This is a genomic window from Photobacterium kagoshimensis (genome assembly GCF_050337045.1).
Lineage (GTDB): Bacteria > Pseudomonadota > Gammaproteobacteria > Enterobacterales > Vibrionaceae > Photobacterium > Photobacterium kagoshimensis.
In genome coordinates this window covers 115,344-173,014 of sequence record NZ_JAKJSO010000009.1, presented here as the reverse complement: position 1 = coordinate 173,014, position 57,671 = coordinate 115,344, and the positions used below count along the sequence as shown (strand labels likewise).

At 45.8% G+C, this 57,671-nt stretch carries 57 protein-coding genes (2 of these 57 cut by a window edge); 12 read left to right on the top strand and 45 right to left on the bottom strand.

The genetic code is table 11. The features are described from left to right. Window positions 1–628: the 3' portion of an acyl-CoA thioesterase II gene (gene tesB, locus L4C35_RS04145; RefSeq protein WP_428461686.1), read on the top strand. 233 nt of this gene lie to the left of the window's left edge; the window shows 628 of its 861 coding nt (coding positions 234–861); the start codon falls outside the window, past its left edge; its stop codon occupies window positions 626–628. A 219-nt stretch (window positions 629–847) separates the two neighbouring features. Here the strand turns inward: tesB and L4C35_RS04140 are convergent, their stop codons facing one another. From L4C35_RS04140 to L4C35_RS04130, 3 genes are all read right to left on the bottom strand, one after another. Next, the gene (locus tag L4C35_RS04140) at window positions 848–2,629 is read right to left on the bottom strand and encodes a SmdB family multidrug efflux ABC transporter permease/ATP-binding protein (RefSeq protein WP_428461685.1); all 1,782 of its coding nucleotides are present in this window, start codon (window positions 2,627–2,629) and stop codon (window positions 848–850) included. Continuing rightward, window positions 2,629–4,371, bottom strand: coding sequence for an ABC transporter transmembrane domain-containing protein (locus L4C35_RS04135; RefSeq protein ID WP_428461951.1), 1,743 nt, complete (start codon window positions 4,369–4,371; stop codon window positions 2,629–2,631). Before L4C35_RS04135 ends, L4C35_RS04140 begins: the two co-directional genes overlap by 1 nt. 427 nt (window positions 4,372–4,798) lie before the next feature. After that, complete coding sequence (locus L4C35_RS04130; protein ID WP_428461684.1) at window positions 4,799–5,263, bottom strand: Lrp/AsnC family transcriptional regulator; 465 nt, start codon at window positions 5,261–5,263, stop codon at window positions 4,799–4,801. Between the two features lie 136 nt (window positions 5,264–5,399). On the opposite strand from L4C35_RS04130, the gene L4C35_RS04125 reads away from it, so the two are divergent. Beyond that, window positions 5,400–6,476, top strand: a complete 1,077-nt coding sequence (locus tag L4C35_RS04125) for a PLP-dependent cysteine synthase family protein (protein WP_428461683.1) — start codon at window positions 5,400–5,402, stop codon at window positions 6,474–6,476. Here the strand turns inward: L4C35_RS04125 and L4C35_RS04120 are convergent. After that, window positions 6,468–6,617 (bottom strand): hypothetical protein, encoded by a 150-nt coding sequence (locus L4C35_RS04120; RefSeq protein WP_428461682.1) that lies wholly within the window; start codon window positions 6,615–6,617, stop codon window positions 6,468–6,470. The genes L4C35_RS04125 and L4C35_RS04120 overlap by 9 nt on opposite strands. Window positions 6,618–6,761: 144 nt before the next feature. Between L4C35_RS04120 and queC the strand changes: the two genes are divergently transcribed. Then, window positions 6,762–7,454, top strand: a complete 693-nt coding sequence (queC, locus tag L4C35_RS04115; RefSeq protein ID WP_428461681.1) for a 7-cyano-7-deazaguanine synthase QueC — start codon at window positions 6,762–6,764, stop codon at window positions 7,452–7,454. A 110-nt stretch (window positions 7,455–7,564) separates the two neighbouring features. Here the strand turns inward: queC and prmB are convergent, their stop codons facing one another. Then, window positions 7,565–8,497 (bottom strand): 50S ribosomal protein L3 N(5)-glutamine methyltransferase, encoded by a 933-nt coding sequence (prmB, locus tag L4C35_RS04110; RefSeq protein WP_428461680.1) that lies wholly within the window; start codon window positions 8,495–8,497, stop codon window positions 7,565–7,567. Between the two features lie 53 nt (window positions 8,498–8,550). Here prmB and smrB point away from each other — a divergent pair, with 53 nt between their 5' ends. After that, entirely contained in the window at window positions 8,551–9,081 is a 531-nt protein-coding gene (gene smrB / locus L4C35_RS04105; RefSeq protein ID WP_428461679.1) for an endonuclease SmrB, read from the top strand. A gap of 128 nt (window positions 9,082–9,209) precedes the next feature. Here smrB and L4C35_RS04100 read toward each other — a convergent pair whose 3' ends face one another. Then, a complete protein-coding gene (locus tag L4C35_RS04100) occupies window positions 9,210–9,572 on the bottom strand; it encodes a hypothetical protein (RefSeq protein WP_428461678.1) in 363 nt (120 codons plus the stop codon). A gap of 150 nt (window positions 9,573–9,722) precedes the next feature. Beyond that, entirely contained in the window at window positions 9,723–10,196 is a 474-nt protein-coding gene (sixA, locus tag L4C35_RS04095) for a phosphohistidine phosphatase SixA (RefSeq protein WP_428461677.1), read from the bottom strand. Between the two features lie 310 nt (window positions 10,197–10,506). Between sixA and L4C35_RS04090 the strand changes: the two genes are divergently transcribed. Together L4C35_RS04090 and L4C35_RS04085 are read left to right on the top strand one after the other, a co-directional pair. Continuing rightward, complete coding sequence (locus L4C35_RS04090; RefSeq protein WP_428461676.1) at window positions 10,507–13,272, top strand: insulinase family protein; 2,766 nt, start codon at window positions 10,507–10,509, stop codon at window positions 13,270–13,272. Between the two features lie 251 nt (window positions 13,273–13,523). After that, on the top strand, window positions 13,524–13,826 hold the full coding sequence (locus L4C35_RS04085) for a hypothetical protein (RefSeq protein WP_428461675.1): 303 nt from the start codon (window positions 13,524–13,526) through the stop codon (window positions 13,824–13,826). Window positions 13,827–13,987: 161 nt separating this feature from the next. On the opposite strand, the gene fadJ is transcribed toward L4C35_RS04085, so the two are convergent. Together fadJ and fadI are read right to left on the bottom strand one after the other, a co-directional pair. Then, window positions 13,988–16,093, bottom strand: a complete 2,106-nt coding sequence (fadJ, locus tag L4C35_RS04080; RefSeq protein WP_428461674.1) for a fatty acid oxidation complex subunit alpha FadJ — start codon at window positions 16,091–16,093, stop codon at window positions 13,988–13,990. Continuing rightward, window positions 16,093–17,403 carry an acetyl-CoA C-acyltransferase FadI gene (gene fadI, locus L4C35_RS04075; protein WP_428461673.1) on the bottom strand — a complete coding sequence of 437 codons (1,311 nt, stop codon included), beginning with the start codon at window positions 17,401–17,403 and terminating at the stop codon, window positions 16,093–16,095. Before fadI ends, fadJ begins: the two co-directional genes overlap by 1 nt. A 698-nt stretch (window positions 17,404–18,101) precedes the next feature. Here fadI and L4C35_RS04070 point away from each other — a divergent pair. The 4 genes from L4C35_RS04070 to L4C35_RS04055 all read left to right on the top strand — a co-directional run bounded on the left by L4C35_RS04070 (window position 18,102) and on the right by L4C35_RS04055 (window position 22,569). Beyond that, window positions 18,102–18,674, top strand: coding sequence for a sigma-70 family RNA polymerase sigma factor (locus tag L4C35_RS04070; RefSeq protein ID WP_048898637.1), 573 nt, complete (start codon window positions 18,102–18,104; stop codon window positions 18,672–18,674). Then, window positions 18,661–19,389, top strand: a complete 729-nt coding sequence (locus L4C35_RS04065) for a DUF3379 family protein (RefSeq protein WP_428461672.1) — start codon at window positions 18,661–18,663, stop codon at window positions 19,387–19,389. The genes L4C35_RS04070 and L4C35_RS04065 overlap by 14 nt, the downstream gene beginning before the upstream one ends. Before the next feature lie 329 nt (window positions 19,390–19,718). Continuing rightward, a complete protein-coding gene (locus L4C35_RS04060) occupies window positions 19,719–20,933 on the top strand; it encodes an outer membrane protein transport protein (RefSeq protein WP_428461671.1) in 1,215 nt (404 codons plus the stop codon). 364 nt (window positions 20,934–21,297) lie between these two features. Continuing rightward, complete coding sequence (locus L4C35_RS04055; RefSeq protein WP_428461670.1) at window positions 21,298–22,569, top strand: outer membrane protein transport protein; 1,272 nt, start codon at window positions 21,298–21,300, stop codon at window positions 22,567–22,569. Window positions 22,570–22,643: 74 nt separating this feature from the next. Here L4C35_RS04055 and L4C35_RS04050 read toward each other — a convergent pair whose 3' ends face one another. From L4C35_RS04050 to ccmA, 10 genes are all read right to left on the bottom strand, one after another. Further along, window positions 22,644–23,480: an MlaA family lipoprotein gene (locus tag L4C35_RS04050; protein WP_428461669.1), complete on the bottom strand. Its 837-nt coding sequence runs from the start codon at window positions 23,478–23,480 to the stop codon at window positions 22,644–22,646. A gap of 71 nt (window positions 23,481–23,551) precedes the next feature. Further along, the gene (gene ccmI / locus L4C35_RS04045) at window positions 23,552–24,769 is read right to left on the bottom strand and encodes a c-type cytochrome biogenesis protein CcmI (protein ID WP_428461668.1); all 1,218 of its coding nucleotides are present in this window, start codon (window positions 24,767–24,769) and stop codon (window positions 23,552–23,554) included. Beyond that, complete coding sequence (locus L4C35_RS04040) at window positions 24,769–25,284, bottom strand: cytochrome c-type biogenesis protein (protein WP_428461667.1); 516 nt, start codon at window positions 25,282–25,284, stop codon at window positions 24,769–24,771. The genes ccmI and L4C35_RS04040 overlap by 1 nt, the downstream gene beginning before the upstream one ends. Beyond that, window positions 25,281–25,835: a DsbE family thiol:disulfide interchange protein gene (locus L4C35_RS04035; protein WP_428461666.1), complete on the bottom strand. Its 555-nt coding sequence runs from the start codon at window positions 25,833–25,835 to the stop codon at window positions 25,281–25,283. Before L4C35_RS04035 ends, L4C35_RS04040 begins: the two co-directional genes overlap by 4 nt. Then, window positions 25,835–27,820: a heme lyase CcmF/NrfE family subunit gene (locus L4C35_RS04030; RefSeq protein WP_428461665.1), complete on the bottom strand. Its 1,986-nt coding sequence runs from the start codon at window positions 27,818–27,820 to the stop codon at window positions 25,835–25,837. Before L4C35_RS04030 ends, L4C35_RS04035 begins: the two co-directional genes overlap by 1 nt. After that, window positions 27,817–28,302: a cytochrome c maturation protein CcmE gene (ccmE, locus tag L4C35_RS04025; RefSeq protein WP_428461664.1), complete on the bottom strand. Its 486-nt coding sequence runs from the start codon at window positions 28,300–28,302 to the stop codon at window positions 27,817–27,819. The genes L4C35_RS04030 and ccmE overlap by 4 nt, the downstream gene beginning before the upstream one ends. Further along, window positions 28,299–28,505: a heme exporter protein CcmD gene (gene ccmD / locus L4C35_RS04020; RefSeq protein WP_062689761.1), complete on the bottom strand. Its 207-nt coding sequence runs from the start codon at window positions 28,503–28,505 to the stop codon at window positions 28,299–28,301. The genes ccmE and ccmD overlap by 4 nt, the downstream gene beginning before the upstream one ends. 7 nt (window positions 28,506–28,512) lie before the next feature. After that, window positions 28,513–29,244: a heme ABC transporter permease gene (locus L4C35_RS04015; protein WP_048898629.1), complete on the bottom strand. Its 732-nt coding sequence runs from the start codon at window positions 29,242–29,244 to the stop codon at window positions 28,513–28,515. 76 nt (window positions 29,245–29,320) lie between these two features. Then, entirely contained in the window at window positions 29,321–29,989 is a 669-nt protein-coding gene (gene ccmB, locus L4C35_RS04010) for a heme exporter protein CcmB (protein WP_094955879.1), read from the bottom strand. Between the two features lie 5 nt (window positions 29,990–29,994). After that, window positions 29,995–30,645 carry a cytochrome c biogenesis heme-transporting ATPase CcmA gene (gene ccmA, locus L4C35_RS04005; protein WP_428461663.1) on the bottom strand — a complete coding sequence of 217 codons (651 nt, stop codon included), beginning with the start codon at window positions 30,643–30,645 and terminating at the stop codon, window positions 29,995–29,997. Between the two features lie 108 nt (window positions 30,646–30,753). Between ccmA and L4C35_RS04000 the strand changes: the two genes are divergently transcribed. Together L4C35_RS04000 and L4C35_RS03995 are read left to right on the top strand one after the other, a co-directional pair. Further along, window positions 30,754–31,611 carry a hypothetical protein gene (locus L4C35_RS04000; protein WP_428461662.1) on the top strand — a complete coding sequence of 286 codons (858 nt, stop codon included), beginning with the start codon at window positions 30,754–30,756 and terminating at the stop codon, window positions 31,609–31,611. Further along, a complete protein-coding gene (locus L4C35_RS03995; RefSeq protein WP_428461661.1) occupies window positions 31,608–31,904 on the top strand; it encodes an EscU/YscU/HrcU family type III secretion system export apparatus switch protein in 297 nt (98 codons plus the stop codon). Before L4C35_RS04000 ends, L4C35_RS03995 begins: the two co-directional genes overlap by 4 nt. A gap of 13 nt (window positions 31,905–31,917) precedes the next feature. Here L4C35_RS03995 and L4C35_RS03990 read toward each other — a convergent pair whose 3' ends face one another. The 26 genes from L4C35_RS03990 to fliF form a co-directional block, all read right to left on the bottom strand. Then, on the bottom strand, window positions 31,918–32,349 hold the full coding sequence (locus L4C35_RS03990) for a DUF2802 domain-containing protein (protein WP_428461660.1): 432 nt from the start codon (window positions 32,347–32,349) through the stop codon (window positions 31,918–31,920). Continuing rightward, window positions 32,349–32,840: a chemotaxis protein CheW gene (locus L4C35_RS03985; RefSeq protein WP_062689751.1), complete on the bottom strand. Its 492-nt coding sequence runs from the start codon at window positions 32,838–32,840 to the stop codon at window positions 32,349–32,351. The genes L4C35_RS03990 and L4C35_RS03985 overlap by 1 nt, the downstream gene beginning before the upstream one ends. Window positions 32,841–32,862: 22 nt before the next feature. Further along, window positions 32,863–34,323, bottom strand: a complete 1,461-nt coding sequence (locus tag L4C35_RS03980) for a chemotaxis protein CheW (protein WP_428461659.1) — start codon at window positions 34,321–34,323, stop codon at window positions 32,863–32,865. Next, window positions 34,313–35,092 carry a ParA family protein gene (locus L4C35_RS03975; protein ID WP_428461658.1) on the bottom strand — a complete coding sequence of 260 codons (780 nt, stop codon included), beginning with the start codon at window positions 35,090–35,092 and terminating at the stop codon, window positions 34,313–34,315. Before L4C35_RS03975 ends, L4C35_RS03980 begins: the two co-directional genes overlap by 11 nt. Window positions 35,093–35,102: 10 nt before the next feature. Further along, window positions 35,103–36,266, bottom strand: a complete 1,164-nt coding sequence (locus L4C35_RS03970; protein WP_428461657.1) for a protein-glutamate methylesterase/protein-glutamine glutaminase — start codon at window positions 36,264–36,266, stop codon at window positions 35,103–35,105. 87 nt (window positions 36,267–36,353) lie between these two features. Then, window positions 36,354–38,624: a chemotaxis protein CheA gene (locus tag L4C35_RS03965; protein ID WP_428461656.1), complete on the bottom strand. Its 2,271-nt coding sequence runs from the start codon at window positions 38,622–38,624 to the stop codon at window positions 36,354–36,356. A gap of 9 nt (window positions 38,625–38,633) precedes the next feature. Further along, window positions 38,634–39,353: a protein phosphatase CheZ gene (locus tag L4C35_RS03960; protein WP_428461655.1), complete on the bottom strand. Its 720-nt coding sequence runs from the start codon at window positions 39,351–39,353 to the stop codon at window positions 38,634–38,636. Between the two features lie 35 nt (window positions 39,354–39,388). Beyond that, the gene (gene cheY / locus L4C35_RS03955) at window positions 39,389–39,760 is read right to left on the bottom strand and encodes a chemotaxis response regulator CheY (RefSeq protein WP_428461654.1); all 372 of its coding nucleotides are present in this window, start codon (window positions 39,758–39,760) and stop codon (window positions 39,389–39,391) included. Window positions 39,761–39,817: 57 nt separating this feature from the next. Next, window positions 39,818–40,540 carry an RNA polymerase sigma factor FliA gene (locus L4C35_RS03950; protein ID WP_428461653.1) on the bottom strand — a complete coding sequence of 241 codons (723 nt, stop codon included), beginning with the start codon at window positions 40,538–40,540 and terminating at the stop codon, window positions 39,818–39,820. Beyond that, window positions 40,533–41,420 (bottom strand): MinD/ParA family protein, encoded by an 888-nt coding sequence (locus L4C35_RS03945; protein WP_428461652.1) that lies wholly within the window; start codon window positions 41,418–41,420, stop codon window positions 40,533–40,535. The genes L4C35_RS03950 and L4C35_RS03945 overlap by 8 nt, the downstream gene beginning before the upstream one ends. Continuing rightward, a complete protein-coding gene (gene flhF, locus L4C35_RS03940) occupies window positions 41,413–43,113 on the bottom strand; it encodes a flagellar biosynthesis GTPase FlhF (protein ID WP_428461651.1) in 1,701 nt (566 codons plus the stop codon). The genes L4C35_RS03945 and flhF overlap by 8 nt, the downstream gene beginning before the upstream one ends. A gap of 127 nt (window positions 43,114–43,240) precedes the next feature. Beyond that, window positions 43,241–45,337 (bottom strand): flagellar biosynthesis protein FlhA, encoded by a 2,097-nt coding sequence (gene flhA / locus L4C35_RS03935; RefSeq protein ID WP_428461650.1) that lies wholly within the window; start codon window positions 45,335–45,337, stop codon window positions 43,241–43,243. A gap of 226 nt (window positions 45,338–45,563) precedes the next feature. Next, window positions 45,564–46,694: a flagellar biosynthesis protein FlhB gene (gene flhB / locus L4C35_RS03930; protein WP_428461649.1), complete on the bottom strand. Its 1,131-nt coding sequence runs from the start codon at window positions 46,692–46,694 to the stop codon at window positions 45,564–45,566. A 22-nt stretch (window positions 46,695–46,716) separates the two neighbouring features. Beyond that, entirely contained in the window at window positions 46,717–47,499 is a 783-nt protein-coding gene (fliR, locus tag L4C35_RS03925; RefSeq protein ID WP_428461648.1) for a flagellar biosynthetic protein FliR, read from the bottom strand. Between the two features lie 34 nt (window positions 47,500–47,533). Continuing rightward, window positions 47,534–47,803, bottom strand: coding sequence for a flagellar biosynthesis protein FliQ (gene fliQ / locus L4C35_RS03920; RefSeq protein WP_048899775.1), 270 nt, complete (start codon window positions 47,801–47,803; stop codon window positions 47,534–47,536). A gap of 17 nt (window positions 47,804–47,820) precedes the next feature. After that, window positions 47,821–48,654 (bottom strand): flagellar type III secretion system pore protein FliP, encoded by an 834-nt coding sequence (gene fliP, locus L4C35_RS03915; RefSeq protein WP_428461647.1) that lies wholly within the window; start codon window positions 48,652–48,654, stop codon window positions 47,821–47,823. Further along, on the bottom strand, window positions 48,651–49,055 hold the full coding sequence (fliO, locus tag L4C35_RS03910; RefSeq protein WP_428461646.1) for a flagellar biosynthetic protein FliO: 405 nt from the start codon (window positions 49,053–49,055) through the stop codon (window positions 48,651–48,653). Before fliO ends, fliP begins: the two co-directional genes overlap by 4 nt. Before the next feature lie 21 nt (window positions 49,056–49,076). Beyond that, window positions 49,077–49,466, bottom strand: a complete 390-nt coding sequence (fliN, locus tag L4C35_RS03905) for a flagellar motor switch protein FliN (protein WP_048899774.1) — start codon at window positions 49,464–49,466, stop codon at window positions 49,077–49,079. Between the two features lie 14 nt (window positions 49,467–49,480). Continuing rightward, window positions 49,481–50,527: a flagellar motor switch protein FliM gene (fliM, locus tag L4C35_RS03900; RefSeq protein WP_428461645.1), complete on the bottom strand. Its 1,047-nt coding sequence runs from the start codon at window positions 50,525–50,527 to the stop codon at window positions 49,481–49,483. Between the two features lie 7 nt (window positions 50,528–50,534). Then, complete coding sequence (gene fliL, locus L4C35_RS03895; protein WP_428461644.1) at window positions 50,535–51,023, bottom strand: flagellar basal body-associated protein FliL; 489 nt, start codon at window positions 51,021–51,023, stop codon at window positions 50,535–50,537. 66 nt (window positions 51,024–51,089) lie between these two features. After that, window positions 51,090–53,057, bottom strand: a complete 1,968-nt coding sequence (locus L4C35_RS03890; protein WP_428461643.1) for a flagellar hook-length control protein FliK — start codon at window positions 53,055–53,057, stop codon at window positions 51,090–51,092. 110 nt (window positions 53,058–53,167) lie between these two features. Beyond that, window positions 53,168–53,611, bottom strand: a complete 444-nt coding sequence (gene fliJ / locus L4C35_RS03885) for a flagellar export protein FliJ (RefSeq protein ID WP_428461642.1) — start codon at window positions 53,609–53,611, stop codon at window positions 53,168–53,170. Window positions 53,612–53,629: 18 nt separating this feature from the next. After that, window positions 53,630–54,985: a flagellar protein export ATPase FliI gene (gene fliI, locus L4C35_RS03880; RefSeq protein ID WP_428461950.1), complete on the bottom strand. Its 1,356-nt coding sequence runs from the start codon at window positions 54,983–54,985 to the stop codon at window positions 53,630–53,632. A 164-nt stretch (window positions 54,986–55,149) separates the two neighbouring features. Further along, window positions 55,150–55,947 carry a flagellar assembly protein FliH gene (gene fliH / locus L4C35_RS03875; RefSeq protein ID WP_428461641.1) on the bottom strand — a complete coding sequence of 266 codons (798 nt, stop codon included), beginning with the start codon at window positions 55,945–55,947 and terminating at the stop codon, window positions 55,150–55,152. An 86-nt stretch (window positions 55,948–56,033) separates the two neighbouring features. Next, window positions 56,034–57,074 (bottom strand): flagellar motor switch protein FliG, encoded by a 1,041-nt coding sequence (gene fliG / locus L4C35_RS03870; RefSeq protein WP_107302326.1) that lies wholly within the window; start codon window positions 57,072–57,074, stop codon window positions 56,034–56,036. Further along, on the bottom strand, window positions 57,067–57,671 hold the end of the coding sequence (fliF, locus tag L4C35_RS03865) for a flagellar basal-body MS-ring/collar protein FliF (RefSeq protein WP_428461640.1). It continues 1,147 nt past the right edge of the window; the window shows 605 of its 1,752 coding nt (coding positions 1,148–1,752); its start codon lies off the right edge, out of view; it ends in the stop codon at window positions 57,067–57,069. Before fliF ends, fliG begins: the two co-directional genes overlap by 8 nt.

The following is a 57,671-nucleotide window of genomic DNA, read 5'->3' as shown; positions in this document are numbered from 1 at the left end:
TGAAAATTTACGCGACGGCAAAAGCTTTAGTACCCGCCGTGTAAAAGCTATTCAAAATGGCCGCCCTATTTTCTATTTAACGGCCTCTTATCAGGCTGAAGAAGAAGGCTACAGCCACCAATCTACTATGCCTGATGTGCCAGCACCTGAAACACTCAAGTCTGAAACAGAATTAGTAAAATCACTTGCTGATTATTTGCCAAAGCAAGCTGTTGAAACATTTAGTCGCGATCGTCCCATTGAAGTTCGCCCAGTCAATATTATCAACCCACTCAAACCGACTAAAACGGAGCCTAAGCAGTACTTATGGATCAAAGCCAATGGTGACATGCCTGATGATTTACGCATTCATCAGTATGTACTGGCTTATGCGTCAGATTGGGGCTTCTTAGTGACCGCCTTACAACCGCATGGCGTCACCTTGCTGACTCCTAAAATGCAAGTCGCAACCATAGATCACTCCATGTGGTTCCACCGCCCATTCCGTCTTGATGAGTGGTTACTGTACGTTATCGACAGCCCCTCCGCGAGTGGGTCACGTGGCCTGGTACGCGGTGAGATTTACAACCAACAAGGTGAACTCGTTGCTTCTGCGGTTCAAGAAGGCTTAATGCGTCACCACAAATAACCCATTGCCGCGATAATTGCAGCTCAATACTGAAACGCCACAGAAACGACGCCTGTTTCTGTGGCGTTTGACTATCTGCCGTTCACAAAGCATTGAGCCCATCAGTAAGGATACTCTGGCTTGAGGGTGTTTTGTCAGCGTTAGGTTAAATCATATTGACTAATCAAATGGTTAAGCTTTATTTTGCTTAGTAATGTATCCAACATATACCAAGCACCTTTATACTGACGCTGCTTCCACCCCATCAGTTTCAAGTTGCTGAAGGTGATCACTGGCTTGCTGCAACTGATACATCTGCAAGTAGTGCCCTTGCGCTTTCAATAAGTGCTGATGGGTACCGCGCTCAATAATTTCACCGCGGCTTAATACCACAATTTCATCTGCATCCATGATGGTTGATAAGCGGTGAGCGATCACCACAATACTCATATCTCGCCGCAATAGCGTCAAACTACGCTGGATATTTTGCTCGGTACCTGAATCAATATTGGCAGTCGCTTCATCCAGAATCAGTACTTTAGGCTTGGCGACAAGCACACGCGCAAGGGCTAATAATTGCTTTTGTCCTGCAGATAAATTCACGTCGCCACCACCTAAACGCGTCTCTAGCAAATCGCGGTATTGTCTAATTTGGCTCGCTAAGCCGACATCTTCCAGCGCCTGCCAAATTGCTTCATCGCTTACCGCTCGTCCCAGGCAAATATTTTCACGCACAGTGTCACTGAGTACATGGGGATCTTGCTGCACCATAGCCACATCTTGGCGCAAGACCGACTGTTCAAGGCTCGCCAGTGGCCGCCCATCTAACCGTACTTCCCCCTCTTTTACTGGGTAAAATCCCATTAAGAGTGAAGCTAATGTACTCTTGCCACTGCCCGTATGCCCGACTAAAGCGAGAAATCCGCGGTGAGGTAAATCAATCGAGATATCCTTCAAAATGGTTTGCTCACCATCATAGCTAAAAGTAACGTTGTCGCACTGTATTGCGCCAGTTTCGAGTAGGCGTTTATCGTCGCCATACACTTGTTGCTTAGCATCAATAAAGCCAAAAATACGTTCACTCGCTACCAGCGCTTGCTGCAACAAAGAAAGCTGCTGCGTCAATTCGATCAAAGGTTCTGTCACACGGCCTAAGTAACTAATAAAGGCATACAAGACCCCAACACCCACCAGCTCAACACCGCTAACACCAAACACGGCAACCAAAGAGATCAATGCTATCCCTGACAGTAAGTCGATCAAGGGACGTAGCAATAAGCCATTAAGCTTGGTCACACTGACTTGCGCGGCTAAGTGATCTTTATTGATTTCTGCAAACTGCTGGCTGAACTCACGCTCTTGACGCATCAACTGGATCAGACTCATCCCTTGAATCGACTCGCTCATCGACGCATTGATGTCCGACAGTAAATCTCGCATGCGGCGATACGCATTGGCACTTTTACGCTGGTAGATCACCATAACACCAGCGACAATGGGTAACAGCACCAGCACCACCAAGGTTAACCGCCAGCTCAGCATACTCATGACCACCAGCATGACACTGATTAAGGCGATGTTTTTCACCACGGTCGAAATGACGAAAATGTAAAAGTCTTTGATTGATTCGGTATCGTTGGTGATCCGCGAAATTAATCGCCCTGTCGGCATATAATCAAATGCCGATAGGGGCTGATTCAAAATCTTGCCAAACAACTGTTTACGTACCGTTTGCACTACACCGATTGCAATATCATTAAAACGGATCGCCTGCCAATATTGGAACAAGGCTGCAATAATCATCAAACCAACATAGCTCGCGCCAAGCGTGATCATCACTTCTAACGGGTAATCATTTTTGGCGATATGGTTATCAATAAAATGCTGCATCAGCCATGGACCAGCCACATCCGCCATCGAGGCGATAAACAAGAATACAATGGCAATGGTTAACTTTCGCTTATCCGTAAAACCATAACTTAGTAGGCGTTTGAGTATTTTTGGATTAACAGCACCTTTCATTACGCCCCCTCGATAGCTTGTTCTAGTTTCTGATAGCGGTACATCTCGGCATACCAATTTTCAGCCTTGATTAAGGCTTGATGTGTACCGCGCTCAGCAATACCGCCATGCTGAAACACTAAAATTTCCTCTGCCTGCTCTAACGCCGTCAGGCGGTGCGCAATGACGATCACTGTTTGGCGTGTTTGTTGACGGCGGAGGTTACTCAATATTTGATGCTCGGTTTTGCCATCAACCGCAGACAGTGCATCGTCTAGCACCAAAATCTCAGCCTGAAGTAACAGAGCGCGTGCAATCGCGATCCGCTGCTTTTGTCCACCTGACAAGGTAATACCTTTTTCACCCACGAGTGTGCCGTAGCCTTCGGGGAACTGCATAATGTCGTCGTCAATACATGCCATTCTTGCGGCTTCTCGAATCGCTTCATGGCTCGCCTCTGGTTGCCCTAAGGCAATGTTGTCGGCAATCGAACGCGAGAATAGAAAAGGCGTTTGGCTTACCACGGCAAATCGGCTACGCCAATGATCCAAATTTGCCGACTCGATGCTGATATCGCCATATTTGATGACTCCATCTATCAAGGTTTGTTGGCGCAATAATAGGCCCAATAAGGTTGATTTACCGCTGCCAACAGGCCCTGCAATGCCCAACATCTGCCCTGCTGGTAGCTCAAAATTCACCGCATTGAGTACACTGAACTGCTGACTTTGCCAGGTAAATTGATCAATATTGACCGCCAGTGTTTGTTGGCGTTGTTCTAATGCAGTGTCACCACTAACAATCTCTGGCGCTTGGTCAAAAATATGCTGCAAACGCTTCCATGCCGCCGACCCCCGTTCCAAAATATTAAACAACCATGCCATGGCCAACATCGGCCAAATCATCAAACCTTGGTACAAAGTAAATGCAGTAAGATCCCCCAAGGATAAACGTCCAGTTGAAACAAAATACGCCCCACCCGCCACACTTAAAAAGAAAGACATACCTATGGTAATTTGGATCACAGGGTTAAACAGCGCATCGACTTTTTCTACCGCCAGATTCTTGCGACCCGTATCGTCCACCACATCATCAAATTCTTGCTGCTGACGCCGCTCTAAACCAAAGGCACGGATCATCCGCACACCGTTAAGCGTTTCTTGGGTTTTGTCCGTTAGGTTGGAAAAAGCCGCCTGAGAGACACCAAAGCGGGTATGCAATTGACGGCCAAGGAAAAAGACGACGATGGCCATTATCGGCATTGGTAGCAGAGCCAGCACAGTCAACTCCCAGCTGTATTGCGTTGTCATCACCAGCAGTACAACGATGCCCGTTAGCAAGGAATCTGCCGCCGTTAATACGCCCTCACCAGCAGTCAATACCACAGAATTAACATCGTTAGTTGAACGAGCCATCAAATCGCCCGTTTTAAAACGCTCAAAAAAAACGGGAGGGTGAGAGGAAAAATGGCGATACAAGCGATTACGCAGCACGGTTCCCAACTTTGCAGCCGCACTGAATAACCAAACCCGCCAAATAATACGCAGCACGTACACCACGCCCCATAAAGCAATCAGCGCGGCTAAACTCAGCAATAATGTTGATGTCGACATGTCGCCAGCCACTACACTGTCGACCACCCAACCAATGGCTTTCGGCGGTACTAGCTCAAATAACGCTACAACGCCCAAAATCATGATTGCACCGCCGTATCGGCGCCACTCTTGTAAAAAGAACCAACGAAGTTGCCAGAAAATCTGCATCATCCCTCCACAGATACTGGTTCAAAGATAGAAGACTCAATTCGGCAAATTGTCGAAAAGGTAGAATGCTGAATATAAGAAGCATTGAGGCCAGGACCGATACATCTTATTAACAAATGATTATCTCGCGACAATATAATTATTCAACCTATAATTTCAGCCAATTAGAAAAACAGTATTTTGCGCGGGAAATCAGCATAATAACCACGACGTTTGTGCCAGTTATGCTACATACGACTTTTTACTTATACCGTGCTGGGGAAGTCCGTGTTCAGGTGATTTTCACCAGCAAGAACAATCAGTGACTGAGTTGGAGGATATTACATAAGATATAAAAGCGTACTAATAACTAAGTACGCCTTACAGAAAGAATAAAGGAGAGAAAGCCCTTCTCACAACAAGATGTCGCGATACGGTGTCGATAGCGCTACAAAGGTAGCGCTGTGGTGTATTTCAATGGCTCCATGGCAAAAGTCGATGTGACATTAGTGAGCCCTTCAATGCTGTTAACCATTTTTTTGTAAAACTGGTCAAACGCTGCCATGTCCGCAACTTGCACTTTCATCATGTAGTCGTACTCACCCGCCATACGATAGAACTCCATCACCTCAGGAAAATCAGCCACAGCTGCCACTAACGTCTTATACCACTCCTTAGAGTGATCACTGGTTTTGATTTGCACAAAAGCGGTAAAGGATAAACCCAATTGAATCGGATCAAGCAAGGCAACACGCTGGCGTAAAATACCGCTCTCTTCCAAGCGCTTTAACCGCTTCCAGCAAGGGGTCGTTGTTAAATTCACCTGATCTGCGAGCTCTGCAAGTGATAGCGTGCCATCTTGTTGTAATAACCTAAGTAATGTTCTATCAATTTGATCAATTGGAGCCTTCATCAACCACCAGCCTCATATAAAGAGAATTATTTTCTACATTTAGCGTTATTAAAGAAAATATAGCAAAGTTTTTATCCTAATGAATAATTAAGATAATCAATATCAAGTGAAGAGATAGACTGTTGAGGAATAAATAATGCAAAATAACTCACAATGGATTAACACCGCCATTCGTAAGATTGAAGCCGATTACCAACGCTCCGCTGATACGCATCTTATCAAATTGGATATCCCCATCCTCGACGGCATTGATATTTATTTAAAAGATGAGAGCACGCACCCAACAGGCAGTTTAAAACACCGCTTAGCCCGCTCACTGTTCCTCTATGCGCTGTGTAATGGCTGGATCAATGAAGGAACCCCTATCATTGAGTCATCATCTGGTAGTACTGCGGTATCAGAAGCCTATTTTGCACGTTTACTTGGTTTACCTTTTATCGCCGTCGTACCACGAAAAACAGCTTGTAAAAAAATAGAGCAAATTGAGTTTTATGGCGGTAAGGCACATTTTGTTGATAGTCCTAGCGAGATTTACGACGAATCACGACGTTTAGCCAAGGAAATGAATGGCCACTACATGGATCAGTTTACCTTTGCTGAACGTGCGACTGACTGGCGCGGCAATAACAATATTGCCAACAGTATTTTTAGCCAAATGGAATTAGAAGAGCATCCTATCCCACGTTGGATTGTAATGAGCCCAGGCACTGGTGGGACATCTGCCACTATAGGCCGTTATATTCGCTATCAAATGCACAGTACGCAGCTGTGTGTGGTTGACCCTGAAAATTCCGTTTTCCACGAGTTCTATAAAACACGTAATGCTGCGTTAACTGGCGAAAAAGGCAGCCGTATTGAAGGTATTGGTCGTCCTCGCGTCGAGCCAAGCTTTATTCCTGATGTCGTGAACGAGATGCGGACGATCCCAGATGCAGCCAGCGTGGCAACGGTACATTGGTTAGAGAAGTTATTAGGCCGAAAAGCGGGCGCTTCAACTGGTACTAACCTTTATGGCGTACTGCAACTGGCGATTGAGATGAAACAGCGCGGTGAAATCGGTTCTATCGTCACTTTGTTATGTGACAGTGGGGAACGTTACTTAGACACTTACTTTAATCATGATTGGGTAAAAGCCAATATTGGTGATATTTCTGGCTACCTCGCTCAACTTGAGCAGTTTGAACAAACAGGTCAGCTCGATGCCTTAGCCTAATACGGCAAAGGTAATACTGTACTCTAAGCCGCAATAGCCTTGATTGCGGCTTTTTTGATCTGAATGACTCGCTTCATTTACTTTCTCTTTTTCAATGCTTTTTTCTGCGTACTTTCTTCTACACTCAGGGTGCGGTAGCATGACCCCGCCAATAGAGAACCTGCTGTTGGCCTATCTTTTTAATACCAAGCTTTTTTAATACCAAGCTAAGTATTTAGCCACAATCGCTAAGATAGATCCCTACCGACTGTTTTTCGGTACGAACACTTTGAAGGACAAAGATTCATGCGCAAAGCCGTAGTTGTTTTTAGTGGTGGTCAAGACTCCACAACCTGCCTTATTCAGGCTATCGCTCAATACGATGAAGTTCACTGTATTACATTCGATTATGGCCAACGCCATAAGCTTGAAATTGAAGTGGCTGAAGCCATTTGTAAAGAGCTAAACGTCACCGCACATAAAGTGATGGATGTAGGCCTATTAAATGAACTCGCGATCAGTTCATTAACCCGCGATAGCATTGAAGTTTCACATGAATTACAAGCCAATGGTCTACCTAACTCCTTTGTACCAGGACGTAATATTCTATTCCTGACGCTTGCGGGGATTTACGCTTACCAAATTGGTGCCGAGTCAGTGATCACTGGGGTATGTGAAACTGACTTTTCAGGGTATCCAGATTGCCGTGACGAATTTGTAAAATCTTTAAACCAATCACTCGTGCTGGGAATGGATAGAAACTTCACTATCGAAACCCCTTTAATGTGGCTCAATAAAGCTGAAACTTGGGCATTGGCAGATCAGAGTGAACAACTCACATTTGTGCGCGAAAAAACCTTAACCTGTTATAACGGCATCATAGGTGATGGTTGTGGTGATTGCCCTTCTTGTGATCTTCGCCGTGCAGGTTTAAAAGATTATTTAGATAATCGCGCTGAAGTTATGGCATCGCTTGTTAGTAAGCAACAACGCGACTAAATATCAGCAAAACAGCACAAGCTGAAATTGAATAAATACCAGATACAAAAAACGGAGCGCGATGCTCCGTTTTTTATTCTGCTAACACTTCGTGCTTTAACCTTTACGGATTAATCACGGTAAAGTGAGAACTCATCTTGGCACTCGATCAATTGTTCACGCGTCATCATGAATACACCATGACCACCGTTTTCAAATTCGATCCAAGTAAATGGAATGTTCGGGTACTGTTCTTCCATGTGGATCATAGAGTTACCCACTTCACAGATCAGCACGCCGTCTTCTTTCAAGTAATCTGGTGCATTCGCCAAAATACGACGAACCAGTTTAAGACCATCGCTACCTGCTGCTAGACCAAGTTCTGGTTCATGACGGAACTCATCTGGCAGACTGTCCATATCTTCTTGATCCACGTACGGTGGATTTGTCACGATAAGGTCGTACAGATCTTTAGGTACATCACGCAGTAGATCAGAACGCAGTGGGATCACTTGCTGCTCTAAACCATGATCCATAATGTTCTGCTCTGCAACAGCCAGTGCATCAGTTGAAATATCAACAATGTCCACTTCCGCTTCAGGGAACATATGCGCTGTAGCAATACCAATACAACCGCTACCCGTACAAAGATCCATGATGCGCGTAGGACGTTCTTTTAAGAATGGTTCAAAGCTATTTTCAATTAGCTCACCAATTGGTGAACGCGGTACAAGTACACGCTCATCAACAAAGAACTCCATACCACAGAAGTATGCTTTGTTCGTTAGGTACGATACGGGTGTACGTTCGTTAATACGACGAATCACACGTTCAACAATGCGTAAACGCTCACTGCTGGTTAAACGTGACTCACGCACATCAGATGGAATATCTAATGGTAAGTACAATGTAGGAAGGACAAGCTGAACAGCTTCATCCCACGCATTATCAGTACCATGACCATAAAAAAGACCCGCAGCATTGAAACGGCTCACCGTCCAACGTAGCATGTCTTGCAATGTATGAAGTTCGTTGACGGCTTCGTCGACAAAAATCTTATCCAAAATAGCCTCCGAATGACGCTACAATACCGCTATCGAGTTGTTGGAAATTCATTATGACTAAAAAAGATCCTGCGTTGGAAGATGACTTCTCTCTCTTCCAAGATGCGGTAAAGGGCGTAAAAAAGTTGACGCATGATACCATAATCACATCACGCCGACAGAGCACAAACGTCGATAAGCCCAAAGTCTCGACAAAAGAAACTCAAAACCACGAGTTTTATTTCTCTGACGAGTTTGAACCGCATTTAAATGAGAACGGGCCAATGCAATATGCCCGCACGGGCGTGTCTAAATACGAAGTAAAGAAACTTCGCCGTGGGGTGTATGTACCTGACATGTATCTGGATATGCATGGTATGACACAGCAAGAAGCGAAGCGAGAGCTTGCTGCAATGATTGCCGCCTGCATCAAAGAAAAAGTGGCTTGTGCCTGTGTGATGCATGGAATTGGCAAACATATTCTTAAAGCCAAAGCGCCATTGTGGTTAGCCCAGCATCCCGATGTAATGGCTTTCCACCAAGCGCCGCTGGAGTTCGGTGGTAACGGTGCTTTGTTAGTGTTATTGGATATACCAGAGCGTTAATCCATATCAAGCACTATGAACAAAAAAGCGAGTTGACTACATCAGTCAACTCGCTTTTTTTATGTCTTCAAAAGTGCTAATACCGATTTCTTTCATAGGTTAAGAAATTAGTTAAACCGCGACAGTCATTAGTATACGTATTTTGCTAATGCGCCAACGTTGATCACTTTACCTTCTTTGATTAGCGTCACTTCACCACTTTTACAAATTTGCATCCGTGTTTTTAATGCGCCTTCGCTATAGTAATGCTCACAGTCACCATTACGTGCACTGTCGATACGTGAAAAAATTGCGATACCACCACCGCTGCGACCGAAAGAGTCTGGAGCAGCAAAGGTTAAGGTGCTGCCAGATGCTGAAATATGCATTTCTTCACTGAAACCATTGGCCCATTTAATTGCACCATTTGCATTGATGCTTGGCCCTTGAGGCGGCTGAACGCAACCAAAAAGAAACAAAGTACAGATTACCGCAAGAAGTTTTGTTTTCATTACCGCTATTCTTTTATTAAAGGTGCTAACGACGATTTTGGTCTGTGCCAAACCATCCCTCATGGTTACCTTATCGGCAATCCTTTTCGTTTCTTAAGCAAAAAATACACCAGTAACGAAAAGACAAATAAATTCAGCTAAATCGCAGAATTAGCCTTGAGGTATCGCTTGTTCAATAAAAGTCGCAAGCTCAGTGTCAGGGTTATACTCCACAACAGCAATAGCAGATGTTTGGAACATCGGCGGTTGTATACCTGCTACTAACTCTGCGGTTAAATAACCTACCAGTGGCAAATGCGATACGATCAGTAAGGTCTCAGGACGTTCAATACCGATAACGGCTTTAACGTATGCTGCAACCTGCTCAGCTTCACCATAGGGCGTTATGTCTTCTATTGTCATAACTTTTGCCGCTACAGGTAAGCAATCAACCATGGTTTGCCACGTTTGCTGTGCACGTAGGTACGGGCTAACCCATACCATATCGAGTTGGCCATCCAGCTGTTTAGCTAAATGCTCTGCCATTTGGCGTGACTGCGACTCACCTCTAGATGTGAGGGGGCGCTCGGCATCACTGGGGGCAAAGTTCTGGGCTTCGCCGTGACGCATGATAAAAATTCGCATGATCTAATCCGATACTCTATTTCGTCACAATGCTAACAAGCCTTGCCGATGCTGGATAGCCATTGCGGCAATTCTATTCCGATTCCGTGACTTCAGAAACGCTATTATCGACTCGAGTTTCTTCAAATGTCCGTCAATAGACTCGCAATAATCCTCTGATCACCATTTATACGTAATAACCTATGTTAATTGTTCAATTAAAAAGTGATAAAAATGATAATAAAGTCAACATAGTTAGCGCGTTAAGTTTGCCAGCATGGGGGTTGAGCGTCATAATTAGCCTAATTATCATAATAATATAGGCTCCCCTGTGCACATTAGTCCTAATGATCCCAAACAGTATCGTTGTCTGACCTTGCCTAATGCGCTCAAGGTCTTATTAGTACATGATGAAGATGCTCCTCGCTCGGCTGCAGCATTAACGGTGAATGTCGGTCACTTTGATGACCCCATCGACCGCCAAGGGATGGCACACTTTCTTGAACACATGCTATTCCTTGGCACCGAAAAATACCCTGTCATTGGCGATTTTCAAACCTTCATCAATCGCAGCGGTGGCAGTAATAACGCGTGGACAGGCACCGAAAACACGACCTTCTTCTTTGAGGTCAGCCCGCACGCCTTTGAAGAAGGGTTAGATCGCTTCGGCCAATTTTTTACTGCGCCATTATTTAATGAAGATGCCGTCGATAAAGAAAGGCAAGCCGTTGACTCTGAGTACAAATTAAAAATCAAAGACGACGTGCGTCGACTCTACCAAGTACATAAAGAGACCATCAACCCAGCTCACCCCTTCGCCAAATTTTCTGTTGGTGATCTCACAACACTCAATGATCGCGACCACGCTTCGGTACGCGATGAACTTATCGATTTTTATCAAACCCATTATTCAGCCAGTGTGATGGGCCTAGTGCTACTGGGGCCGCAATCATTAGACGAATTAGAAGCGTTCACCACAGAGTTCTTTAGCCATATTCCGTCTAACGGCCAATCTCGCCCCAAAATAGACACACCGATAGTCACAGAAAACGAGACGGCACGCTTTATCCAGATCGATCCCATTAAAGAAGTGCGTAAACTGACACTCTCTTTTACCATGCCATCGGTCGATGCTTTTTATCGCAAGAAACCACTGTCTTACATTGCCCACCTACTGGGCAATGAAGGACAAGGTAGCTTGATGTCGTATTTAAAAAAACAAGGCTTAATCAACACCCTTGCAGCAGGTGGTGGTGTCAGCGGTGATAACTTCCGCGAATTCACGGTAAGTCTGAACTTAACCCCAAAGGGGCTTGAGCATATCGATGATGTGGTAGAAGCCGTTTTTCAATACATTGAGCTGATTAAAACCCAAGGCTTAAACGAGTGGCGTTACAAAGAAAAACGCTCAGTATTAGAGTTTGCTTTCCGTTACCAGGAAAAAAGCCGTCCACTGGATACCGTCAGCTATTTAGTGATGAACCTGCTGCACTATACGCCAGAAGATCTGCTATACGGCGATTACATGATGGCAGAGTACGATGAAGCACTGATCCAAGATTTACTGAGTTACCTAAAACCAGGCAACATGCGCTTAGTGCTTGTCGCACAAGGTCAGCACTATGATCAAATTGCCCAGTGGTATCACACCCCTTACTCAGTGACCCCTTTTAGTGACGCTCAATTAACGCGCTGGCACAATATTACAGTACCATCGGAACTCACCCTGCCCGAGCCTAACCCTTTTATCTGTGAAAGCTTGGATCCACACCCTCTGGCAGCCAATGCCGAGCAGCCACCCACCCTGATTCAGGACTTACCCGGCTTTCGTTTATGGCATAAACAAGAGCATGAATTCCGCGTGCCCAAAGGGGTAGTCTATGTCGCGATTGATAGCCCGCACGCTGTAAGCTCACCACGTAATATTGTTAAAACACGTTTGTGTGTCGAGATGTTATTAGAGGCCATTAATGAGAGTGCCTACCCTGCTGAAATCGCGGGAATGTCTTACAACTTATATGCACATCAAGGTGGCGTCACACTACAGCTATCGGGCTTTAGTGAAAAACAAACCTTATTGATGAAACTGATCCTGGATAAGTTCGAGAACCGTAACTTTGACCCTGAGCGTTTTCGCAATATCAAAGCCCAAATGCTGCGTAACTGGCGTAATGCGGCAGAAGATAAGCCAATTTCCCAGCTTTTTAACGAGCTAACGGGGTTATTACAACCCAATAATCCACCTTATCCAGCATTAATTGAAGCCTTAGAATCAATAGAGCTCGATGAGCTGCCCGAGTTTGTTGAAGCCATGTTTGCTGAGTTACATATCGATACCTTCGTCTATGGGAACTGGCTGAAAGACGATGCACTCGCACTCGCAGAAATACTCAAAGATGCTTTCCGCGTCACAGACCAGCTATATGGTGAGGCACAGCGACCATTAGTACGCTTAGGTGAAGGGGGGACGCAAACCCATGAGATCAGCTGTAACCATGCTGACTCCGCCATTTTGATGTATTACCAATCGCGTGAAACCACACCACGTAAAATCGCCATTTACACGCTCGCGAATCACCTCATGTCGACCACTTTCTTCCATGAGCTACGTACCAAGCAACAATTAGGCTATATGGTCGGCACAGCCAATTTACCGCTTAACCGCCACCCTGGGCTGATCTTGTATATTCAATCTCCTGTTGCTGGGCCAAGTTACTTATCTGAAGCGATTGATGATTTCACCAATGAATTTGCCCTAGTGTTACTCGAATTAAACGAAGCGCAGTGGCAAGCCAGTAAGCAAGGCTTAATTGCCCAGATATCAGATCCTGACACCAACCTTCGCACCCGCGCCCAACGGTTCTGGGTGAGTATTGGCAACAAAGATGAAAGCTTTAACCAGCGCCAAAAAGTGATTAAAGCACTTCAATCATTAAGCCGTGCCGATATGGTGCGTTTCATTGTCGATATTGTAAAACCTCGCACCGCTAACCGTATTGTTATGCACTGCCAAGGAGAAGCTCACGTGAACCTTGAACCGTTAGATATTGGTCAGCCGATCGAATCTATCGATGAGTTCAAAAAACAAGCGCGTTAACCCCATTTCGACGACATTCATCTAACGGCCAGTTTTTCACTGGTCGTTTTTTTACTCTATATTTACAACACAGACCTTCAGCACCTTCGCTATAATTCTTTTTTAGAACAATAAACAAGCTAAAAAAGCCCCGCCACCACAAATATTACTTGTCGACACGATAAACACAGTGAATTGCCAGCTTGTGTTGAATTCCTACAATCACAGCTCTTTGTTACTGATAAGGACGTCATTCATCTAATAAAAGGTTAATGATGAAACATATCTGCCCTCACTGTCAGCGTAATATCCATGCGCCACTCTTAAGCCAATACGAAGAGTCGTTTCGCTGCCCACATTGCCAACAAGACCTGATGCACGATGAGCTCGATATTCTTATCTATGCTTTTGTGGCGATCGTTTTGCTCTCGACTATTGCCGTTGTCGTTCTACACCTACACGTTTTTATTGCACTCAGCCTAGCTCTGCTCCTTTATCACTTTATCCGTCCTCGCTTTGTCGAAAGCCATTTTCGTTTGCGCATTTACCCAAAACCACCGACAAACTGGCATTAAGCTCATCATCACAATGAAACAGCGAAGCAATAAAGATCGAAATAAAAGGACAAGTAATAGAAAGGTAGACAACAAAAAGAGAGGCAATAAAAAGGTCTGCACAAGGCAGACCTTCTATAAAGCATGTTACTGATAACTATGTTTACTGACGACGGATCTCGCTACGAATAAAAGGTTTGACCTTCATTCGCCATCGCAACCAACTTGTCACACGGCTGGAAGCGTTCACCATATTTATCGGTACACTCAGTTAGCATTTCAACAATACGCTCGATACCGACTTGATCCATGTAACGGAATGGGCCACCCAAGAATGGCGGGAAACCAATACCGAAAATAGCGCCAATATCACCATCTCGTGGCGACTTGATCACCCCTTCATCTAAACAGCGTACCGCTTCATTAAGCATCATCAAACTACAACGCTGCGCGATATCGATAGCAGCCGCATGCTGTTGCGGTTCTAGGTTAAGCAGCTTATACACGGTTTTATCGACTTCTTTTTTCTTACTGTCGTACTTATAAAAACCTTTGCCCGTCTTTCTCCCCTTACGATTATCCGCAAGCAGAACATCAAAGACATCAGGCCCTTTAAAGCGCTCACCCAACTCCGCGACTAGGATAGGCATGATTTTCGCACCAATATCCACACCGACTTCATCCAGCAGTGTGATAGGTCCAACCGGGAAACCAAAATCAAGCAATGCACTATCAATATGCTCAATCGGCTCGCCTGCCATTAATACCGCCGCCGCTTCATTCATGTATGGCGCTAAAATACGGTTAACGTAAAAGCCCGCTTTATCCCCCACCACAATCGGGGTTTTACCTTGTTTCTTGGCTAACGCCACCACAGTCGCGATGGTTTGCTCAGAGGTCCCTTCATGCGGGATCACTTCCACCAAAGGCATTTTTTCGACTGGGCTAAAGTAATGCAAACCCACCACATTTTCAGGGCGAGTGGCCGCTTGAGCTATCTGATGAATCGGTAGCGACGAAGTATTGGTGGCAAAGATAGTCTCTGCATTGCCGTGTTCTTCGATCTCTTTCACCATTTGATGCTTCAGGTTCAAGTCTTCAAATACGGCCTCAATAACCACATCGGCATGATTAAAGCCAGTGTAGTCTGTACCACCTGAGATTGAGAGCATCTTCGCTTGCTGTTGCGCTTTACTAATAATACGACGCTTACGCTGTTTCTCTAACAGTTTAAAGTTATAGCTCATGGCATTTTGAATGCCATCGTTAGCAATATCTTTAATCCGTGTTGGCAATTTGGCTTTGACCGCTGAGACATGGCTGATCCCGCCGCCCATTAAGCCACCACCTAATACGCCAACACGCTTCACAGCCTTAGGCTCTGCATCTGCTCCGTGTTCTTTCTTCATGGCTGTCGTGGCAAAAAAGATACTGCGCAACGCGGCAGACTCAGGGCTCATGACCAACTCACCAAAGCGTTTCGCTTCAATCTCATAGCCTTTTTTCAAGCCATCTTGTAAGCCGACTTTAATCACTTCAAGAATCGCATCGGCCGCTGGGTAGTTACCGCGCGTTTTCTCATGGGTTTTCTTCGCCGCTTGCTCAAACACTAATGAGCGCCCCAACGCATTACCGCCAAGTGCCCATTCTTGCAATGAACCTTTACGACTCACTTTGGGTTTCAGAGCTTGCTTTTCTGCCACATCAAGCAAAATACTCAAAGGAACGGCTTCTTCGACTAAACCAATCTTTTTGGCTTTTTTGGCACGCAATTGCTTACCGGTTAAAATCATATCCAGCGAATTCGCAACACCCACTAAACGCGGTAAACGTTGCGTTCCCCCCGATCCTGGCAATAAGCCAAGCTGCACTTCAGGCAAACCTAAGCGAGTTTTATCATCATCAGAACAAACACGGCTATGACAGGCTAAAGCAAGCTCTAAACCACCGCCTAAGCACGGACCATGAATGGCTGCGACGACATGAAACGGTAACGCTTCTAGCTGCGAGAAAAGTACTTGGCCTTGCGTGGCTAATTGCTGCGCTTCTTCTGCCGTCGTGCAAGCCGCAAGCATCTTAATATCTGCGCCAGCAATGAAGTTATCTGGCTTACCTGAATACACCACCATACCTTTGAGGTCTGATTTCGTTTTCAGCTCAGCTAAGACTTCGCTCACTTGCTCTGCAAACGCTGATTGCAAGGTGTTCATTTTTTCATCAGGCACATCGATCTTGAGCCAAGCAACACCGTTATCGCCATACGTTAATGTAAATGCTGATTGTGTCATTACTCTGCCTCCAAGATCATTGCTGCACCCAAACCACCTGCCGCACATGCGGTATTCAATGCGAAACCACCACCACGTCGTTTTAATTCACGCAGGGTTTGCGTCATCATACGTGCGCCTGTTGCCGCAAAGGGGTGACCATAAGCGATAGAACCACCAAGGACATTGAATTTATCCATGTCGATTTCACCAATCGCTTCAGTTCGCCCTAGCTTTTCTTGCGCAAATTTCCTCGAGCCAAACATCTTCACATTTGATAGCGCTTGGGCGGCAAATGCTTCGTGCATATCAATCAAGGTTAAATCAGACAAAGATAAACCTGCACGATCTAACGCCATTGGTGTCGCATAGGATGGTCCCATTAACATATCGTGCTCTACGCCAATCGCAGAAAAGGCGTAAGAGCGGATATAACCAAGCGGGGTAAATCCCAGTTCTTTTGCCCGACCTTCACGCATCAATAACACGGCAGCCGCACCATCGGTTAATGGCGTACTATTGGCAGCTGTCACTGACCCAAACTTACGGTCAAAGGCTGGACGTAATTTCGCATATAACTCTAAGCTGGAGTCTTCACGAATATTGTTATCTTTATCGATCCATTGGCGATAAGGTTCAGGGAACGCTGTTATCACCTCATCTTGAATTAAGCCATCACGCCACGCTTGGGCAGCCAATGTATGTGACCGATGAGCCAGTGCATCTTGTTCCAAACGCGTAATACCATGACTTTTAGCCATCTGTTCCGCGGTTTGCCCCATGCTCAACCCCGTTGAGTATTCAGCAACGGCAGGGGGTACTGGCATTAAATCTTTTATGCTCAGTTTACTTAGCAGCTTTAAGCGTTTACTCATGGTTTTTGCTTTGCTTAACTGCAATAGCGTCGCTGCCATTTTTTTCGATACGCCAATAGGCAGTACCGACGATGAATCAGCCCCACCAGCAATACCAATATCAATGGTGCCCGATAAGATGCTCTCACTTACATTGGCTGCCGCTTGAAAACTAGTCGCACACGCACGCGTCACACTGTACGCATCGGTACTAATATCCATGCCTGTGCCCAGTACGATTTCACGCGCAATGTTAGGGGCTGCGGGCATTTGAATCACTTGACCAAATACAACTTGCTCAATCAGTTTTGGATCAATATCCACTTGATTAAGCATTTCATTTACCACCATCTTGCCCATATCAAGTGCAGACACGCCATCAAAGGCGGTTGCTTGACGAGCAAAAGGGGTACGTAATCCACTTACAACGGCGATGCGCTCACCCTGCGAGGTGGTGAGGTTTTGGAGACGTGTCATCGCTACTCCTTATTAATGATTAAATTGCAGCTAATTGTGAGCACCTGAATCCGAAACCGTTGACAGGGATCACTAAAATAGAGGTCTGACCACACAAATTGTAATCAGCTTGTTATTTAATTCAAACAAATGTTTTAAGAAGTATGATGGACATCGATACTTTTCAGCGATAATTTCACTCGCTATCACTCAAGGCGCAGACTCTTGAGGGGACGATTATCCATAGCTAAATATAGTGAGAGCTATCAATAAGATAAGGTTTGAAAAAAGAAAGGAGAATAAAACTTCATTAGGCACTATACCTTGGCTTGGGTATATACTTTTCTATAGGCAAAAAAAAACCACACCTATATGGTATGGTTATAATTTACGCGGAAAGCAATCTACGTAATGAATATAAAGTCAATTAACATAAAGCCAATTGCAAATCAGGCAATACCTGATAGGAGAAAGTAAAGTCAGCCTTCAAAAGGAAGTTGTCATCTTGCTCAACAGATAGATCCTGCTATTCGCAACCCTGAATCCTCAGAACTTGCGCCCAACCATCTCTATCAGATGACGAGGTCTACTATAACTTGCCTGCGCAGTCAGAATTTGAAGCAGATCAATTTTAAGGCTGAAAATGGATTTTTTTGATTAACCAACGACGATAATTCACCCAGATTGCAAGGATAACCATCACGGGTTTAGGCAAAAACATGATTAAACAATTTTTTCGTAAGAAAAAACCGGATGCCTCGGTCTCTGTTGATATGAATAAGCAAAGACGATATGAAGCCCTTGTCAGGGCATGGCACCGAGATCTCTACCGATATGCATACTGGCTTTGCCACGATCAGCATATTGCAGAAGATTTAGTCCAAGAAACGTGCTTACGAGCATGGCGCTCTCTCGACAGCTTGCAAGATGATAAAGCGGCAAAAGCATGGTTAATTACCATTCTTCGGCGTGAAAATGCCCGTCGCTTTGAACGTAAGCAGTTTGACTTAGTCGACATTGATGATTACGCCATTGCCGATACGCACCAGCAAGATAATGAGATGGAATTGGAGCAACAGCAACTTCACCGCCAAATAATGAAGCTTACCCCTGAATACAGAGAACCGTTAGTATTACAGGTAATGGCTGGTTTTAGCGGCGATGAAATTGCAGACATTCTGGATCTAAACCGTAATACTGTTATGACTCGCTTGTTCAGAGCACGAAACCAACTTAAAGAGCAATTAGAGAAACAATCCGAACAGAGGGGTCATCACAATGGACGATCTTGAATTCCGTAGGCGTATTCTCGCAGATCCTAACGATAATAGTGCTGAAATGATCGAAGCTAAAAATTCATCCTTGGTGAACCGAAAACTCTCCGATGAATTAATACAGCTCGATACAAAACTAGAAAAAGCACTTAAGGTAGATGTGCCTGACGATCTAGCCGATCGTATTCTGTTTCATCAATCAGGCCAAACACCTTCAAAGCCAAAGACAACCCGCGTCCACTTAGCCATTGCGGCTTCTATCGCCTTTGCGTTTGGTGTTTTTACCGGGCAGTTTGATCAAATTATATCGAACGCAGACGTAACACATTCAGCTAAAGCAACATCCCTAGGAAAAATTGCCCTTACTCATGTGCATGATGAAGCGCCATTCATTGCGACTATCGACGAGTCGGTTAAGCTGAGTCAGGTTAATGCCAAACTTAGACCTTTTGGGACAGAGCTGTCATCACTACCTGGCCATGTTTATTACGTGAATCACTGTTCGTTTGGTGATCAAAATGCACTTCACATGGTAATCGATACCCCGGCAGGAAAAGTCACTGTGTTTGTCGTACCAGAGCAAAGTCCAGCGGCTGTTAACTTTAATGATAAGACGATGGGAGGAGTGTTACTTCCACTCCAAAAAGCCAGTTTAATTGTCGTTGGTGACAAAGGAGTGGATGTGAACCCTGTTGCAAAAACACTTAAATCAGAACTCCAATGGCAAATATAAACCAACAGTAGGAATCATAACCACAAGATGAATTGGTTGCTTATTGTTCAATAACTTAACTCCTAAAGACTACGAGATCGCGTAGTCTTTATTCTTTTTTCACATAGGCAAAGTAAAAGTGTTACCCCTGTTGCATAAAAAATTATTTCCCCTCCCCTGTGACCGCTCAATAGTTATACAATACTTAACGAAGCGTTAACTTTTGTTAAACGTATCAATAAAATAGCAACTGGTCTGCTTTGATAGGCTAGGCTACACACCTACAATCTTGCGCAATCTTCCAAAGTAGAAGATATATCTGCACAAAATAATTAGGAATAATAATAAATATGAACAAGAAGCGTCTGTTTACTAAGTCAATCGTAGCATTGACAGTGGCAATGGCATCTCAGCAAGCGGCAGCTGCTGGTTTCCAACTAAATAGCCAATCGGCAACTGGACTAGGCCGTGCTTTCGCTGGTGATGCGGTCATTGCAGATAATGCATCTGTACTGTCTCGTAACGCTGCAGCTATGGCTCTTTTCGATGCACCTGCAATCTCGTTAGGCCTTAACGTCATCGATACTGATATCAACGTTAAAGGCATTAAATATAACGGTGTAGATCAGGCCGATCAAAGTGTTGGTGGTACTGCATACGTACCAAACATTTACTACATTCACCCTATCAACGACAAATTTACGGTTGGTGGTGGTATCTACTCTAACTTCGGCACCAAAACTGAATTCGATGACAGCTTCGCTGGTAACGAATTTGGTGGTTTAACTGATGTTAAAAGCATCAACTTCGCACTGAGCGTTGCCTACCGTATCAACGAACAATTCAGCGTTGGTGGTGGCCTAGATGTGATCTATGGTAGTGGTAAACTTCAACGTGAGCTTACCGTATCATCGACTAAGCTACTTGATGTCGATGCTGATGGCTATGCGCTTGGCTGGAACATTGGCGGTGTCTACGAAGTAAATGAAGACAACCGTTTTGGTCTGTCTTACCGCTACAGTCCAGATCTAGAAGCTAAAGGCGATATGTATTACCTGCCATCAAAAACAGGTAACCCTGATATCAGCAATGACAAGCTCAACATGCCACTGCCTGACATGGCAGAATTCTCTGGTTTCCACAAACTTAACGACCAGTTCGCGGTTCACTACAGCGTACAATGGATCAAATGGAGCGAGTTTGACAAACTAGAAACAACTGGTGGCGATACTCTTAATACTTACGAGTGGAAAGACGGCTGGCACTACGCGCTAGGTGGTACTTACTACCTAAACAATGATTGGGAACTGCGTGCCGGCTACATGTACGATACCAGCGCACAAGATCAAAAAACATCGATCTCTGTACCTGACTCAGACCGTCAGTGGTTATCTGGCGGTTTCACTTACCACATCGATAGCAAATCAAACATCGACTTTGGTCTAACTTACCTGATGGGTAAAGATATTGATGTTAGTGAAAAGAGCCCTCTACGCACGCAAGTTACAGCGACAACACGTGCTGATGCTTGGCTATACGGCGTACAGTACAGCCGCTCGTTCTAATTTCAGCGAACAGTTAAGCCATAATATTTAAGGGAGCCTACTGGCTCCCTTTTTATTTTTATTCATTTTAGTTATATTAACCATTAATAAATATGCACTTTTCACCACATTCATTGAATTAACCATTTGTTATTCGCTGAATTTCAGCGACGCACTGTACGCTCAACCCAGCCTTTATGGGTACACATGTACGCTGAAAATACTCTTCCTAAATGTAAATGACTGAAAAAAGCATCAAGTATTTTTACCTTTCTCACTAAATTGCCGCTTATTCGTCCAAAAAAACGAAAAAATGCATTTATAACTTAAAGCATTTACTCTAAGGCGTATTATTTGTATAACTAATTTCAGCGAACAAGTTATCATGAAAAAGAATAATATTACTCTAGCTTTAGCAGCAGCGTTAACCTTTGGTGTAAGCACAAGTGCAACGGCTGCAGGTTTCCAACTTGCAGAATACTCAGCAACTGGTCTAGGTCGTGCGTTTGCGGGTGAAGCTGCAATGGCTGACAACGCAGGTGCGCAATTCCGCAACCCTGCTATGCTGACTTACCTTGAAGGTACACAAGTATCAACCGGTGCTATCTACGTTGATCCAAACATCGATGTTAAAGGCAACTTAAGCGGCATGCCGACAGAAGCAAAAGACATTGCAGGCTCTGCAGTGATCCCTAACTTCTACCTGTCTCACCAGTTAAATGATCAAGTATTCTTAGGCTTGGCGTTTTCAACTAACTACGGCATGGAAACGGAACTGGGTGGCGACTTTAAAGCAACACAGTTTGGTAACCAAGCAAAAGTACACTCTGTAGAAATCAACCCGAACATTGCTTACAAAATTAACGAGCAATTTAGCGTAGGTGCTGGCGTTCGTTACGTAATGGGCGAAGGTCATTTTGGCGCAACAAACCCAGCTGACATGCCTACACCTATGGGTACCTTACCTAAAGGAACTAACCTCAAATACATGGAAGGTAAAGACAATGCGTGGGGCTGGCAACTGGGTACAGCTTGGCAGATCAACGAAAACAACCGCATTGGCTTCAACTATCGCTCTGCTGTTGATCTAAAGCTAGAAGGTCATGCTGAAGGCTTCTCTTTCAACTATAAGAACCCCGAGCAAAAGTTCGATGGCTCTATGGATCTGACACTACCAGCAACTGCTGAGCTAGCAAGCTTCCACCAGCTAACCGATCAACTTGCGATACATGCGAGCTTTAACTGGACCGATTGGAGCAGCTTCGAAAAACTAGAAGCGGATATTCCATCTTTAAGCAACGATAAGATCCTTATCAAGCAAGAAAACTGGGAAGATAACTACCGCTTTGCCATTGGTTCAACTTACCAGCTAAACCAAGCTGTTGTTTTACGTACTGGTGTGGCTTACGATACCTCAGCTGTTAACGATGACAACCGTACTCAAACGATCCCAGAAACCGATCGCCTATGGCTAAGTGTGGGCGCGGGTTACCAAGTGACTAAAGCCTTCACCCTAGATGGCGGCTTCACTTACATCTTTGCGAAAGATGCGTCTATGACTGAAAAAGAGAAAGATCATCCTGAATTAGGTCAATTCACAGGTGAAACCACAGGCAACGTTTGGCTAGTGGGTGTTCAAGCAAGCTACCGCTTCTAAAACCAATCCAAAATAAAAAGAGAGTGCTGAACAGCACTCTCTTTTTTTACTTAAGCATTCCGATAAATCAGCGATCAATAGTCATCAATCTCATCTAAGAACTCATCAGAGAAAGCTTCTTCTTGTGGCTCTTCATCAACCGAGGCCCCACCGGTTGCTCTAAAGTTCTTATATTGAATATAGGCATCACGGGTAAAGATATACGGATCAGGCGAATCTTCTAATATCGACTCTTGTGGTACTAGTGCGGCACGTTTCTCTAGCCCTTCAAGTGCCCATTTACCTGCACTCTGCCAAAACGTCAGTAAGCTCAGTGGGAAATACAATCCATCAACAATATCGCCTGTCCCTTCACGTAAGGTAATAGGACCATAGATTGGCACCATAAAATAAGGCCCATTCCCTACCCCGTGATAACCGAGTGAATCGCCAAATTCACGTTGACCTGGCGATGGAATGTTTGCAGCTGTCGCAATATCGATCAAACCACCTAACCCAAATACGGTGTTAAACCAGAAACGATTAAAGTGCGTCGCCGCATTTTCTGGGTTAAGCATTAGTAAGCTATTCACCATACTGGCTGGCTCTTCAAGGTTAGCAAAAAAATTAGCTAATCCAGAACGAACAGGTACAGGGACATAATCCACATAAGCTATCGCAGCAGGGCGAGCAATATAGGGGTCGAGGTAGTTGTAGTTCAGATCCCACATCGTCCGGTTTATACCTTCAAAGGGATCGTACACTTGGCTATCAAGAGCTATTTCAGCTTCGTAATCAATGTGTTCTGCAACTGTGACTTTGTTTGTTTCCGTTGCATCCGTTACAGATTGCTCAGGTGTGTCAGCGCAGCCCACGAGAGACAATGAAAAAGAGAAGGCCAACAATGATGTTCTAACTGTTTCTTTTAACAAGCTTTAAATTTCATCCATAAAAAAGCAGACTCAATAATAGTATCGAGCCTGCTCAATATATGCCAGTTTTGTTATTCGTATTGCTGATTAATTTTTACTTCTACGCTACTTCCAAGTTCAACCGGCTGACTCTCGCCATACCAATCACCTTGTTTCGTCATTACGTTTCCATCAGCATCAATACGTGCCTTTACCATCAATGTAGATTGAGAAGACAATAAACGCTCTGGGATCATGCTGTCGTTGTCATCTAGCGTGATCGTCATAGGAAAACTGCCAGATAACGGTACACGGCGGGCAGCAATTGGCATTGGTGAACCGTTCTCATCATGTGCTGAGATGATCAGTAAACCCTGCTGAGGCATTTGAACGTTAGGGGAAATATCAACCGTTACAGCCACTGACTTCGCCGTTACACCTTTTGGCGATAGCTGCGCTTGGGCACGTTCAATACTACGATTTAGCATTGGTGCTCGCGGATCATCCGGCGAGATCAAGTTCTTCATCATAGTCCAGTATGAGATTGCTTGCTCAAACTTCCCATCTTCAAACGCATCAAACGCTAACAAAGACATAGCACGTACATTGGTATGGTCGCGCTTGATCACTGACTTGAGTAGGTAGCGCACAAAATCAACCTGAGCAGGGTCACCAATCATCATCAGTGTCTGTGCATAGCCCAACTGAGTTTCTGTATCGTCAGGGTTCAGATCATAAGCACGCTTCATCGCACTTTGTGATGTTTCTGCATCACGATTTGCCATGCCGACACGACCAAGTAGCAACCAACCCGTTGCATCATCAGGTGTTGCATGTAAGCGCGTACGCAAGGCAAGCGTCAGATCATTCATTTCCTCATCGCTCATTGGGTTTTCAGCATCCCCCATCAAGCGTTGAGACAACTCAGGTAAACGCGCCGCAACTTGTTGCCACTCATCAACTTTCTTGATATTACCCACACTAAAGTACATGCCATAGCTGATCATGACCATCACCAATACACCAGGGATAATCAAACCTGCTGACATATTGGTTTCATGCGGCTCTTTTTGCTCGGTAACATCATCAAGTAGCGATTGTTGCAGTTCAGTAACGAGATCGCCTTGCTTTTCGACGATACCTTCACTTGTTTCTAGCTCAATTTCACGCACACGGTCTTGATAAAAAGCTTTATTCAGCTCATCACGACTGGCAACCTCATCTTCTTCTTTACCTGAGTAAATAGGTACAACGAAGACAGCAACCGCAATCAGAATCAAAACGACTGTGGCAATCCAAAACAACATCATTATTTTTTCACCTTATCGTCTTTATTCTCAGCTTGTTCCATTTCAGCAAGCAGCGATTTAAGGCGCTGTGCTTCTTGTTCATCTAAATCATTGCTCTGCTGGCTGCTTTCCGTTTTCGGAACACGACGAGAGCGCATCACCAACACAGTAAAACCAATCGCGATAAATAAGAAAGGACCAAGCCATAAGATAATTGTCGATAACATAACTGGCGGCTCATAGGTCACAAAATTACCGTAACGAGCAATCATATAATCAACGACATCTTGCTTATTCTTGCCTTGTTGCAGCATGTCATACGCTTTCTGACGCATATCCTTCGCCAGCGGTGCATCTGAATCACCAATGGTATTGTTCTGACACTTAGGGCAACGTAAAGTCGCAGTTAACTCTTGGAAAGCTTCTTCTTGCTCAACATTATCAAACGTGTGTACTTCAATCGCTGCATAAACAGGGAAAGTCGCAGTAAACACCAGCAACATACTGGCGAGCAGAATAGAAAGGCGCTTCATCATCCTTTCGCCTCCTCAATTAATGCTTGATACATAGGTTGTAGCGTATCAACCCAATTCCGTGGGTTAACGTCGCCAACATGGCGATAACGAATGACTCCGTTAGCGTCGATCAAGAAAGTTTCTGGTGCACCGTATACACCCAGATCCATGCCTAGCATCCCATTACCATCAAACAAGCTATGCATGTAAGGGTTACCTAGCTCGTTAAGCCACTGCACGGCTTTTAAACGGTCATCTTTGTAATTCAGGCCAACAATTTTCACGCCATCAGCAGCCAGTTCATTCAAGTATGAATGCTCGGCATAACAGGTTGGACACCACGTCGCCCATACATTGAGTAGTAGTGGCTCACCTTTGAAAATGTCTTGTTCATACAGCTTGCCTGCCTCAACTAAATCTTCCAATTTAAATTGAGGAACAGGTTTACCCACCAAAACAGATTCGAGCTTGGTTGGATCATCTCCACCCGCATTGCGCGTAAGCTGAACAAGAAACATCATAGCTAGCGCAATAAACAGAGCTAGCGGGACAAATAAGATTTTTTTATTCATCAGTTCACCTCAGCTTCTTGAGTATTGCTTGATGCTGCTTGCTTGGCTTTTTTACGGAAACGGTAACGTTTATCGCTGATCGCAATTGCACCGCCCACAGACATTAATGCAGCGCCGAACCAAATCCAGTTCACAAATGGTTTGTAGTAAATACGTACAGCCCAAGCACCATCATCACCCAGTTTTTCACCCATAGCGACATAAAGGTCACGGGTAATGCCACTGTCGATAGCCGCTTCTGTCATCATAGAACGCGCTACGCTGTAGAAACGTTTTTCAGCGTGAAGCGTGGTGACACGTTTACCTGATTTTGTAATGTTAAAGTCAGCAATATAGCCATCGTAGTTAGGGCCGTCGGCATCACGAACACCCGCAAAGTGGAAGTCGTAACCTTCAACATTGATGGTTTCACCTGGCGCCATACGGACATCACGCTCAAGATCGTAATTAGACACAAGCGCAATACCAATAACGGTTACCGCCATACCTAGGTGACCTAAAACCATAGCCCAGTGGCTACGACCAAGTTTGCCCAAGCCTGTCATTAAGCTATGACGGTGAGTCGCTCGCTCGTACAGCTCGTAACATTGCAGCGTAATGATCCAAACGGCCATTGCGACGCCCAATGCAGCAAGTGCATGGAACTTATCCGTCAGAAGGAATACAGAACCGATAGAAAACGGCACTGTAATTAACGCTGAAATAATTAATGGCTTTTTGATACTAGACATCTGATCACGTTTCCAACGAACCAGCGGGCCAACACCTAAGATGAAAGCAAATGGGATCATCAACCACGTAAACAAAGTATTAAAGAATGGCGCGCCAATCGATACCGAACCCAAACCAATTTGCTTGTGTACTAATGGCAACAAAGTACCAATTAATACCACTAACAGACCTGCAACTAACAATAAGTTATTGGCAAGCAGTAGGTTTTCACGTGACAGTAAGCTGTAGTTACCACGCGAACGGATTTGGCCGCCACGTAGTGCGTAAAGTAGCAGTGAGCCACCAATAACAACCACCAAGAAGCCTAAAATGAACATGCCACGTGCAGGGTCTGAGGCAAAGGCGTGAACCGATACCAATACGCCTGAACGTACAAGGAAAGTACCTAGCAAGCTCAATGAAAATGCAGAGATGGCTAATAATACTGTCCACGCTTTAAACGTACCGCGCTTTTCTGTCACAGACAGTGAGTGCATTAATGCCGTACCCGCAAGCCATGGCATGAATGATGCGTTTTCTACTGGATCCCAGAACCACCAGCCGCCCCAGCCAAGTTCGTAATAAGCCCACCATGAACCTAGTGCGATACCCAGAGTTAGAAAAGACCATGCTGCAATTGTCCAAGGACGAGACCAGCGCGCCCAAGCAGTATCAAGACGACCTGTCATTAACGATGCAATCGCAAACGCAAACGCAACAGAGAAACCCACATACCCCATGTACAGCATAGGCGGGTGAATGATCAAACCTGGATCTTGAAGAAGTGGGTTAAGGTCGCGACCATCAACAGGGAAGTAAGGAAGCGTGCGCAAAAATGGGTTTGAAGTCACAATGATAAACAGTAGGAAGCCCACTGAAATCATCCCCATAACCGCTAATACGCGTGCAACAGATTCTAGCGGCATACCACGACTAAAACGAGCAACGGCAGCAGCCCACCCTGCTTGGATTAAGACCCACAACAGCAGCGAACCTTCATGTGAACCCCACACCGCTGTAATGCGATAATACCAAGGCAATAAAGAGTTCGAGTTACTTGCAACGTACGTGATCGTAAAATCGTTACTGTAAAAGCCCCAACATAGGATAACAAACGAGATCATTAGCATACCGAACACACCATGTGTGAGCGGTCGTGCTGTACGCATCATTGCTTGATTTCCTGTCGCTGCGCCGTAAAGCGGGTAGATGCTCGCAAGCACCGACAAGCCAAGCGCAATGATTAAGGCAAAGTGCCCTATTTCAGCAATCATTGTGTACTACCTTGCTTTTGTTCTTTTGAATACTCAAGTGGCGCATGTGTTTTTTCCATTGCCGCAGCAACTTCAGGCGGCATGTATTCTTCATCATGCTTCGCTAACACTTCATGCGCTTCAATCGTTGTTGCATTAACCAACACGCCTTGAGCCACAATACCCTGACCTTCACGGAACAAATCAGGCAAGATGCCGTCATACGTTACTGTTACTGACGGGCCAATATCTGCCACATCAAAACTTACTTGTAACGACTGAGGGTCACGATTTACAGAACCCGCAACGACCATACCACCAATACGTAAACGCTGGCCAACTTCTGGCTTGGTGCCATCAGGTTTACCGTTTACAAGTTCGGTTGGGGTATAGAACAAGTCCATATTTTGGTTCAATGCATACAGCATTAAACCAATAGTTGCACCGAGGCCAACGACTAACGCTAACACTAAGGTTAAGCGCTTTTTACGTCTCGGGTTCATAGTGTGTTCTCCAGTTTTTTCGCATCTTCAATACGCTGCTCACGCGCAATTTTATTTTTAAGCTCCGCCATTAAACGGCGCTTTTTTTGTAAGCTCGACAATAAAATCCAAAGCATCGCAAGGAAAGAGATACCGTAAGCACTCCAGACGTAAGAGGCATAGCCCCCCATGGCTAAAAAGTCGCTAAATGATTCAAAATGCATACTTTCCTCACTTTACTAACTGACGGACCCAAGGGCGGTGGCTTTCTCGCGCAATAATTTCACTGCGCAAACGTACTAATGTCACCGCACCAAAGAAACAAGCAAAACCGATAATGTTGAGCAATAAAGGCCACAACATTGAGCTGTCCATCGATGGTTTATCAAATTTGGTAATGGTCGCACCTTGGTGCAAGGTATTCCACCACTCGACTGAGAAGTGAATAATAGGTAGGTTAATCACACCAACAATCGCAAGAATACCCGCCGCTTTTGCTGCTGTTTTTTGATCATCAAAGGCGCTATATAGTGCGATAACGCCAAGGTATAAGAATAAAAGGATCAATTCAGACGTTAGACGTGCATCCCATACCCACCAAGCGCCCCACATAGGCTTACCCCAAATTGCCCCTGTTAACAGTGCAATAAAGGTAAACACAGCGCCAATCGGTGCCATGGCTGCTGCCGCCATATCTGACAGACGAATTTGCCATACTAGCCCAATAAAAGCGGCAATCGCCATCGACATGTATGCGCCCATCGACCAGATTGCAGCCGGCACGTGCAGGTAAATAATACGGAAACTATCGCCTTGCTGATAATCACTCGGCGCGTAGGCCAGTCCCCAAACGGAACCTGCGATAATAGATATCAGTGCGATAACGGAAAACCAAGGTAACAACTTGCCGCACAGGCGGTAGCAGTTTTCAGCTTTTGCGTAGGGATGTAGCCACTTCCACATAAATCAACTCTACTCAGTCTAAATGTAACAGTTATAAATATAATTATATTACTCACTGCAACCACAAAGGTTGCAATCAGTTCACGCTAATTCTCAACGATGCAGCAACCGCAAATGGTGATAATGTTGCTGATGCGACCAACATGGCCCCCATTAAGGCTAATTGACCATTGTATGGCATGCCTAGACTCGCTGCATCAATCGCCGAGGTTGCAAATATAAGCACAGGTATATACAGCGGCAGTATGAGCAAACTCAATAAAACACCACCTTTGCGCAAACCAACGGTTAATGCCACCCCGATCGCGCCTAGAAAACTCAACGTTGGTGTACCAATTAACAGGGTAAGTACCACCGCCTTCCATGTCGCCCAGTCCAGTGACAATAGAATAGCCAATAACGGACTTATGATTAATAGTGGCACACCTGTTAGCAACCAATGCGCTAACATTTTCGCCAATGCCAGAACAGGTAGCGGTGTTGGCATTAGCATCATTTGCTCTAATGACCCATCGGCATAATCGTCACGAAACAAACGCTCAAGTGATAACAGCGCTGCTAATAGTGCCGCAACCCACACAATCCCAGGCGCAATACGCGCCAGTAAGTTAGGCTCTGGCCCTATCCCTAATGGAAATAAGGTAATCACGATAATAAAAAACCACAGCGGGTTAAAAACATCAGCCTGACGACGAAAGGCGATTAATAGCTCTCGACGAATAACCTGAGAAATAGCATTCAACATTCGGCTTATTGCCCCAATTTTATTTTTCTTAGTTGATCACTGTCTGTAAACATATCTTGGTGTGTCGTCAGTAATACGATACCGCCACGTTGTGCATGCGCTAAAAACAACCGCTCTAAAACACGCACACCTTGCTTATCTATCGCGGTGAGGGGTTCATCAAGCACCCACAAGCGATGATTACTGATCCACAATCTTGCTAATGCAACGCGTCGTTGCTGACCTGCTGACAACTGCCCTGCAGGCACATCTTCACGTCCAGCTAACCCTACATGCGCTAAAGCCTGCCATAATGCATCTTTACCTGATACCTGTGCGCTTCCTGCTAACGGGGACACACCCACCTCGGTATGCATTGCTTGGAAAAAGGCTAAATTCTCAAATGCTGTCAGTTCACGCTTTACACCTGTTTGGTGCCCTAAAAAGAGCAAGTCTTGGTGAAACTCTTCACGAGCACTAAGAATGTCTTCTTGATTCCAACAGACCCTGCCTTCATCGGCATTTCCTAGCCCTGCAATAATGCGAAGTAAGGTCGTTTTCCCCGCACCATTATGGCCTTCGATTTGCACTAACTCACCGTTTCCAACGGTAAAAGTCAAGTCATCGAACAGTACACGTTCATCACGAATACAGCTTAGCTTTTCTACTGACAACATACGAAATGATGTATCCTAGGTGACACAATTAAGTACGCATATTACCACACTGGGCCGACATATTGTTAGCAACCCAGTTATCTAGATTACTTATGAAGGTAAGTATTTGTGAACCCTGTACACCTCAACAAAACGTTAATGGCTATAGTACCTAGCGATAGACAAGTCAATACAGATAAAGTGCAATTAAACACTAAAGTTGTTGATACAAGTCAACCAGTTACCACCAAAGTAGTACAACAAACAGCCAGTTCTCAGCTCCATCAGTTGTTAACAAACTTACCCGCTCTGCAACGTTTCGTTGCACTTTTGTCGTCACTTAATGGCACGTTAGCCGCACCGCAAAACTTGACTCAGCAAATCTTCTCTCAGCTTTTTTTGCCGAATAATCAAGCAACCATTATCCCTTGGCTGCAACAAGGTGCGGGGCAATCAGCAATAAAAGTGCTCCTTCAACAGCTATCAACACCTAATAGTACGCTTAATCTATGGCTATCCGATCTCTCAACACATGAGCAAAATGAATTTAAAGCTTTACTGCGATTAGCAGCTGAACAGCGAGTAGCGCTAAGCCCTCAACCTGATACTGATATACCGAACGTATTACAACTGCACTTAGCTCAGGCGCAAGGACGGGAAATCAAGCTTCATGTATGGCGGGAAAATACGAAGAGGAAACACAAAGAAAATGAGAAAGAGGACACTTGGCATATCAACCTCACTCTCCCTATTGGTAAGAGTGAATCCTTAATCACCAAAGCGGTGTGGAAAAATGAACAATTGAATTTACTGTTCAGTAGCACTTCACCACAATTACTCCAACGTACAGAGCTGCTTACACCGCACCTCACGCATCGAATGCAATCACTCGGCATCGCAACATCAAACATTACTTTCAAACAAGAAGTGAAAAGGTATGATCAAGATGAAACGACGACTTACCCTGGATTGATTGCCAAAATATGAGTTATTCAAAACATGCCGTGGCATTGCACTATGATGGCCGAACTGCACCACAAGTCACCAGTAAAGGAACGGCTCAGCTTGCCGAACATATCATCGAGCAAGTTAAGCAACAAGGCGGGCTGATCCACGAAGATCCTGCTCTACTGGAGTATTTAGACAAACTTGAGGTGGGTGATACCATTCCAGAGCAACTGTACGTCATCATCGCTGAGCTTATTGCGTTTTCATGGTTCATAAACGGAAAAACCCCTCCCGGCTGGGAAGGGTCTGAAAGCATCAGTACGCTGGTATAAACCAGCAGTAGAGTTAACGGCGACGAGTTTGGGAGATTTGCTGCAAGCGCATTAGCAATTCAGCTTCTGCTTTGGGCAAATCACACTCTTCCATCAATTCATTGATATCCGCACCGAGCTCAACCATTTTGTTCGCTCGACTATACAAGCGCCCATCAGGATCTTGCATGGATATTTCACTCTGACGATCCGCTAACGCTTCTTGATGCTCTGCTATTTCGGCCATTTTTTGGCTCATACCCATAGTGCCTACACGCAGTTCATTAAACTGCTTCGTAAGGCTTTCATGTTGCTGACGTGCATTTTTTGCCACAAGCTCCATCGCCGAAAATTTAGCTTCTAATGCTAAACGGGCTTTTCGCTCACGGCCAAGTAATACAAACAGCAATATAAGCACAACCAATGAGATACCTAAAGGTAACCACTGTATGACCAAATTAAGCATTATAGGTACGCCATCTCGTCCCATTCATCATCATTAAGCAGCTTGTTCAAATCAACAAGGATCAATAGCTCACCGTCACGGTTGCTCACACCTTGGATGAACTTAGCGCTTTCTTCAGTACCCACACTTGGTGTCGTGTCGATTTCAGAGCTGCGTAAGTAAACCACTTCCGCAACGCTATCAACCAAGATACCAATAACTTGTTTTTCTGCTTCAATAATCACAATACGTGTATTGTCAGAAATCTCACCTGGCATTAAGCCAAAGCGAGAGCGGGTATCAATAACCGTTACAACATTACCACGTAGGTTGATAATACCAATCACGTAGTCTGGCGCACCTGGTACAGGTGCAATTTCAGAGTAACGCAGTACTTCGCGTACCTGCATTACGTTAATACCGTAAGTTTCATCTTCCAGTTGGAAAGTAACCCACTGTAATACTTGATCGCCGTCTTCTTTTTGAATTTCGGCTACACTCACCTGCGACATGCTGTTTCCTCTTAGGGCCTACTCACTGAATACCCTTAACATCTAGCCCTGCGTTGAGCATTTTGATAAGTTCTTCGACGTGAATTAGAGCACACATTTTTTCTTTAACCATTCCAGCAAGCCAAGGTCGTTTCCCAACCTTTTCTCGCCAACGAATACTCTGTTTTGTTAAGGTTTCAGTACCGTGGAGTTTATCACATGCTAACCCCCACTTACTCTCACCCAACATGACGATATAGCGATAGTTCTCTTTATGTTCGTCAGAGCTTAACTTTTCTGGCATTACCCACCGTGCGGTATCAACAACATCATGTTGCTGTTCACGGTTGGTTAATAAACCAAGATACCACTCTGGTCGGCCTAGCAGATGGTTTAAATCGCCCATCTGGTGAATGCCGCCCAGTTCTGTTAACGACACGGCAAATGTCACACCACAAGCTTCAAAAAAGAGTGCTTGAAATTCACTCCCTAACTGCGATTCTGCCGTTTGCTCTGGCGGCACATCGCTGCCAGCTTGTGTCGATAACTGAGACTCAACTTCATTGTTTACCGTAAGGTCCACAAGCGTTTCTGTTGCAACTGAAGGCGCAGCCTCCACTTGCGTGATAATTTCTGGCTCTGGCTCTGGCTCTGGCTCTGGCTCTGGCTCTGGCTCTGGCTCTGGCTCTGGCTCTGGCTCTGGCTCTGCAAGCATAACGTCTTCTTGCGCTGCTACAAGAAATTCTGTTTCAGCCATACTATCAATCAAGGCATCACTGTCTTGTTGAATAGTCGCTTGCATGGTCACCATTTGATCCAGCAGACGTTGTACGCCTTGCATGTCAGGCTGCGCATGCTCCATCACCACAGGGGTGAAAGTTGCCATATTACTGACTTCAACACGCTGTGCTGATGGCACCCAATTGGATGCTTGCGACTGGCTATGCTGCGCCAAAGAAAATGATGTAACAAGCGATGGTGACACCGTGTCATCATAATCTTCTTCTGGTTTTACTTGCACTGAATTTGTCAATAGCGACTGACTAGCTAACACTTCACCATCATCGTGATGCGTGTCAGTTACTTGCTCATCTTCAGGCCCACTGTCAGTCGCACTTTGCGTCAACTCAATAGTCGAAAAGTCATAATGCGCACTACTTGATGACATCTCTAAAGCAAGATCATCAACAAACTCATCTAAGCTATCGACCGCTTTCGTATTATCTTCACTTTTTTGATCGTAATGAGTGAATGCGCCCTCAGTTTGCGCAAGCGTCTCTTCAGTTGATTGCTCACTAGCGTCACCTTGATCATCGGCGTCATTGGACGAGCGATCAGCATCTAGGGGTTGTTCCGTAACGTCAGGAGCACTTTCGTCCACCTCAGTTTCAGCGACGTCCTCAGCGATACTTGCTGGTACAGCGTCTTCTTCAGGCTCAATCAGTAAATCAAAAAAATAATCGTCCAGCGCTTGTTCACTGGATAACCGATGTTTATCGCTCATCTTGTTCTAACCGCAAGAGATAATTTAATAATGTTTTATACGCAAAGACACCACGACAACTGCGTGCAAAGTATGACGGTGGCATGTGCTTGATACTGGCATCACGAAACTTAGTATCTATGGGTACAGCCGACGCCCAAACCTGCTCAGGGAAACGTACTTTGAGTTCTTGCAATGTTTGCAAAGACGCACGTGTTCGCTTGTCGTACATGGTTGGCACTATGGTCACTTTGAACCCGTTTGGCTGTGATTTCTGCATGATGTGCAAGGTTCGCATCATGCGCTCAAGCCCTTTCATTGCCAGGAACTCTGTCTGTACTGGGATCAAAATACGATCACTTGCCGCTAACGCATTCACCATCATCACGCCAAGAATAGGAGGACAATCGATCAACACATAATCGTAATCGTCCGCTAAGCTGCGCAACGCTTTTTTCAGCACCAGCCCCATACCGCCACGGCTACCCATGACACGATCTAACGTGGCTAACGACATATGTGCGGGAATAATATCTATCCCTTCATAAGCCGTTTGCATAATCAGCGGCATCACGGTGCTACGATTAATTTCAGTTAACTGAAACAGATCAAATAAGCTCGCAGGAACATGATCTGAATCGATGTTCAGATAGGTACTCAACGAAGCGTGCGGATCGGTATCGACCAACAAGACGCGCTTATTTCGCTCGCTGAGTAACCCAGCAAGCGAAACAGTTGTCGTTGTTTTACCAACACCACCTTTTTGGTTAGCTATGCTCCAAACTAACACTCGGTGCTCCTCACCCTAGCCCTAACTCGACAAGAATACGTTCAGAGATACGCTCAAGGGGTAAGTCTTCAGTTGAAATGCCGGCTTTCGCAACAGCCTGTGGCATGCCGTATACCACACAGCTTTCTTCATCTTGCGCCCAAATCGTCGAGCCGCCACTTTTCAGCATACGTGACCCTTCACGGCCATCTGCACCCATACCGGTTAAAATCATCGACAACACTTTGTCTTGATAAATTTTTGCCGCCGAGCCAAAAGTGACATCAACACAAGGCTTGTAGTTCATGCGTTCGCCGCCATCAATGATGCGCACACGGGTCGCACCAGGACGACCTTCTAGCATCATTTGCATACCACCAGGCGCAAGGTAAGCCACACCGGGTTTTAGTACGTCGCCATCAGCCGCTTCTTTCACTGAAATCTTACAAAGATTATTCAAACGCGCCGCAAAGGCTGCTGTGAATGTCGCAGGCATATGCTGAACAAGTACGATTGGCAGCGGAAAATTCGCAGGCAGCTTAGTCAACACTTTTTGCAGTGCGACCGGGCCGCCTGTTGACGTACCTATTGCCATAAGCTGGTACTTTTTACCTGTCGCTTTAAAGCGCCCTGCCGTTGCCTTCACCGCTGGACGAGGTGCGACAGGAGTACGCGTTGCAGTTGCTGCCGTCGCAGTACGTGCTGCCAGTGGGCGAGCACTTTCACGCGTCATAGGCTCACGTGTTGCTGCCGCAGATGTGGCAACGGGGCGTGTCGGTGCACGGCGCATCATGACACGTTTACGCGCAATTTCAGTGACACGTTTTTGTAATAAGCTCACAGCTTCATCACGGTTACGCGCAATGTCTTCAAACTTTTTAGGCAGAAAATCTAACGCACCAGCATCTAACGCATCAAGTGTTGCTTTAGCGCCATCATGGGTTAGTGATGAGAACATTAAGATTGGTGTCGGTGTGCTTTTCATAATTTCACGCACAGCCGTAATACCGTCCATCACCGGCATTTCGATATCCATGGTAATAACATCAGGACGAAGTTGCTGTGCAAGATCGACTGCTTCTTTACCATTTACAGCGTTACCAATTACTTCCAGTTGTGGATCAGAGTTAATGATTTCACTCACTCGACGACGAAAAAAACTAGAGTCGTCCACTACCAATACTTTAATTGCCATCTATTCTATTGTCCTGTTGCTCCGGATATCCGGTAAAAGAATTAGGAGCATGGGCTCCTAATTCTTTAGATTTATTGTTGTTTTATCTTAACGGCCCGCGTAATGCTTCAGCAAATTCGGCACATCAAGAATCAGAGCAATATGACCATCACTGGTGATCGTTGCACCCGCCATACCAGGCGTACCTTGTAGCAGCTCATCAAGTGGTTTAATCACCACTTCTTCTTGGCCAATCAAGGTATCAACCACAAAGCCAATACGCTGATGTCCTAGCTGCACAATAACAACATGACCATGCTCGCGCTCGCGCTTAGGCAAGCCGACACCGCTCAACCAATCTTGGAGATAGAACAATGGAATAGCTTTATCACGAACAATCGTCGTCAGCTGACCATCGACTACGTTGGTCTTACGCAGGTCAAGGTGGAAAATTTCGTTCACACTTGCTAGTGGTAATGCGAACGGCTGCTCTGCAACACCTACCATCAAGGTTGGAAGAATAGCCAGTGTTAGCGGTACTTTAATGTCAATACGTGTACCTTTGCCCAGCGCGGAATCGATGAAAATCGAGCCGTTCAGCTGGTTGATACCCGTTTTAACCACGTCCATGCCTACACCACGACCAGAAATGTCAGAAATTTCTTTTTTGGTCGAGAAGCCAGGAGCAAAGATCAAGTTGTACGCTTCGTTATCTGAAATACGCGAAGCAGCATCTGCATCCATCACGCCGCGCTCAACCGCAATCGCACGCAGTTTATCTGGATCCATACCGCCGCCATCATCTTCGATGGTCAGTAGGATATGGTCACCTTCTTGCGAAGCAGAAAGCAGCACAGTACCAACACGAGGTTTGCCTTCTTTCTCACGAACCGCTGGCATTTCAATACCGTGGTCAACCGAGTTACGCACCAAGTGGACAAGCGGATCGGCCAGAGCTTCTACCAAGTTCTTATCAAGATCGGTGTCTTCACCACGCATTTCAAGCACGATTTCTTTGTTCAAGCTACGTGCTAAATCACGAACAACGCGAGGGAAACGGCCAAAGACTTTCTTGATTGGCTGCATGCGCGTTTTCATTACTGCGCCTTGCAGATCGGCAGTAACCACATCAAGGTTTGCCACCGCTTTCGACATGTCTTCGTCGTTATTATTCAGACCTAAACTCACTAAGCGGTTACGCACTAACACTAGCTCACCAACCATATTCATAATGGTATCGAGTGTTGAAGTATCAACGCGAACCGTTGCTTCAGCTTGTGGTTTAGCAGGTGCCGCTTTAGCTGGCACTTTACGCTCAGCAACTGGATTAGCCGCTGGTGCTGGAGCAGCAACAGGGACTGGCGTCGCAGGTTTAGCGACAGGCGCTGGCGCGGCTACAGGAGCTGGCGTCGAAGCTGCTGGCGCTTCATCTGCGATCATTTCAGCAATAGGCTTAGTCGCAAATTCCAGTTCATCAACCGATGGACCTTTACCTGAGCCATGGAGTTCATCAAGTAAACGTTCAAACTCATCGTCTGACATTAAATCATCATCACCAGAAGCCGCTGGCTTTGGCGCTGCTGGCTTAGGCGCTTCAACGACTGGAGCACTCGCCACAGGTGTATTTGTACCAGGTGCCTTACCAGAACCATGCAATTCATCGAGCAAGCGTTCAAATTCATCATCAGTGATATCACCACTTTCTGCTTGAATTTGATCAACAATACTTTCTGCTGGCGCGGAAACGGGAGCAGGGGCTGGTGCAGATGCGGCTGATGGGCTATTACCCACTCCGTGAAGTTCATCCAAAAGACGATCAAATTCATCTTGAGTGATGTCATCAACTGAATCACCTGCGATAACGCTATCACTCGGGACTGTCGAGCTAGGTACTTCAATAGGAGCTTCAACCACAGGAGCAACTGGCTCTGGTGCAGCAACAGGCACAACAACCTCTTCCACTGCGGGTGGATTCAGTTCTGCCTCTGTCGGCGGCTGGCTATAACGGTGAAGCGCATCCAACAATGCTTGATCAGCTGGGTCCAATGGCTCACGCGCTTGAACTTGAACAAACATGGCGTTAATGGTATCTAGCGCTTCTAAAATCACGTCCATCAATTCAGATGTGACTTGGCGCTTACCGGTACGAAGTAAATCAAAGATATTCTCAGCACCATGACAAGCATCTACAAGCTCACCTAATGATAAGAAACCGGCACCACCTTTTACGGTGTGAAAACCACGGAAAATCGCGTTAAGAAGCTCACCGTCATCTGGGCTGCGCTCTAGTTCCACAAGCTGCTCCGAAAGCAGCTCTAGGATTTCTCCTGCTTCAATAAGGAAATCCTGCAGGATATCTTCATCTAAATCAAAGCTCATATAATTCCCCTAAAATCCAAGGCTCGACAGCAAATCATCAACGTCATCTTGCGAAGACATTACATCGACACGCTCTTCGCTATTGATGATTGGCCCTTCTGGGGCAATAGTTGGTGCTTCCGTTAGGGCTGCAGCTTTGTCATCTTGTTCCATGTCAAAGGCTTTCAGGATATCAACTAACTGATCTTCCACTTCATGGACGAGTTCAATCACACGGCGAATAATCTGCCCGGTGAGATCCTGAAAGTCTTGCGCCATTAAGATTTCTGTCAGTTGACTACGAAGTTCACCGCTATCGCCTTCAACCTGCATCAGCAAGCCATCGATATTGTGACAAAGCGTTTTAAATTCGTTTAGCTCGATTTTACCAGCCATTAGTCGCTTCCACTGAGGCTGAACTAATAGCAAGTTATCGTGTAATTTATCCGCTATAGGCAAAGTGTTTTCTACTGCATCCATCGTTTTATTTGCCGCCTCTTCAGTGCGGTCAATAACATACGATAAACGCCCTCTCGCATCTGGGATTTCAGTTTTAGCAAGATCACAAATACGCGGGTCAAGACGGAAGTTTTGCAGCGAGTCATGCAATTGACGAGTCAGTTTCCCTACTTCGTCGTACATTGGGTCGCGGCTTTCATGAACGGCAGACAAAACGAGTTGATTCGCTTCATCCTGTTGTCCGTCTTCAAGCAGGCTTACAAGCTGTTTAGCTTGAGCAAGTGTTATCATTATTATGGTTACCTGTTAGCGTCTGACAGATAGCATTACTGCATACGTTCGAAAATTTTATCCAATTTTTCTTTCAGCGTTGCTGCAGTAAATGGCTTAACAATGTAACCATTAACACCTGCTTGAGCGGCTTCAATGATCTGCTCACGTTTAGCTTCAGCAGTGATCATTAAGACAGGAAGGTGTTTCAATTCCTCGTCAACACGGATGTGCTTCAGAAGATCGATCCCTTGCATGCCAGGCATGTTCCAGTCGGTTACGACGAAATCAAAACCACCTTTTTTGAGCATAGGTAATGCGGTCAATCCATCATCCGCCTCTTGGGTGTTATTAAAGCCCAAGTCACGTAAAAGGTTTTTAACGATGCGGCGCATTGTTGAGAAGTCATCAACAATGAGGATTTTCATGTTTTTGTTCAAAGTTGCCTCCACTGAGGTCACAGTGTTTTTATAATATTCTAATTTTTACGCAGTCCAAGCAGTGAGCTTAGCGCGCAAGCGTTGCATAGCCTGACTATGAATCTGACACACTCGGGATTCACTAACCCCAATAACAGCACCGATCTCTTTTAAGTTGAGTTCTTCATCATAATAGAGCGACAGTACTAGTGCTTCACGTTCAGGTAAGGTTTTAATGGCTTCAGCCAGTGAATGGCGGAAATTATCATCTACAACACCTTGAAATGGAAGATTTTCCTCAAGCGATTCCTCGTTGGCAATCGCATCTTCAGTCACACCAAGATCATCTATTCCTACCAAGCGACCACAATTTACATCATTTAAAGCTTGATAGTATTGATCCAGTGTCATTTCGAGATGTGTCGCAATTTCCTGATCGTTCGGGTCGCGACCTAGCTCACCTTCAAGCACTGAGATGGCTTCAGTAATACGTCGGCTGTTTTTGTAAACCGAACGTGGTACCCAGTCACCACGGCGAATGTCATCAAGCATTGCGCCCCGAATACGAATTCCTGCAAATGTTTCAAAACTCGCCCCTTTGGTTGGGTCGTAGTTTTGTTGTGCTTCAAGCAGGCCGATCATGCCTGCTTGGATCAAATCTTCAACTTGCACACTGGGCGGTAACCGTCCCATTAAGTGGTGTGCAATCCGCTTAACCAAGGCCGAATAGCGCATTACGAACGCTTGCGGGCTCTCTTGGTAACGGCCATAGGTTAGCGCTTTATTCACCGATAGGTACCTCTGTTGGCGTTGGTTTCACTAATAACCGCTCAACAAAGAACTCAAGGTGGCCACCAGCACTGGTTGGTACTGGCCAAGTAAGCGCTTTGTTCGCCAGTGAACTTAACGCTAATGCTGCAGGACTTTTAGGGTAAGCTTCAACCACAATTTTTTGACGCTTCACCGATTGACGCACTTTATCGTCAAGTGGCACACAAGCCACCAACTCTAAGTTAGCGCTTAAGAACCGCTCGGTAACCCGTGTCAGCTTGGCATACAGCTCTCGTCCTTCACGGTAACTACGTACCATGTTGGCAACAATTTTGAAGCGCTGCACATCATATTCTCGACTAAGAATTTTAATCAGAGCGTAAGCATCGGTAATCGATGTTGGTTCATCACACACTACCACCAACACTTCTTGCGCTGCGCGTGAAAAACTCAACACCATATCCGAGATGCCCGCTGCGGTATCCACCAGCAGTACATCAACATCATCAGATAAACTACCAAACGCACGAATTAAGCCTGCGTGCTGTGCTGGTGTTAATTCTGCCATGTTTTGGGTACCTGACGAGGCGGGAATAATCTTCACACCGTATGGACCTTCAACAATAATATCTTGGAGATCACACAGGCCAGCCAGTACGTGTGACAGGTTTCGACCTGCACGCAAACCTAACATGATATCAACGTTAGCCAGCCCCAAGTCGGCATCAAGTACCATGACTCTTTTGCCTTGGCGGGCCATTGAGATTGCCATATTGAGCGTGACGTTAGTTTTACCAACTCCACCTTTACCACCAGTAACAGTAATAACTTTGGTTGAAGACAGTTTAGTCATACGGCGTAAGCCGCTCGCTTGATCGTGCATTATGTTCTCAATCATAAAAATCCGCCGCCTGGTTTTCTGAATTGTCGCTACTCCAGAAATGAGGTTGCTGACTAATTTCTTGTTCTAATAGTTCGTTGGCTCGTGCGACCAAAAATTTGCCAGTGGCAACTTTTATATCTTCTGGTACACGCTGGCCATCGGCCAAATACGCAATAGGTAGTGCATTTTCTATGGTAACGCACATCACCTCACCCAAACTCAATGACTCATCAAGCTTGGTTAACACACAACCAGATAACGGTATACGACGGAAGTGTTCAATCGTTTCATGTAAAACACGGCGCTGTGCAGTTGAAGGTAATACCAACAAGCTGCGGATCTGAGCACCACTGTTTTGCATGAGCGTATCCAGTTGTTCTGACAGGCGAATATCGCGCTGCCCCATCCCTGCTGTATCTAATAAAACTAATCGTCGATGGCGTAACTGATGAAGTATATCGGCCAGTTCTTCTGCATCTTTAGCAACTCTTACCGGACAGCCTAAAATTCGACCATAAGTAGATAATTGCTCGTGCGCACCGATACGATAAGTATCTGTTGTAACAAGTGCAATCTCTTCTGGGCCGTAGTCCATCGCTGCTCGTGCAGCTAGTTTAGCGATGGTTGTCGTTTTACCTACCCCTGTAGGGCCTAATAAAGCGACCACTCCGCCCGTTTCTAAAATACAATCATCGGTTGTGATGATTTGATCAGACAATAAACCAAGCAGTGCAGGCCATGCTTCGTGAGCTGGTACATCCTCTGGAATGTAGCAAGCCAGTTGGTCACTAAGCTCTGGTGACAAGCCCATTTTCTCTAGGCGCTTAATCATCATGGCGCGCATCGGTTCTCGGCGTTCGACTTCTTGCCACATCAAGCCCGATAATTGGTGCTCAAGTAAGCGGCGAATCGAAGCCATTTCATTGCGCATCGCATCAATATCTTCAGGGCGTGATGGCGCTTTTGAATCGTAACGAGTTGGGTCTAAGCGGTTGTTACGTTCACCCATAGAATTGGATGAGTGCGACCCGCCGTTGTTACCTTGCATGCCTCGGTAACCGCCACCACGTTGATTATTATTCCAATCAGGCTTTTCGTCATAGCTGCGTGAATTCGGTCTTTGGTAGTCACCAATATCGAGCGCATGTTTAGCAGGCTGGCGTTTACCCAAGCCCCCATTAGCATGGCCGCTGCTTGCTTGGCCACCACCATAACTATTAGCGCCTGACTGCGACATACCTGCGTTACGGCTTTGCATCGGCTGACGTGCGTGTTGTTGTGGCTCATGGCGACGACGTGACGATTCTTCACGATCATAGCCGTAATCGCGGCCGCCATTGCTGTGCTTAGATTGGCGTTTGAGTAAAGCCGACAATGAATCTTCTTCACTGTGACTTTCTGCCGCGGGCTCACCATGGCCTTGATAGTTTTGCAGCATATTGGCAAATCGACTGCCTGCCGATTGCTTCAGTTGCACCTTATCATCCGCCAGCTTGCGCTTCGCTTGACCTAAGCGGTTCGCCAATTCATCACGGGCTGGAGACGGTGGCGGCGGCTGATTGCCAGAGTCAGTGTCAACTGCGGCAACAATCTCCACTCCGCCAGTGACTTTTTTATTCGACATGATCACCGCATCTGAACCAAGTTCTTCCTTCACTTGGCTCAATGCTGTTCGCATATCTTTGGCAAAAAATCGTTTAATCTTCAATCTAATATTCCCGTCAAATGGCGGTAAACCACTTTGTCAGACTCATTAAGCTAGCATCAGCTAACTTGAAAGAAACGTTCTCAAGCCCCAAGCAAATAAACGCATTGAGGCACAATGTTTTACAAGGTTAATTTCCCACTGCATTGACAATGCGTATTTGTTTTTCGTCGGGCACTTCTTGATACGAAAGCACCCGTAAACTTGGGATAGTATTCTTTACAAATTTAGCTAGCGTTGAACGTAAAACGCCAGAGGTTAGCAGTACAGCGGGCTCACCTTTCAACTCTTGCTGTTGGGTGGCTTCAGCTAACGAGCGCTGTAATCGCTCGGCTAAACCAGGTTCAATACCTGTAGACTCACCACCGGCAGATTGCATTGTTTGATGCAATATTTGTTCCAATTCTGGAACCAAAGTAATAACAGGTAGTTCTGGCTCTATACCGTTGATTTCTTGAACAATTAGTCGTTTTAATGAAATGCGAACTGCGGCAGTCAGTATGTCAGGATCTTGACTCTTTGCCGCATACTCTGACAACGTTTGAACAATGGTTCGAATATCTCGGATTGGAATGCTTTCATGCAGTAAGTTCTGCATCACCTTCACGACCACACCTAGCGAGATTTGATCAGGTACAAAACCTTCCACCAATTTCGGTGTCGATTGCCCTAACATCTCAAGTAGGTTCTGCACTTCTTCATGGCCTAGCAGCTGTGCTGCACTATTGGTTAAAATCTGGCTAAGGTGCGTTGCCAGTACAGTCGCTGAGTCCACCACGGTATAACCGAGCGCCTGAGCATGTTCTCGTTGCGACTCCATGATCCACACGGCTTCTAAGCCAAAAGCTGGATCCGTTGTTACTTCGCCATCAATCGAGCCAAACACTTGGCCTGGGTTAATGGCTAATTCCATATTGTGGTGAATATTGGCCTCACCACAGGCAACACCCATCAGGCTAATACGATAGCTATTGGGTGGCAGCTCTAAGTTATCACGAATATGAACAGGTGGAACCAAGAAACCAAAGTCTTGCGATAGCTTTTTACGCACCCCTTTCACCCGTTCAAGTAGCTCCCCACCCTGTTCTTTATCCACCATAGGGATCAAGCGGTAACCCACCTCAAGACCAATAATATCAACGGGTTGAACATCATCCCACGACAGTTCTTTTTGCTTAGGTGCCACGGCAAGCTCGGTCGACGCACTGTCCTTTTCAACCAATGCTGCTTCTTTTTCTTTTTTGACACGCCAGTACGCCATCAAGCCAATCAGCGCTGCCAGTAAAATGAATGGAACATGTGGCATACCAGGGACAATACCCATGACAAACAAAATACCACCTGTAATGATCAACGCTTGTGGGTTGTTAAACAGTTGGAAGTAAAGTTGCTGCCCCATATCTTCGTCAGTATTTTGACGAGTCACCATCATTGCTGCACCAATCGACAACAAAAGTGACGGGATTTGTGCGACTAGACCATCACCTATGGTCAGCAAACTGTAAATTTCGAGCGCTTCACTAAAGGCAAGGCCATGCTGGCCCATGCCGATCACCAGTCCACCGATGATGTTAATACACAAAATCAGAATACCTGCGATAGCATCCCCTTTTACGAATTTCGATGCACCATCCATCGAACCGTAAAAGTCCGCTTCTTTAGTCACTTCACCACGTCGAGTACGCGCTTGCTCTTGATCGATCAAGCCTGCGTTCAAGTCGGCATCAATCGCCATTTGCTTACCCGGTAATGCATCAAGGGTGAAACGCGCACTTACTTCAGAAATACGCCCAGCACCTTTGGTAACAACCATAAAGTTAATGATCATCAAAATAAGGAAGACCACTAAACCAACCGCATAGTTACCCCCGATCACCACCGAGCCAAATGCATCGATTACCTGACCGGCAGCGTCAGAACCTTCATGGCCATAGAGCAATACCACACGGGTCGATGCTACGTTCAATGCGAGCCTCAGCAAGGTCGCAATCAGAAGCACCGTCGGGAAAGCGGCAAAATCTAAAGGGCGACGGGTATAAATGGTGACAAGCAGTACCACCATAGATAGGGCGATATTAAAAGAAAACGCCATGTCCAACAAAATTGGTGGCATGGGTAGAATAATCATCGCAAGCGTTGCAAGTACCATGACAGGTGCGCCGATGGCTGGCATTGCTTTTAAGCGAGACAGCGGTAATTTCGCCGCTAAAGACGTTGGAAATTTCATTAAATCGCTATTAATACTGTCGCATAGGAAATTGGAATAATAATTGTCAGGCTATTTTAAGGCTTTCGTCTTAAAAACGAAACAACAAAGCAACAATCATGCCCGATGCACCGTCATAATTTTGACGAAAATTTAATTTGAAAGAGATCACATTATAACAATAAGCGGTGTTAAATTGTACAATTTAATGTTGAACAAGGTCCCATCCATTCCTGACTCGTCTTCACTAATGACGAAGTTCCGTTGGTATGTTGTTCGCCTCTTTTGATAGTACCGGCTTTTTACCCTGCCCTTTTCGATACTGCTTCAATTGATAGACATAAGCTAACACCTGCGCCACTGCAACAAACAACCCATCAGGTATTTGCTGTTCTAATTCGGTGGTGTGGTATACCGCACGCGCTAAAGGTGGTGAAGGGACAATGTCGATTTTATGCTTATTCGCGACCTCTCGAATTTTTAGCGCTAGGTGATCCGTGCCTTTTGCTATCACAACGGGTGCGGCATCAAGATCAGTGTCGTAGCGTAGCGCGACCGAAAAGTGTTCGGGGTTGGTAATGACCACGTCTGCTTGCGGTACTTCTGCCATCATTCGACGCTGAGCCATTTCCCTTTGTAGCATACGAATACGCCCTTTGACTTCAGGTTTACCTTCGCTATCTTTAAATTCATCTTTGATTTCTTGCTTGGTCATTTTTAGCTGTTCATTGTGCTGCCAAATTTGATATGGCACATCAATGGCAACGACCACCAGCAACGAGCAGCAAATCAATAGCACAAAATCCATTAACAGATTCAAGGCATGGTAAAAGTTATTAGGGAATAATTCTGTGCTGATCAAAAACAGATCATTGATACTGCTGTACATCAAATACAGTGCCACCCCTGCGACCAGCAGCACTTTTAAGATGGATTTAATCAACTCAACCCAACTCTGTAACCCAAACATCCGCTTTATGCCGCTTAAAGGGCTCATCTTGGACAGTTTAGGCCTTGCCGCTTCAGCAGAAAAACTCACACCACCGAGCGCAGATGCACCAACGAGTGCACTCACAAATAAGAAAGCCAACACGATAAATAACGGCATGGCGATATGTTTAAGCGATTCAAAGATCATCGCAAACAATTTGCTAACGTCGAATATCTCTTCACGCGATAAACTAAACATTTTTGTCATAATGGCAATCAAGCCATGCGCAAGCGTTTCGCCAAACCACATCAGTGATACGGCACCTGCCACTAACACGGCAACTGAAGCCAATTCTCTTGAGCGCGGTACTTGACCTTTCTCCCGCGCCTGCTCGAGCCTTCGGGGGGTGGCCTGTTCGGTACGTTCCTGACCGTCAGAATCTGACATCTCTGCCTCTTACCCTACTGGATTAACAATCTAAACGGATCAGGCTACAGACCTGGTCAACACCAAGCTGCCACTGGTATTCATACTGTGGCAACATCCCTAACACTAAGAACCAAGCAATGAGTAAGCCCAGTAATAACGCAAAAGAAAAACCTAACGCAAAAATGTTTAGCTGCGGCGCAGCACGTGTCATGACACCAAATGATAAGTTCACTGTCATTAAGGCAATGATCCCTGCCAGCGCCATGTTTAACGCGGCTTTAAACATCAGACCAAACCAGCCTGCTAGCTGATAATAGTCACCAGCCTCCAACATGCCTTTACCGATAGGTAAGGTTGTGAAACTGACCACGACCATTTGCAGCATCACTAAGTGCCCGTCTGTTGATAAAAATAACATCAGAGCAAACATCATGAATAACTGACCCAACACTGGGGTATTCTGACCATTGGCAGGATCGACCATAGAGGCAAAACCTAAGCTCGATTGCATACCTAAGATCTGACCAAGTAAAACAAAGGTCTGACTAACAAACTGGGTTACAAACCCCATAGAAACGCCAATGATCACCTGTTGAGCAATGATCAAGAAGCCCTGAAACGACATCACTTCAATGTCTTGTGGAACAGCAGGTAGCGCAGGCATTACCGCGATGGTAATCGTAATAGCAAGATAAAGGCGAATTTTGGGTGAGACGAAACGCGCGCCAAAAAACGTCATCGACATTAACATCGATGAGATACGAATGAAGGGCCAAAAATAATTTGCCATCCAATCAAGGATCATTGCCGATGGGTAATTCATCGGCCCGCTGGTGCCATCATCATAAGTCTATTCACTAATAGAGCAGCTGTGGGATCCGCTCAATCACGCGGTAAAAGTAATCCATCAGCATGGTTGTCATTGCGTGACCAAATAACATCAAGGCCAGCAGAGTCGCAATCAAACGCGGTAAGAAACTCAAGGTTTGTTCGTTGATCGAGGTTGCGGCCTGAAAAACAGCCACAATCAAGCCAACCAATAAGCCGGGAATAACAATCATGCACACCATGATCAGTACCATGTAGAGTGCATCTTGAAATATTTCGACAAACGCTTCAGGTGTCATGCGCCATCCTCTAAAGGCTAAGTGCCAAAACTGCCCGCTAGCGTTGACAGTATTAAGTTCCAGCCATCCACCAGCACGAACAACATCAGCTTAAACGGCAAAGAGACAATCATAGGTGATAGCATCATCATACCCATTGCCATCAAGACCGAAGCAACCACCAGGTCAATGATCAAAAAAGGCAAAAACAGCATAAAGCCGATTTGGAAAGCCGTTTTCAATTCAGAAGTAATAAACGCAGGGATCAGCACTGTCATCGGCACTTCTTGCGGATCCGTTGCCGATGAGCCCGACATGTTTACGAAGCTTTCGAGATCTTTAACACGGGTTTGTTTTAACATGAACTGGCGCAGCGGATCTTGCGCTGCGGTAAACGCTTGCTCTGCGTTAATTTCTTCGTTGATATACGGCTGCACCGCTTGAGTATTTATTTTGTCGATCACCGGTGACATCACATAAAACGTCATGAATAAGGCAATACCGATAATCACCTGATTCGATGGCGTTTGTTGCAAGCCCATGGCTTGACGCAGAATCGACATAACGACCACAATTCGGGTAAAGGATGTCATCAAAATAATGATGGCGGGTAAAAAACCCAGCGCTGTCATCAAAGCCAGTATCTGCAAAGTAACGGAGTAATCCTCTGTCCCATCAGGGTTTACACTGACAGAAAAAGCGGGGATCCCTGTGCCATTACGCTTGGCCACCATTTGGGAGGCACCTTGCTCACTTTGCATGGCTTGCTCAGTCACGCTAACCGTGCCGTTTTCAACCTCGGCCAAAGCAGAAAAACTGAACAAGAGTGTGCACGCTGCCAACAATGCAGCCACTAGGCTATTTTTTATCATTTTGTTTTAGCGTCGTTTTTTAATATTTTGCCCAGCTGAGTAGCAAATTCAGGACGTGTGACCACAGGCTCTGGTAGTGGTTGTTCCAACTTATTCAGCAACGAAATATTATGTTGTGTCACGCCAACTAATAACTGCTCGTCACCCACTTGAACCAGCAAAATACGTTCTTTTTGCCCCACCGTCAGTTGTTTAACAATTTTCATATTGTTATCACCTTGAATCGCAGGCAAGCGCAACCGCTTTAATAACCATGCTAATACCAAGATCAGCATAATAACGAGCAGCAGTGATGCCAAGGTTGTCGCGACATTCACTTCAGGTGGCGCTGCCATTGCTGGCAAAGAGAAACCAGTCAGTAACAGGGGGAGCAGCTTTTTCATCATTTGTTGGTCGACCATTTACTCTATAGATACACGAGATTAACGCAGTTTCTTAATACGCTCAGTTTGGCTGATAACGTCCGTTAGACGGATACCAAACTTATCATTCACCACCACCACTTCACCGTGTGCAATCAAGGTGCCATTAACCATCACATCCAAAGATTCACCTGCAATACGGTCTAACTCAACCACAGAACCTTGGTTCAGTTGCAGTAGATTACGAATGCTAATTTGAGTACGGCCCACTTCCATCGAGATAGTCACGGGAATATCCATGATGCTATCTAGCTTGCGACGCTCATCTTCACTGATTGGCGCACTGTCATCGGTCAATTCTTCAAGCGGGGCAGCCTGTACTTCGTCATCGGCTTGTTCAGCAAGCGCTGCTGCCCAATCATCTGCGATTTGTTGGTCATTTTGCGACATGATTACACCTATCGTTAGTCTTCATCATTAATTTCCATCAACGCTGTGCCTAATGCATCACGGTCGAGGAAGGCCAGATCAGTTTTTACCATATCTGGTCGTTTCAGTTTTTCGGTAATTTTTAGCGCCACGTTGTCACCCGCTTTACCCATTTTGGCGCGATATGTTGGTAAATCTTCGACAAACACAGTTGCCGCTTCTGGCATATCGATGGGGATGACATCGCCTGTTTGCAGTTCCATCAAGTCTCGCAGTGATAAATCAACATCGAGCAACTTAGCCCGCATGTTCACCGGTACATCCATAATTTCATCACGCAGTGCTTTACTCCAACGAACGTCGGTATCCATTTTGTCGGACTGTACACCGGCATCTAGCAATTCACGGATAGGCTCAACCATCGAATATGGCATCACCACGTGGAAATCTCCGCCGCCACCATCGACTTCAATATGGAAAGAGCTCACCACAATCACTTCAGTAGGGCTGACAATGTTGGCCATGGTTGGGTTTACTTCAGAGTCGAGGTATTCAAACTCGACCCCCATGACTGGCGACCACGCCTCGCGGTAATCTTCAAACACTAACTTCAATAGCATTTGAACAATACGACGCTCGGTTGGGGTAAATTCACGGCCTTCGATTTTGGCGTGAAAACGCCCATCACCACCAAAGAAGTTTTCCACCAAGATGAAAACCAAACGCGCTTCCATGGTGATAAGCCCGGTACCTTTCAAAGGACGAAAGCGCACCATATTCAGGCTGGTTGGGACGTATAAGGTATTTTGGTATTCACCAAACTTGATCATTTGCACGCCATTGATCGACACTTCAGCCGTTTTACGTAGCATATTAAAGAGGCTAATACGCATATGGCGGGCAAAGCGTTCGTTGATCAATTCAAGCGTAGGCATTCGCCCACGAACAATACGATCTTGCGATGAGAAGTCGAAAGTAGTGGCATTACTGGTGCCACCATCATCGAGGTTATCATCATCTTCTACGTCATCAACACCGTGTAAGAGCGCATCAATTTCGTCTTGGGTTAATAGATCACTCACATTGAACCTATTGCATTACAAAGCCAGTAAATAAAACACGCTCGATCACTTGTCGACCCGAGACTTTTTGCAGCGCACCTTGCACAGATTGCAGTGCTTTTTCACGTAGTTCCACGCGGCCATTTGGCGTGCGTAGTTCTTCTACTGTTGCGGCACCAAAGGTTTGTAGCAGGGTACTTTCAATCAAAGGAACATGCTGTTTGGCAGTTGATTCGTTATCGTCACCGCGCACCATTAATTGCACTTTAACTTGAACTAGGCGATCACGCTTATCACCTGTCACATTAAAGATAAAAGGCTGTGGCAAAGTCACGTAATATGCTGGCTCTGTTTTTGTCGATTTAGCTGTGGTATCCGTAGATTCAGCCACTACGGGTGTGTCATCACCCATCATAAACCATGCAGCGGCACCACCACCGATTAAAAGAACAACCACAGCCGCTATAATGATGATGAGCTTTTTCTTGCTGCCCGTTTCTTGTAACTCGTCTGCCATGCTTCCTCTTTATACTTTATTAAACCTAAGCCAATCCAATGTGCCTATTGTCGTGTATTTTTGTGCTTAAGCATAGTAATCGACACGATCGTTTGCTGGTGTTGCATACATTTCTAGCGATTCACCGTCACTCATACCCCAGTGCCCTTCGCCTTGCCCCTGCCCGTTACCATTGCTATGACCACTCGACGTACCACCTTGTTGTCCACTGTTAGCCGTTTCTTGCCCATTCGCTTGCTGACCTTGCTGCCCCATAAAAGACTGGCCCGCTGTTTGCTGACGGCTAGTATCTTGCTGCACTGATGTTTGTGCTAATTGCACACCTTGCTGCTGCATGAGTTCACGCAACCGTGGCATAGAATGTTCCAACAGTTCACGGGTTTGAGCATTGGCGGCAGTAAACTGGATCGATGCTTGATCTTGGTTCATCGATAATTTTATTTGTACTTTACCGAGCTCAGGTGGGTCTAGCCGAATATCAACATGCTTTAAGTTTTTCGACATCATGATATTCACTTTTTCCGCTAGCTCATCGCCGCCTTGCTCTTTGCTCAGCTGAATCGGGGTCTGAGTTTGTGCAAGAGCATCAGCCTTTGCCGCTTGCTGCATGGTCAAGCTGCCCGCAGTCACGGTACTGGTTGTCGCAGCCGCTGACTCATTCGCGGGTGTGCTTGTAGTGGGATCTTGCTGATCATCCGTTGCAGCAACCACACCACCAGCGAGCATTGCGTTAGAATAATCAATATCGGTACTTGTCGTGCCGTCACCACTTGTAGCCGCAACACCAGCCCCAACGGCAAGCCCCCCCATGACGTTAGCACTTGATGCACCCGCACTATCCATCGCAGTTGGCGTTGTAACTGCACTATCCATCGCAGTTGGCGTTGTAACTGCACTCGATGACCACGGAATATTATTTACCGCATTACTGGTTGTTGCAGCCCCCGCGTTAGTACTACTGGCTAATGCAGCGGCACTGCCTGCTTTGCCTGCCGCGTTTTCCGTTGCACCATCACTAACACCGTCACTCATACCATCAAGAGCAGGGTCTACATGCGTATTGTTTGCTGCAGCCACGCCAATAACACCAGACGCAGCAATAGCTTGGCTGGCCTCAGTTGCACCTGACGCCGTGGCATTCATTGCCGCTTCCGCTTCGCCACTGGAAACAGAGGCTTGAGCCTCATTCGCACCAAGCGCTCCTACGGAACCCGCAGCAGAAGAGCTTGCAAAAACATGCGCTAATGATTCAGGGCTATCGACTGGACTCTGCATGGCCGTTTTATCAGCCGCAGTCGTCGCTGGCATTGTGCCATCGAGTGATTGACTTGCGACTAAAGCTGCTCCCACTGGCAAGGAATTGCCATCTGCATCTTTGGTTGCAGACTGCGCTGAGGACTCTTTCGCTGGCAATTGTTTATTTGCCGCATTCATCTGACTTAAAAAGGCTTCACCTTCTGTCATCGTCTGTTGTTTTGCTTGGCTTTGCTGTTGATTATCGGCAATAGCCGTATTTGCAGAGTGACCCATTGCAGCCGAGCTAGCAACCGAACTTTCCTCAGGAGCCGTTTCATTTGTGGCGATTTTATTCGAAGTAAGTTCGTTATCATTTATGGTGCTAACTTGTTGACTCGATGAAACAAGTTGAGCTTCATCATTCATCTCCACAGCATCCGATGGCGCTAAACCACCCTGTTGAGTCGCGATGCCGATCTCAGCGTCATGATCAGCAGACTCAGCAGACTCAGCAGACTCAGCAGACTCAGCAGATTCACTCTGCTCCGCCGTCATTTTCTCGCCACTGGCATTTACTGATTGTTTAGTGTCTTCAGATACGAGGTCACTGCTATGTGATGGGGCTTTATTCACGGCAGAAGATGATGATGACGACGTGTCTGAGCTAGCACTAGCCTGTTGTAATTCTTCAGAAAAACCACTTCCACTTTCCACACCTTTCGCTGCTGTTTTATCAACATTCGGCGCTGCTTTAGCGGCAGAAGAAAAATTAAAAGGCATTAAGCTAGACAGGCTCATAAACACTCATCAACAAGAAAAAATCACAATACAATGAATGTAATATTAATGCAAAAATCAAGCCAACAGCTCCAATACCATGGCGTGCAAGCTCAATGGTGTGAGTATAATTAGCGTAAATGGCGACGGGCAAATTGTAAGGTTGAAAATTCATCCATCATTTTTTGCTCTTGTTTATCAAGCATCTGTTGGCGTTCAGTTTGTTTTTTCTCTAATAACCATTCGATGGAGCGGCGCTTTTTTCTGATCTCTTGCCAATACTCGCTACAGGCACTAACTTGTTCATCAAATTGCGCACCAGCCATTCGCTGCTTGGCTAGGGTTTCATCAAGCTGTGTTAAGAATTTCTGTAAATGGTTATAGTTACTGGCAGTCAGACCGGCCTGACCGCGACTAGACAACTGCTTACAATAGTCAAGTCGGTATTGTTCAATTTGCTGCAATTGAATCAAGTAGTTATCACGCTCATTACGGGCGTTATTAAGTGCTAAAGAGGCTTGATGTTCATCCTCTTTGGCACGTTCGAGGATAAGTTGTAAGGCACTATTTGGCATAAAAAACCGACGTTAAAATTACCCGCTGAGTGTGCTTCTAAGCATATTGACACACATTTGATACGGCACAGACTCTTTCATCTGTTGCTGTAAATACATATCCAACTTGGGTTTCAATACAAACGCTTGATCAATCGCAGGATCTGTTCCTGGCTTATAAGCACCGATTGAGACCAAGTCCTGATTTTTACGGCAAATCGAAAGCACCTGTCGCACCGCTTTCGACATCAGCATGTGCTCGTCATCAACAATCGCCGGCATTACACGACTCACTGAGCGCTCAACATCAATTGCAGGATAATGACCCGCATCAGCCATTTCGCGCGACAAGACAATGTGACCATCCAAAATGGCTCGCGATGCATCGGCTATCGGGTCTTGTAAATCATCGCCTTCGGTTAATACCGTAAAAAAGGCCGTAATAGAGCCTTGGTTTTCATTACCATTACCTGCGCGTTCCACGAGGGCTGGCAATTTAGCAAAGACCGATGGCGGATAACCTTTGGTCGCTGGCGGCTCACCCACTGACAAGGCTATTTCACGCTGCGCTTGTGCAAAGCGGGTCAGTGAGTCCATTAACAGCAGAACATCTAGCCCTTGATCGCGAAAGTATTCCGCAATCGTCAGTGCCGTTTGACAGCCTTTTAAACGCATTAATGGCGAGGCATCGGCTGGTGCAGCCACCACAACGGCACGCGCCCGTCCTTCCTGCCCCAGGATCTCATCGATAAACTCTTTTACTTCACGGCCACGCTCACCAATCAAGCCAACCACAACGACCTGCGCTGTCGTGCCTCGGGTCATCATGCCTAGCGTCACCGATTTACCCACACCAGAACCGGCAAAGAGCCCAATACGCTGGCCTTTACCTACAGTTAATAGCCCATTAATGGCTTTAAGGCCCACATCGAGCGGTTCTTTGATCGGTTTGCGTGACAAGGGATTAATCGGTTCCGCATTAAACGCTGCACGCTCTGCGGTAAAGATATCACCCAAGCCATCAAGTGGATTACCCACGCCATCGATGACTCGGCCAAGGAGCGCCATGCCAACCGGGATCCCCGCGGCTTCAGTAATGGGGGTTACTTTGGCGCCCGGCATGATCCCAGTTAACTGCTCGCTGGGCATCAAAAATAAGGTATCACCTGAAAAGCCGACCACTTCGGCTTCCATTTCACCTTTTAAGGTTTCGACTTTGCACAAACTACCAACAGGGGCTCGGCACCCTATCGCTTCCAATGTTAAACCAACAACGCGCACTAACCGCCCTGAGGCCACAGGACGAGACGCTAAGCCTTGAGTTTGATACTGAGATAGCTTTTGCGCGAAATTAGGAGAAACATGCGCAGGTGTGACTGACACGGGCTCAGGCATAGCTGGCGTGATTTCAGCATTCATCGAAGGCTCTGTACCCTGAAAAGCCTCTGGTAAACCGATGTCTGTTTGAGTATTCAGTGTTTGGGTATTCAGATCGTCTTGATGTGATAAAGGTTGTTGCGGATCATCCGTTAGCGAAGGCTCAGAATATGGTGATGACATTACTCACCACCATGTTGTTGATTCACACCTTGAAACTGCTGCAGTAGCTGGCGAATGCGATCATCCATAAAGAAACCGACACTCGAGTCACCCGATTGGACATGAAGATCACCACGGTTCATTGCAGGCTCCGCTTGCAGCTTCCATTGCCGATCTTCAAGATCTTCCTCACTATAAGCGTCACGAATAATCTCAAGATCATCAGGATGAACTTGTAGCGTAACGGTACGCTCAGCCATCGGCAATTCCGCAATCACTTCACGTACCGTCTGCAATATCACTTGAGGGTTAGTTTGCACTTCCACTCGAATAAGTTCTTTTGCCAAACTCGTTGCCATCGCAACAAGTTGCTTTTCGACTTCACCATCAAGCTGCTGAAGTGGCGTGGCTAATTGCTCTGCCAGCGTTACCAAGGCAGTAACATGAGCGGCAATTTCAGCTTGGCCCTGTTGTAACCCTTCAGCATGACCTTGTTCTCGGCCTTCCAGCAATCCCGCCTCAAGGCCTTCTTGCTTACCGATATCAAAGCCTTCATTGTGACCAGAAGTACGTCCTTCCGCCTGCCCTTCTTCGTAGGCGGACTGTCGAATATCATCTAAATCTGCCGCGGTTAATGGCGGCGGACCAGGTTCTTCTTCTGGTTCTAATGGCTCAGGTTCCCATTGTGGGTCAAAGTTAATCGCGTTATCTCGAGGCTCGAGTTGCTCGTCGGCATAATCTGGAAACGCCCAGCGCTCAAGTTCTTGTGCCTGATGTTCAGACACACGCATAAAACCACGACGGCGATCTGTACTCATAAGGATACTCCGCCTTGTCGACTACCGATTAGGCTTATGATGGCACTTTTAATTTGGCTATCGCTTTGCTGACTACTGTTCATCGCTTATAAGAACTCATCACCACCACCGCCAGATAGCATCAACTCACCCGCATCGGCGAGACGACGAGCAATTGATAGAATTTCTTTCTGGGCAGATTCAACATCCGCCACGCGAATAGGTCCCATGGCTTCAAGATCATCTTGTAGCATTTCAGCCGCACGCTTCGACATATTGCGCAAAATCTTATCGCGCAGCAGATCATCAGCCCCTTTAAGCGCTTTTTGTAGTAGCTCTTGCGGCACATCACGTAGCAAGGCTTGAATACCACGATCATCAACTTCAGCAAGGTTATCAAACACAAACATCAAGTCTTGAATTTGTGTCGCCATGTCTTCATCGTTATCGCGAATTTGATCCATCAACAAACCTTCAACATTGTTGTCGAGGTAGTTCATGATTTCTGCCGCCGCTTTCAGGCCGCCAATTTTGGCTGCTTGTGCGCCAGCTTGGCCTGCAAACTGTTTCTCCATGATATCGTTAAGCTCGTGCAATGCCGCGGGCTGAACTTCTTCAAGGTTGGCAATACGCATCATAAGATCAAGACGTACACGCTCTGGGAACTGGGCTAAGATTTCAGCCGACTGCTCAGGCTCTAAGTACGACAAAACGATAGTTTGGATCTGTGGGTGCTCGTTCAAAATGATACTGGCAACCTGACGAGGATCCATCCATTTCAATGAATCTAAGCCTCGAGAGCCGCTGCCCATTAGGATCTGATCCACCAAGTTATTGGCTTTATCTTCACCTAATGCAGCCACTAAGGCATTACGGACGAAGTCCTCACTGCCCATACCAATACTGGTGTATTTCTGAATATCTTCCAGAAAATTACGGTGAACCGCCGACAGTTTTTCTTGGCTTAAATCATTCATGCTCGCCATGATGCCACCGACACGTTGTACCTGTTTCGGTTCAAAGTGACGAATGATACTGGCAGCGTCTTGCTCGCTTAAGCTCAGTAATAAAATCGCGGCTTTTTCTGTGCCTGATAAGCTGGTTACATCAAACTTTTTTTCTTCTATTTTTTCAACGTCATCAGCCATCTTCATTTACCCATGTTTTCACAACTTGCGCGGCGAGATCTGGCTCATTAGCAACCAAGGCACGCACAGCTTTTAGTAAGTCTTCATCTTTATGTAAGTTCGGTAAATCTAATCCACTACTACTCAGGTCAAAGCCGTCGCTGCCATCTAAATCAGAACCGATTAGGCCAAGGCCATCACCATCACCACTGACCATAGGTAGGCCATTTTCATCTAATGGGGTGCCATCTTCGGCTTGGTTCGGGTATAGAAGTTTACGCATGGCAGGACGCACTAAGGTCATCAAGACCACTATGATCACCAGTGCTGCCGCTAGCCAACGTACCCAAGTATTAAAGTTTTCATGCTCCCAAATTGGCAAGTCAGCTAATACAGGCTCTTCAGGCAATGCAAAGGGAACGGAGATAACCTCTAACATATCGCCACGGTAGTCTGCAAAGCCCACCCCACCCATCAGCAAGCGACGAATTTTCGCCAATTCAGCTTCACTTACAGGCACACGGGTTACTTCACCAGTTTCAGGGTTAGTAACTTGCTTATAATCCACCGCAACAGATACTGTTTGGCGGCTAATCACACCTGTTTGGGCGCGCTTGT

What these genes read in the sequence shown, in the direction of transcription:
- L4C35_RS04140 (WP_428461685.1), bottom strand. Translation starts at nt 2,629, where the DNA reads ATGAAAGGTGCTGTTAATCCAAAAATACTCAAACGCCTACTAAGTTAT.
- L4C35_RS04135 (WP_428461951.1), bottom strand. Translation starts at nt 4,371, where the DNA reads ATGCAGATTTTCTGGCAACTTCGTTGGTTCTTTTTACAAGAGTGGCGC.
- L4C35_RS04130 (WP_428461684.1), bottom strand. Translation starts at nt 5,263, where the DNA reads ATGAAGGCTCCAATTGATCAAATTGATAGAACATTACTTAGGTTATTA.
- L4C35_RS04125 (WP_428461683.1), top strand. Translation starts at nt 5,400, where the DNA reads ATGCAAAATAACTCACAATGGATTAACACCGCCATTCGTAAGATTGAA.
- L4C35_RS04120 (WP_428461682.1), bottom strand. Translation starts at nt 6,617, where the DNA reads ATGCTACCGCACCCTGAGTGTAGAAGAAAGTACGCAGAAAAAAGCATT.
- queC (WP_428461681.1), top strand. Translation starts at nt 6,762, where the DNA reads ATGCGCAAAGCCGTAGTTGTTTTTAGTGGTGGTCAAGACTCCACAACC.
- smrB (WP_428461679.1), top strand. Translation starts at nt 8,551, where the DNA reads ATGACTAAAAAAGATCCTGCGTTGGAAGATGACTTCTCTCTCTTCCAA.
- L4C35_RS04100 (WP_428461678.1), bottom strand. Translation starts at nt 9,572, where the DNA reads ATGAAAACAAAACTTCTTGCGGTAATCTGTACTTTGTTTCTTTTTGGT.
- sixA (WP_428461677.1), bottom strand. Translation starts at nt 10,196, where the DNA reads ATGCGAATTTTTATCATGCGTCACGGCGAAGCCCAGAACTTTGCCCCC.
- L4C35_RS04085 (WP_428461675.1), top strand. Translation starts at nt 13,524, where the DNA reads ATGATGAAACATATCTGCCCTCACTGTCAGCGTAATATCCATGCGCCA.
- fadJ (WP_428461674.1), bottom strand. Translation starts at nt 16,093, where the DNA reads ATGACACAATCAGCATTTACATTAACGTATGGCGATAACGGTGTTGCT.
- fadI (WP_428461673.1), bottom strand. Translation starts at nt 17,403, where the DNA reads ATGACACGTCTCCAAAACCTCACCACCTCGCAGGGTGAGCGCATCGCC.
- L4C35_RS04070 (WP_048898637.1), top strand. Translation starts at nt 18,102, where the DNA reads ATGATTAAACAATTTTTTCGTAAGAAAAAACCGGATGCCTCGGTCTCT.
- L4C35_RS04065 (WP_428461672.1), top strand. Translation starts at nt 18,661, where the DNA reads ATGGACGATCTTGAATTCCGTAGGCGTATTCTCGCAGATCCTAACGAT.
- L4C35_RS04060 (WP_428461671.1), top strand. Translation starts at nt 19,719, where the DNA reads ATGAACAAGAAGCGTCTGTTTACTAAGTCAATCGTAGCATTGACAGTG.
- L4C35_RS04055 (WP_428461670.1), top strand. Translation starts at nt 21,298, where the DNA reads ATGAAAAAGAATAATATTACTCTAGCTTTAGCAGCAGCGTTAACCTTT.
- ccmI (WP_428461668.1), bottom strand. Translation starts at nt 24,769, where the DNA reads ATGATGTTGTTTTGGATTGCCACAGTCGTTTTGATTCTGATTGCGGTT.
- L4C35_RS04040 (WP_428461667.1), bottom strand. Translation starts at nt 25,284, where the DNA reads ATGATGAAGCGCCTTTCTATTCTGCTCGCCAGTATGTTGCTGGTGTTT.
- L4C35_RS04035 (WP_428461666.1), bottom strand. Translation starts at nt 25,835, where the DNA reads ATGAATAAAAAAATCTTATTTGTCCCGCTAGCTCTGTTTATTGCGCTA.
- L4C35_RS04030 (WP_428461665.1), bottom strand. Translation starts at nt 27,820, where the DNA reads ATGATTGCTGAAATAGGGCACTTTGCCTTAATCATTGCGCTTGGCTTG.
- ccmE (WP_428461664.1), bottom strand. Translation starts at nt 28,302, where the DNA reads ATGAACCCGAGACGTAAAAAGCGCTTAACCTTAGTGTTAGCGTTAGTC.
- ccmD (WP_062689761.1), bottom strand. Translation starts at nt 28,505, where the DNA reads ATGCATTTTGAATCATTTAGCGACTTTTTAGCCATGGGGGGCTATGCC.
- L4C35_RS04015 (WP_048898629.1), bottom strand. Translation starts at nt 29,244, where the DNA reads ATGTGGAAGTGGCTACATCCCTACGCAAAAGCTGAAAACTGCTACCGC.
- ccmB (WP_094955879.1), bottom strand. Translation starts at nt 29,989, where the DNA reads ATGTTGAATGCTATTTCTCAGGTTATTCGTCGAGAGCTATTAATCGCC.
- ccmA (WP_428461663.1), bottom strand. Translation starts at nt 30,645, where the DNA reads ATGTTGTCAGTAGAAAAGCTAAGCTGTATTCGTGATGAACGTGTACTG.
- L4C35_RS03995 (WP_428461661.1), top strand. Translation starts at nt 31,608, where the DNA reads ATGAGTTATTCAAAACATGCCGTGGCATTGCACTATGATGGCCGAACT.
- L4C35_RS03990 (WP_428461660.1), bottom strand. Translation starts at nt 32,349, where the DNA reads ATGCTTAATTTGGTCATACAGTGGTTACCTTTAGGTATCTCATTGGTT.
- L4C35_RS03985 (WP_062689751.1), bottom strand. Translation starts at nt 32,840, where the DNA reads ATGTCGCAGGTGAGTGTAGCCGAAATTCAAAAAGAAGACGGCGATCAA.
- L4C35_RS03980 (WP_428461659.1), bottom strand. Translation starts at nt 34,323, where the DNA reads ATGAGCGATAAACATCGGTTATCCAGTGAACAAGCGCTGGACGATTAT.
- L4C35_RS03970 (WP_428461657.1), bottom strand. Translation starts at nt 36,266, where the DNA reads ATGGCAATTAAAGTATTGGTAGTGGACGACTCTAGTTTTTTTCGTCGT.
- L4C35_RS03965 (WP_428461656.1), bottom strand. Translation starts at nt 38,624, where the DNA reads ATGAGCTTTGATTTAGATGAAGATATCCTGCAGGATTTCCTTATTGAA.
- L4C35_RS03960 (WP_428461655.1), bottom strand. Translation starts at nt 39,353, where the DNA reads ATGATAACACTTGCTCAAGCTAAACAGCTTGTAAGCCTGCTTGAAGAC.
- cheY (WP_428461654.1), bottom strand. Translation starts at nt 39,760, where the DNA reads ATGAAAATCCTCATTGTTGATGACTTCTCAACAATGCGCCGCATCGTT.
- L4C35_RS03945 (WP_428461652.1), bottom strand. Translation starts at nt 41,420, where the DNA reads ATGATTGAGAACATAATGCACGATCAAGCGAGCGGCTTACGCCGTATG.
- flhA (WP_428461650.1), bottom strand. Translation starts at nt 45,337, where the DNA reads ATGAAATTTCCAACGTCTTTAGCGGCGAAATTACCGCTGTCTCGCTTA.
- flhB (WP_428461649.1), bottom strand. Translation starts at nt 46,694, where the DNA reads ATGTCAGATTCTGACGGTCAGGAACGTACCGAACAGGCCACCCCCCGA.
- fliR (WP_428461648.1), bottom strand. Translation starts at nt 47,499, where the DNA reads ATGAATTACCCATCGGCAATGATCCTTGATTGGATGGCAAATTATTTT.
- fliQ (WP_048899775.1), bottom strand. Translation starts at nt 47,803, where the DNA reads ATGACACCTGAAGCGTTTGTCGAAATATTTCAAGATGCACTCTACATG.
- fliP (WP_428461647.1), bottom strand. Translation starts at nt 48,654, where the DNA reads ATGATAAAAAATAGCCTAGTGGCTGCATTGTTGGCAGCGTGCACACTC.
- fliO (WP_428461646.1), bottom strand. Translation starts at nt 49,055, where the DNA reads ATGGTCGACCAACAAATGATGAAAAAGCTGCTCCCCCTGTTACTGACT.
- fliN (WP_048899774.1), bottom strand. Translation starts at nt 49,466, where the DNA reads ATGTCGCAAAATGACCAACAAATCGCAGATGATTGGGCAGCAGCGCTT.
- fliL (WP_428461644.1), bottom strand. Translation starts at nt 51,023, where the DNA reads ATGGCAGACGAGTTACAAGAAACGGGCAGCAAGAAAAAGCTCATCATC.
- L4C35_RS03890 (WP_428461643.1), bottom strand. Translation starts at nt 53,057, where the DNA reads ATGAGCCTGTCTAGCTTAATGCCTTTTAATTTTTCTTCTGCCGCTAAA.
- fliJ (WP_428461642.1), bottom strand. Translation starts at nt 53,611, where the DNA reads ATGCCAAATAGTGCCTTACAACTTATCCTCGAACGTGCCAAAGAGGAT.
- fliI (WP_428461950.1), bottom strand. Translation starts at nt 54,985, where the DNA reads ATGCCTGAGCCCGTGTCAGTCACACCTGCGCATGTTTCTCCTAATTTC.
- fliH (WP_428461641.1), bottom strand. Translation starts at nt 55,947, where the DNA reads ATGAGTACAGATCGCCGTCGTGGTTTTATGCGTGTGTCTGAACATCAG.
- fliG (WP_107302326.1), bottom strand. Translation starts at nt 57,074, where the DNA reads ATGGCTGATGACGTTGAAAAAATAGAAGAAAAAAAGTTTGATGTAACC.